Origin of the sequence: Undibacterium sp. YM2 (genome assembly GCF_009937975.1) — a bacterium.
Taxonomy (GTDB): Bacteria; Pseudomonadota; Gammaproteobacteria; order Burkholderiales; family Burkholderiaceae_D; genus Undibacterium.
Window position 1 is genome coordinate 4,436,165 of sequence record NZ_AP018441.1, and the last position, 57,671, is coordinate 4,493,835.

A 57,671-nucleotide genomic window follows, 5' to 3' on the forward strand; every position below is an offset into this window, starting at 1 on the left:
TTGCTTTGTCAAACAGGCAAGGCAAGCAATAACGCAAGACGAAAAAAAACCTACCAGTGGCAGGTTCTTTTAAAGTCACCCAAGCCGGATTAAACGCCCTTACTATCTGTAAAGTGAATCTATATCCCAGGATGACATGTCATGTATGCCGTGTTTATCCCTGCTCCCTGGCTTATCTGCCAGGTGATACAGTTCTTTGCAACGTGAAGCTATTCTAGACAGCGCAGGCGTTCAAGTCTGTGCGCTGGCACACACACTTTCATTTCCACCGGGTTTTACCAAATGTAATTAAAGCTGCATCCAAACTGTAACTCCTTATACTCGCAGCTTATAGAATAATTAAGCTTATGTGACATGAAATTTTGCCGCGCTAATTTATCTTACTATTTACCCCAGCTTCAGTTACTGGCAATGTTGCTCAGCATCGCCCTGGTGACGCCAGCATTGCAAGCCATGCCTGTTGAAGTGCATACCCGCATCGCTGCGCCCACCATCACAGGCAAAAAAATAGCGCTGACGCTGGACGCCTGTTCGGGCAAGTTTGATGCTGAGTTGCTCGATTTTCTGATACGCAAGCGCATTCCTGCCACCATCTTTGTCACCAAGAAATGGCTGGACAAAAACCCGCAAGGTGTCGCCATCATCAAGGCCAACCTTGACCTGTTTGATGTTGAAGACCACGGCGAAAAGCATGTCCCCGCCATCATAGGCCCCGGCAGAAAAGTCTATGGTATGGCTGGTGAGCCGGACATCGCCAGCCTGCAACGTGAAGTCAGCGAAGGTGCCAAAGCCATCACCAGCACCATCGGCACGACACCGCAATGGTACCGCGGTGCCAGCGCCAAATATGACCCGCAAGCCATGGATGAAATCAAACGCATGGGCTACAAGATCGCTGGCTTCTCCCTTAACGCCGACCAGGGTGCTACCCTGCGCAAGCAAGCCATCATCAAGCAATTCAAACGCCTGCAGGCAGGCGACGTCATCATCGCCCACATGAACAAACCTGCCTCTGATTCTGCTGAAGGTTTGGCGGTGGCGCTGGCCGACACCCTGAAGCAGGGTTTTGTTTTTGTGCGGCTGGATCAGGTGGAATTGCAGAGGGTGGATTTACAAAAACAGCAGACGGCCAGACGCAGCGTTGCACTATCCAATTGATGCGGCAGATAACTGCCTGTCACCCTCCGCTGCTTCAGGCAACTTGGACGTTTCCAAGTCTCACGCTTCACTCAGTGCGCCCATCCACATCAAGATTTGGCTGGCAACATACGCCGCAACACGCCGTCTTTTTTGACCAGACCATGCCACAAGGCAGCCGCTGCATGAAAAGCTGCCAGAGCAAGCAGGATATTGGCCAGCAATCCGTGCAACTCGACGACATTATGTCTGAGCTCTTTGTTGGCAGGGTCAAATGCTGGTACTGTATATAGATTGAATAAATTATCCCCGCGTATCCATACTGCGGCTATCCCAATGATCACTATGGCCACCATGAGCAGGTACAGCAGATGATGTACGCCTACCGCCAGTTTACCCAGCATGCCGGGATCTGCCGCTGGTAACCGGGTGCCTGTGGTTCTGCGCCAGATGAGTCGCAATATCAATACTACGCCCAGCAAGACACCAAAACTGATATGCAGGCTACGCACCGTAATACGCGGCGCCCCTTTTGGGAAAAAGTCTATCGTCTGCCCGATTACCCAAAGCCCCACCACGAGAATGGCGCTGAGCCAATGGAACAGTATGGTACGGCGATCATAGACCAAGGCTGAAGTCAAAGCTGAACTTGTATGCATGAATACCCTACCCCAAAATTTGTGAACTCGAAACATTGCACGTCAATAGCAAGAGCAGGCGCCCATCATCCCGATCAAGGCCAAGACAGCATGGAAAATCATTTCTGTGCTTGCCATCCGTAATCCATTGTGTCTTGATTACATTTGCCGTTACGGTGAAAACCGGGTTAATTTCACAAAAGCCAAGTCCTTAAATCAAGTTCATTCTCAAAAGCCAGGACTTCAAGGCAAGATACTGCCCTTTAACAATATTGACCATTCCGCTTTGGCTATGGTGAAAAAGGTAAAGCTCGGTCTCTGCATGGAAATCAGCCAATTGATCAATGATATCTCTCCGAACCCATTCGGGCAAAGAATGCCACAACTCAATATCAATCTCTGATTTGCCCATTAACTGCACTGCGGCATGAATTACCTCATCTTCAGTATAGAAGCCTTTAGAGTGCATCGTTAATATTCCTATCAATTTCCTCTTAATTTCTGCCATCTCCTTTGTTTTCTGCAAATTTTGCTGACATAGCTGTGTTTCTTCAAACACGGCAAAAGCCTGCAACGTTTTTTTCCGGTCCATCGCAGATTTGATTCTCTCAAAAATCCAAGTTGCGCCTTTGTTTGCATAAATCAAATCGATTGCCTCATCACCTGGTTCGAATACCCATACGCAATTTGGCGTAGCGTCGCAAATGTGCTTAATGACGATATCAAGGCCTGTAGGTTTCGCCTCGTCTGGTTCAATCCAGCCATTAGCTTCTGTCTCCAGCATATTGATGTAATCCCCGAATAAAACAAAGGAATGCCAATTAACTTCTCCATCCGGGATAAATTTGGCCAGCCACTGGTAAATCGGCCTTGGCTCTATCTTAATATGCTCGCCAAAGCGGAATGACACCGGGTTGACGATACCTTGCACTTCTAATTCTCGTTTCCAAAGGGTTTCCGTTTTATCGAATTCCCAATTCAAAAAACAGGGAACCATAACAGTAAGTATTGCATCCATGCAGACGTCCTTCGGAGGTCGATTTTCTAAATATAGTTTAGTTCGTATGATTAAGAATAAGCTCTGACATTCGCACAGGTGAATGTGAAATAATTGCAGTTACTTTTCAGGCCTGACAGGCAAGTCTTGACTTTTAATCGCGCCGAAACTGTTAAACAGGCAGCGGGATAAGTCGGCACTTGGTGCCTGGGTACCAAACAAATAATAGCTGACACCTCATCTATCAAAATACGATCTACACCATCTGAATCAGAACTGCCTTCAGTATCACCCCACCCAAGCTCTATTCCAGCGGCCTCGCTACCAAAGAATTCCAGGCCGCCTGTGTCAGGTGCTCACGGTATTTTTTGGGTGAGGTATGCACCCGCCCTGATAACCAGGCGCGACAGTAGTTTTCTGCCTGGCCTATCAGCAGCGATGGCAGCAAATCATCGGGTATGTGTTTGATGTGATCACGCCTGCCGGGTGCGGCCCACCATGCATGCAGGTTTTTGTTGCGGCTGCGGTTACGGCTGGCCAGTTCATCAGCCTGCGGCCCTTTGGCAATTGCTGCCCGTGCCTGGTACTGGAAGCGTGCCAGTTCTGGCTGCTCAGTCACCCAATCGACATAGGCGCAAACGATCGCGGCCACGCCCTCCTGTGCGGTCTGGGCTTTGCCCAGGTAGTCTGCCAGCAGGCGCGCCTGGTCTTCGAGCGCGCTGAAGAACAGTGCTGCCACCAGGCCTTCTTTGCTGCCAAAGTGGTGATAAATATTGCCGACACTGGTGTCGCAATGCTGCTTGATGATTTCTATCGTGGTCAGGTCCAGGCCGTGTTCATTAAAACAGGCGAGTGCACCCAGCAGGATATCGCGCTTTAACTGCGCACGCCTGCCGGGGTAATTACGTTCGAGTACGTCTGCCGTTGCCAAATCTATGCTGCCTGCAAATGTGTAAGAGAGTGAATGAATATGACCATTTGATGCCGATGATACCGCAGCTCACCCGGGAGTAAACCGCTTGACACAGAAAAATGTTCTGGAATATTATTCCAAAACAGAATTTAATTCTATTTTAGAATATTATTCTAATTTAAGGTTTTTCTTATACACTTCAGGAGATAAGCAATGAGCCAGGCATTAGAGATGTTCAAACTCGGCGGCCCCGAGCAATTCAGTAAAATGGTTTGCCAGGTGGCCCCTTACTTCAGCACCATCAACCCCACACTGACTGAACTGCGCCCCGGCTATGCATCTGCCAGCGTGCCTTTTCGTCGCGAGATCACCAATCACCTGGGCACCATCCATGCGATTGCCCTGTGCAATGCGGCTGAGCTGGTGGCAGGCACGATGACGGATGTCACCATCCCCAAAGGTGCGCGCTGGATACCAAAAGGCATGACGGTCGAATACCTGGCCAAGGCCAAGACCGATGTCACGGCAGTGGCAGATGGCAGCGGCCTGGACTGGAGCACGGCAGGAGACAAGATCGTCACCGTGGATGTGGTTGATGGCGGCGGCGTCAAGGTGTTCACGGCACGTATTACCATGAATGTGAAGCTGGCGGAGTAAGCAGGCGCGGGGAATTGGCTTACCCTACCCACCGCTTCTCATACCTTGCTATCCGGTGCAATGCCGTGTACGCAAATCACCGCCGTGATGTAGGGCGCATTGCAATGCACCGCATGGCTTGTCAATGACGAAGGAAAATTGAGTGTGCCGTGGATGATGATCACATGCGGCGCATTATAATGCGCCCTACGATTATCCTTTGGCGAAACTTGTCGGGTTTGGTTTGATGGAAGGGTACGAACCGGGCATTTGCCTGACTACCCTTGCACTGCTGGCGACAACATCCTGAATCCGCCCCTGAACCTCAGCCTTGTTATCATCCCTCAAAAGCACGCACTCCATGATTACGCTCTTGCAGCTTTTCATCGTTTTCAAACCATTCTATTTCCGAGATTGCCGCTTCCTCCGCAACGACCTCATCAATAGCGGCGATGATTTCTCTTAATTCAGCGACAGGCACAGGACGCTTGAGGATTTTATCGAAGAAAGAGCGTTCATGCATGATGGCGATGCTCCACTGTTGCTCTTCAACATGGGAGCAGCCGACGATGATCTTGCTGGCACTTAAACGTGGGCTGGCAAATTCGATGAGGTAGCCCCAGTCTTCTTCCATGCAGGCAGCCTCAAAACTGGCGGGCAGTTTGGCGCATAGCCAGTTGGCCAGCGCTGCGCCGTTCTCGCTTTGCTCCAGAGGTGGCTGGAATAATGAAGTGGTAAACCTGACTTGATCGCGCATGATGGAAATGGTTGCCTGAGCCTGAAAAAGAAATGACAATGGCAGGAGCTAATTTGCATTAATATAAAGTCTAAATGATAACGCAAATTGAGGTATGTCAGGTTTGGGGCAAAAAGGCGGTAAAAAAATTTTACACCCTGACACCGGTGCAGAGTTTTCATTTTGCTGCGAGGCTGCATGGTGTCACGCAACCCAGGGAAATATCTGTGCCGCGCATGATGCGAATTATTAACCACACAGCTACACCAATCGCAGCAGATGCAAGTATCAGTATCCGGCATCCAGACGCACTCTGCTAAACTGGCTTATAAAACCTCATCTGCACAAGATAATATCTTGGACTGACACTTGCCCCCCCCCTTTATTGGATCTTCCTCATGGACTTCATACTGGAATTCTTCTTCGAAATCCTGTTTCAAGTGATCCTCTATGGCACGGGGCGCGTGCTGGTTCCAGTCCTGACTTTAGGTATGATGCGTGGTGAAGGTTTTAAGGGTGAAACACCGGCTGGCAAATCCTATTATTGGCGCGACAGCAAGGGCCTGGTCCTGAGCACCAATGTGACCATCTTTATTGGTCTTTTGTTCTGGATAGGTGTTGCAGTGGCAGCCGTGATCTATTTCAATCGCTGAACAGGACAGGCTTACGCCCTGATCCAGCCTTTGGCAATGGGCCAGGCCAGCAGATAGCGGTAAAGTTTTTCCACCGCCTGCATGAACGGATTACCCCATCTTGCCCACGCGGGCAACAGCAACAAAAAAGCGAACAGCGACACCACAAGAGCACCCAGCATATCCAGCGGAAAATGCACGCCCAGAAAAATCCTTGACCAGGCAACCGCAATACCCACAACAGCCGTTGCCATGCCCCACAGCAGTTCACCTGTCAGCAGCAGGCTGCAAGCCATGCTGGCAAAGACGATGCCGTGGTCGCTGGGGAAAGAGGGGTCGGCAGCATGTGCTATCCAGGTATGCCCCAGTCCTATCATGAAGGGACGAGGATGCGGCCAGAACATAGCCAGCAATTGACCAGTCGCCAGGGCAATGCAGCAAACCAGGCAGGCCCTGAGTGCCAGTTGGCGGCGTTGTGGCTGCCATAACCAGATAACCACCAGCGCCAGCGGGATCAGGTAAATCAGGGCATCAGCTATAAAACTGGCCAGACCTATCAGGCCTGCACCAGTCCCGGTGCCTGCGTTCAGTTGCAAAAACAGGCTGCGGTTCACTACTTCTATCGGATTCATCTACTTGTCCTGTGCAAGGTATGGGGATTGATTTGCAGGCGGTGCGCCGCGCATGCTTGCCGTGCTGCTTGCAAATGGGTGCATCGTACAAACGTCTTATACCAGAATCTTCCACACACTTTCCAGCATCGCATAGCCCTGCGCATCATATTGCCTGAGCTCGGCACGGTGATATGGGAAAAAGTCATTTTCTCCAAAATACGCCTCACTGAGTTCTGCAAAATATTCACGGTGATTGCTGATGGCATAGGCCTCTTGCAGCTCAGGCCTGTGGTCGCGGGTGACCTTGCGGTACAGCCCGGCAGCTTTGGCATTGTCGTAGGCGCGCAGGATAGCGGCATCAAGCTCGGGATGCTGGAAATGGTAGGCATGCGCCATTTCATGCAGCAGCGCATAGGGCTGGCTGTTGACCAGGGCGGTGAATTCTTTCCAGTTGCAGATTTCTATGTTACCTGCAAATTCAACGGGATAGCCATGCTCCCGCAGCCATTGCGCAGACGGATGGTGTTGCGCACCAAAGGCGCGGTAAGTGCCACTGGAGACATAGATGCTGACCTTGCGCAAACCGGTCTGAGCCTGTGCGGGCAGCTTATTGAGTCTGGCCAGTTGTTCATTCAATACTTTGATGAAGGCAGACCTGGATGCGGCATCTGCCGTTTGCAAACCCTGGTCAAACATCAGTGTCCAGCCATCTGTCTGGCTTTTCTGATAGGTGGGGGCAGCATGCGCAAGGGAAGTATTCAACAAGAGTAAAGCGGGGCAAAACAGCAGCGCCCGGCGGCGGCTGTTGATGTGGGTGCTGGGCATGAAATCTGTCTGCTGTCTGTTGAGTATGAATAAATCAGCAGGATTAAAACATGCCCGCCCGCCATGGCGCAAGCGCATGCACCATGGCGGGCGAGAATAGATCAGCGGCGGTGCGGTGCCCAGTAACCTTCCCTGAAATGCCAGGAATGGCCTACCTGCTCCCAATGATGCCCGACCCAGTAATGGCCAACGCGGGGAGGTGCCCAGTAACCACGGTGCCAGACATGGCGGCCACCTTCCCAGAACCAGGCGCCGCCTATCCAGATATATCCGGGGCTGGGGGCGACACCGATGACTTCAGCATATGGCGCGGGCGGGGCAGCCTCCACCACGACCACACCAGGTGCATAGGCAGGCTGGGCATAGACGGGCTGTGGCACAGGCTGAACCACAGGCACGGGTTGCGCGTGGTGGTAATAAGGGCGTGGTGCCACGACACAGCCTGTCATGGCGGTGGCAGCGGCCAGGGCTGCCAGGCTAAGGGGGATTGCTTTCATTTTTATAACTCCAGTTTGATAGACGCTTGGTGACGCACCGTGCGCCCAGGCATGCTCCAGGCTGCCTTGTGTAGAGTTAACGGCTATCTTAAAAACCATGTTGACGGGGTTTTGTAATGATTTGTAGCAGCCAGATTGCAAGGCCGTAGCACCGGTAAGCAAATGAAACAACCCTGCGCAAGAAAAGCGCTTGCCCGCATGCGCTTTGTATTGCACACTTTATATTGCACACTTTATATTCCACACTGCCCGGCCCCACAAAATCATCTACCTGGAGACAACATGCGCATCAACAAAAACTTCGCCATTGCCGCTGCATTTTTTGCAGGCCTGATTGCCTCACCCCTGATGCAACATCTGGTCAGCGATGCCCATGCCGATGCGCCTGGCCTGACTGCCAGCATCACAGACTTGCTGGCGATCAAGCATGATGACTTGCCCAGGACCGGCAACCCTGAGCTCAATGCCCGCCCCCTGGTGGTCACGGACAATGCCACGGTCGGCATACAATCCGGCAATATTGCCAAGCACATACACCCGCAGACTGACGAAATCCAGTACATCATCGAAGGCAGCGGCAGCATGTGGCTGGGCAAAGAGCGCAAAGACTTCAAACCCGGCAGCCTGATCGTGATACCCAAAGGTACAGCCCACGGTGGCAGCATCGTCAGCAACGGCCCCGTCAAAGCCATCGCCATCAAGATCCCGCCTCAGGGCAAGACGGATACGGTGTTTGTGGATTGATGTTTGATAGCGGTGATTTGGCGGCAGCAATTTGTTGGCAGCAGCGTGCCACAATTCGTAAGGTGCGCTATGCCCACCGTTTTTTGACACCCCAATTCGTGATCAGCTTAAATTGAAACTTGAACGGTGTGCGCCGCGCACCCTACTACTGTATTTACCTATTTTTATTGATCCCTGCCCTACTCGCTATACATGAAACCTACCATGCGCTCATCCGATGCTGAAACCAGAGTTACCCCAGGCAAGTCAATGCCAGTATTTTTGTTATTTGGCCTGACATGTTGCCTGCCCAGCCTTGCCATGGCGGATGACTGGAGCGGGTTTCTGGGATTGCTTATCGTCCTGTTTTCACTCCCAGTTGCTGCCATCAGTCTCATAGCCAGTCTGGTGCTGGTCAGCAAGGGCAAGTTCAGACAACCTGGATTTTTCATAAAGTATGCCGCCGTTTTTACAATTGTCGCTGTCGTACTCGTGATTGCCAGCTACACGTGGAATGACAAGAAGTCACTACACTATGCGTTTATAGGTGAATCCATACTGCTGTTCATCATTCTGCTACCGGGGTTCATACAATATCTGCGGCGGCATCTGTATGATGAAAAAAATTGATGTTCAGCCTGGATTGCAGCCAGCGGCAGCCTATTTATCGACAAGAGAAATAACATGAATTATGTAAAGGCAGCAATTACAGAACAGGATGCAGCAAGAATCAGGTCTGACATCAAGGCAAGCACGCATTTATATGAACTTGCCAGAATGTATGTGGAGACCATGACAAAACACCAGTGGATGATAGACCGCGTCGGCAATTCTTATCTGTACAGGGCAGCCGTCCCACGCCTTGACTCTGCAATATCCAACGTATACGCCTACTTTTACGAGGGCAGGCTCTATGAAATGCTGGTTACGTGGGTGTTTGTCCGTTTTTCTGTCGAAGTCACCATGAACGACGCTTCATTAAATTGGCAGGATGCGAGGCTGCAAAGTTCCTTTAAGTTGGCCTTTCTGGAACTGGGCCTGCCTTTTCAGAGTGCTGCGGATGTATTTACCGAAAAATTAGGTATCACATTTGATCATGCTGATGCCGTTTTTGAATTTTCGGCAAAAAAACCCGGTACCCGAACAGCCCCTTATTTGGCTTAGCGTGTTTTAATAATAAATGGATAATTTTTCTCACGAGAAGTTTGCCCCATCAACGTAGCAGGCACGCGTGCGTCCCCTTAAAATCCAGACCGTTTGTGCTATCCTTACAAATAGACAATATACAACAGCTACAAACACCAACAATAAGCCATCACTTACGATGATGCCCCTGCCACTGCCAAGGCTTTATGGATAATTCACCTGACAAAAAGCCCATCTACGTCACGCAACCTCATTTGCCCCCGCTTGAGGAATTTATTCCTTACCTGGAGCAAATTTGGGGTAACAAGATACTGACCAATGGCGGGCCTTTCCATCAACAGCTGGAAGCTGCGCTGTGCGAGTACCTGGGTGTTGAACACCTGGCGCTGTTCACCAATGGCACGCTGGCGCTGGTCACGGCCCTGCAGGCCTTGCGCATTACTGGCGAGGTGATCACTACCCCTTATTCGTTTGTGGCAACGGCGCATTCGCTGCTGTGGAATGGTATCAAGCCCGTGTTTGCAGATATAGACCCGCATACCCTGAATCTTGACCCGACAAAAATCGAGGCTGCCATCACGCCGCAGACCACGGCCATCATGCCTGTGCATTGCTATGGACACCCTTGTGATGTGGAGGCGATACAGTCAATTGCTGACCGCTACAATCTGAAAATCATCTACGATGCTGCCCATGCTTTTGCGGTCAAGGACAGAGGTGCGAGCATCATGCGTCATGGTGATCTGTCGGTATTGAGTTTTCATGCGACCAAGGTATTCAATACCTTTGAGGGTGGTGCGATTATCTGCCCTGACGCCAAGACCAAGAACCATATAGATCATTTGAAGAACTTTGGTTTTGTCGATGAAACCACGGTCACGGCACCGGGCATTAACGGCAAGATGAGTGAATTCAATGCCGCGCTGGGCTTGCTGCAATTAAAGCATATAGACCAGGCACTGGCGCGACGCCGCGAGATTGATGCGCTCTACCGTGAATTGTTGAAGGACGTGCCAGGCCTGCGCTGTGTGCAGGGCGGTGGCAATGAGGTGGCGAACTGTGCCTACTTCCCTATCCTGATCAACGAGGCTTATCCTGTCAGCCGCGATGCGTTGTATGAATCATTGCGGGCGCAAAAGATCATGGTGCGGCGGTATTTTTACCCGCTGATTTCTGACTTCCCCATGTATCGTGGCTTGCCATCGGCACAAAAAGATAATCTGCCTGTCGCCCGCGTGGCGGCACAGCAGGTGCTATGCCTGCCGATTTATCCTGAGCTCAGCGATGCGCAGGTCAGCATGATCGTTGAGCACATCGCCAGTCAATAATGGAAGCGGCTCAAACGGTTGCAGATGCCGGCCCCGATATCGGCTCAGGGCTGGGTCTCAGGGTTGCCATCATGCAGCCTTATTTTTTCCCCTACATAGGCTACTTCCAGCTCATCAATGCGGTGGATTTGTTCATCGTGTATGACAATATCAAATATACCAAAAAAGGCTGGATCAACCGTAACCGCTTTTTGCAAAACGGCCAGGACTGCATGTTTTCGCTGCCGCTGAAAAGTGATTCGGATATGCTGGATATTGTTGAACGTGAACTGGCCGCCGACTTCAACCCACGCAAACTCTTGCAGCAGCTCAGCGGCGCTTATCGCCGTGCGCCTTATTTTGCACAGACCCTGCCTTTGCTGGAGGCGGTATTGCTGCATGATGACAAAAATCTGTTCCGTTTTCTGGAGCATGCCTTGCGCAAGACTTGCGCGCATCTGGGTATAGCGACTGAGTTCAGGGTGTCATCGACCATCCCCATCGCCCATGAGCTCAAGGGCAAGCATAAAGTCATGGCCCTGTGCCAGGCTGTTGGTGCGCATACCTATGTCAATGCGATAGGCGGTATGGACTTGTACGAACCACAAGAGTTCAGGCAGCATGGGTTGGAGCTTAAATTCATACGCTCGAAACCGTTTGAATATGCACAGGCTGGTGCAGACTTTGTACCCTGGTTATCGATCATTGATGTGATGATGTTCAACCCGCCCGAAATCATACAAAGCACTCTGGACCAGGGTTTTGACTTGATTTGAGCCTGCCTCGCGTAAAATGCGCTTATGAAGCATGAATAACAGCATGAATGACAGCGTGAGTGACAGCATGAAGGAAGCATCCATGTTCAAATGGAAAAAACTGGGCAAGATATTTGATCCGGCGCTCATCAAAGACCGGCCATGGATATCGGCCTTTGCACAAGCACCCAGCACCCTGATCTTTGAAGACAGGATCAGGGTGTATTTTGCCTGCCGCCCGCCGGTGGATAGCCAGGGCAATTATGTCAGCCTGTCGGCCTATGCCGACTTCAGGCGGGATGACCCCAGCCAGCTGATCAGTGTATGCGAAGCACCTTTGCTGCCCCTGGGTGGCCCCGGTAGCTTTGATGAGTTTGGGGCTTACTTCACTTCAGTGATACGTAAGGACGAAGACGTACTGGCCTATTATGTCGGTTATTCGCGCTGCGAGTCTGTACCATTTACGATCAATATCGGTGCCGCCATCAGCCATGACGGTGGCGATAGCTTTGCCCGGCTTGGCCCTGGCCCGGCCTTGCCCTGTGCGCTGGATGAACCATTTTTTTTGACGGTACCAAGAATCCGCCACATCAATGGCCGCTGGTATCTGTTCTATAGTGCCGGGCAGCGCTGGTTGCAAACACCCAGCCGCGCAGAGCCGGTGTACCAGATCAGGATGGCGACCTCGGATGACGGCATCAACTGGGTCAAGCATGGACGCAACCTGGTCGAATGCAGGATAGGCGAGAATGAATGCCAGGCCTGCCCCGATGTATTTGAATATGGTGGCAGATACCACATGCTCTTTAGCTACCGTGCCAGCACCAATTACCATGGCAAGGAAGGCGGTTACCGCATGGGCTATGCCAGTTCTGATGATTTGTTCAACTGGGTACGCGATGATGACAAGGCGGGGCTGGAGATTTCTGAAGAAGGCTGGGATTCAGAAATGGTATCCTTCCCCCATGTATTTGCCGTTGATGGCGCAGTTTATCTGCTCTACCTGGGTAACCAGATGGGCAGGCATGGTTTTGGCCTGGCCAGGCTGGAAAACTGAACTGATAAAATCCCTGCGTCTTGCTGCTTGATTTCAGCAAGGGCAACTTAATAAATGAGATGAATAAGATGACAGTGAATCCTCTGCTCGACAAAGAAAAAGGCTTGCTGGAAGCCTATGCCGCCAACTACATTACCTCGGACGACTCCAGCCAGCAAAGGCTGATGCGTGAACTGGAGATCCGTGTCTTCAAACAATTCATGAAGCGCGGCAAGGCGCTGGAGCTGGGTTGCGAAATCGGCTATATGTCCGAGCTGTTGAGCCCGCTGGTGGATACGCTGGATATCGTCGATGCTTCACAAGAGTTCTTGAACAGAACCAAGTCACGCAATCTGCCGAACGCGAATTATTTTTGCTCACTGTTTGAGCATTATGAAGCGCCCCATCAATATGATGCCGTCATCGCTTCCCATGTGCTTGAGCATTTATTAGATGTGCAGGAAGTATTGAAGATGGTGCACAAGTCACTCAGCAAAGATGGCCTGCTGTTTGTTGCGGTACCGAATGCGCGTGCCTTGTCGCGCCAGCTGGCCAGGCACATGGGCCTGCTCGACAGCCTGTATGAACTGACACCGAATGATTTGCGTGGTGGCCACCGCCGCGTGTATGACCGCGTCACCCTGAATCGTGAGCTGGAAACTGCCGGTTTTGAGATCGTCGCGCAAGGCGGTATTTTCTTCAAATACCTGGCCGATTTCCAGATGGATAAAATGATCGATTCCGGCATACTTGGTGAGCCACAACTCGAAGGTCTGTTCAGCCTTGGTAATGAATATCCCGACATGTGCGCAGACGTGTATTCCGTCGTGCGCAAAAAAACCACGGCTGGCGCTGAATGAAGAGCGGCACTATGAGATGGAAAAAACTGGGCAAGATATTTGACCCTACCCAGCACCAGTTGCCGAATGACTGCGTGGCATTTGCCCAGTCACCACAGGCGCTGGTGTTTGATGATTTCATCCGCATTTATTTTTCTACCCGCGCACTCGAACAAAAAACCGGCAAATACCTGAGCCATATTGCCTTTGTCGATATGGATAAGGAATTAAAAACCACCTTGCGGGTATCACAGCAAACCGTGATACCGCTGGGGGACTTGGGTAGTTTTGATGAGCATGGTATTTTCCCCATGAATGTGCTGCGCCACGAGGACCGCATCTATGGCTATACCTGCGGCTGGAGCAGGCGTGTATCAGTGTCTGTGGAAACGGCGGTTGGTCTCGCAACCAGCGATGATGATGGTCTGACTTTCCAGCGCATGGGGCCAGGCCCGGTATTATCAGCATCGCTGCATGAACCCTGCCTGGTGGGTGATGGTTTTGTCAAAGTTATCGGTAATACTTTTCACATGTGGTATATCTTTGGCACAGGCTGGACACAGTTTGCTGCTGATGCAGCACCAGACCGCATCTACAAGATAGGCCATGCGACATCTGCAGATGGCATACACTGGCAAAAAGAAGAAGCGCGCCAGATCATTGCTGACCAGATAGGCGAGCATGAATGTCAGGCCCTGCCGACGGTGGTAGAAATTGATGGCCGTTACCATATGTTTTTTTGCTACCGTCACGCCTATGACTTCAGGACCAATCCTGAGCGCGGCTACCGCATAGGCCATGCCTGGTCAGATGATTTACTGAACTGGACCAGGGATGACCAGCAAGCCAGGCTGGAAGGCACACCCGGAGAATGGGATGCCGACATGCAGTGCTACCCGCATGCCTTTAACTGTGATGGCCGTACCTACCTGCTGTATAACGGCAGTGAATTCGGGCGTTATGGCTTTGGTGCAGCCGTGCTGGAAACTTAAGCCTCACCAAATGAATCCCGCCATCCAGTTTTCGCACAACCAGGCCAGCCAGCAGGCGATTGCAACACATCTGCGGCAATGTGATACCGCCTTTGTACCGACTTTGAGTAGCCGCCTGAATATAGACGACTATGCCAGCAAAATCACCAAGCTTGCACAGCGTTTTGAAGCCAGCACCAGCGCCTCTCATGAGCTGGCGGGTCTGGTCGCCATGTATTGTAATGATGGTAGCAACGACAGCCAGCATGGCCGCGCCTTCATCACCAATGTCAGTGTAATGCCCACCTGGCAGCAACAGGGTATCGCCCTGGCCTTGTTGAAGCAGGCGCTGCAATTTGCACAAGCCCGTGGCTGCCTGCAGGTGGAACTTGAAGTCAACGTCAACAATCCCACCGCCATTGCGCTGTATGAAAAAATCGGCTTTGTGCAGCATGCAGAAGCTAATATGAATACAGCAGACAATATCGTGATGCGCCATATTTTTTCATGAAACCTGCCCTACTATCCCCTGTCCATCATGAATAAAACCATACTGATTTTCCCTGCCGGCATGCCGCAGGCTGTCGCCTTCATGCAGTCACGCAAAAACGATACTGACAGGCTGATCGGTGCCTCTTCCCTGGCACTGGACCCGGCACGTCAGGCCTATGGTGACAGCGACTGGCTGCACCTGCCCTTTGTCAATCATGCAGATTTTGATCAGGCTTTATCAAGCGCGATACAAGAGCAAGGCATCACCAGCATCTATACGCCGCATGCGGTAGTCTGGGATTACTTGAACCGTTTGCTGCCTACCCTGGCCCCCGCAGTCAGTTTATTGAATACCACACCCGCCAATACCGAGCTGGATGCTTTTCGCGTTGCGACACAATGGGCGAGAGCTGTACTTGAGCAACCGATAGCCGTGGCTGCGCAGACAAGCATCAAGCCTGACCTGCCCTTGCTAAGCATGGCCGCCCTGTACCGGCATGTGCAGGATATTCCCGGCATGTGCGACCATGAAAAACTGCGCGCCCTGTATGAAATTGCCCGCAGTTGCCCGGCGGGTGATGTGGTTGAAATTGGTAGCTGGTGGGGTAAGTCAGCCTTCATCCTCGGCCATCTGGCGCAAAGCTTTGGTCTGGGCAATGTGCTGTGCATAGACCCGTGGTCAGAAACCGGCATCGTCTCAGAAGGTGCAGACAGCCTGGTTGAAGCAGCCTTCACCCATTTCAGCGCAGAAGAAGCCTTTGGCGTGTTCCTGGTCAACCTGCTGCCTTATAGCCAGGGCAGGCTCAATTACCTGCGCATGCCATCACTTGACGGTGCCAGCTATTATGCCAGCCACGACAGTGTCAATAACACCATGTTTGGCAACACGAGCTACAGCGGCCAGATCGCCTTGCTGCACATCGATGGCAACCACAGCGAAGACAGCGCCAGGGCCGACGTGGCGGCCTGGTGCCCGCTGGTGGCACCTGGTGGCTGGATAGTCATTGATGATTACTCATGGCCTTTTGGCGATGGTCCACGCCGTGCTGCTGATGCTTATCTTGCCAACTATCAGGCAGAAATAGCTACGGCGTTTTTCATGGGTGGCGCACTGTTCATCCAGAAAAAAGTCCAGCACCCATGAACACCAGCGACGCGCAATGTATTACTGCGCGTGGTTCAAATCCTTTTCAAGCACCTCAAACGACTGTGCAGGCAAACCCTGGCACCAGTTTTGCCACATGATGCGCAAGGCGCGTTGCAAGCCGCGGGCGATCAGTTCGGGGCGGCCCGGTACGGATTGCTGTATGCGTGTACGCATGCTCATGCGCAGGTTGGCCAGGCTGTCCAGATCAGTGGCCGCAGCCACTGCCTTGCGCACGAACTCATCAGCATCACCAGCGATGTAATTATCCAGGCCCAGATGCCCCATGATGGATGTACTGGTGCGGCTGGGTATGGTCTGGCCATGCAGGGTCACGGTGGGCACGCCCATCCAGACTGCATACATGGTGGTGGTGCCGCCTGAATACGGGAAAGTATCGAGGCAGATATCCACCTGCTGATGCAGCATCAGGTATTTGCGCAAGTCACAATGCGGCTCAAACGTCAGGCGGTCTGCACTGATACCCGCATCAGCAAACCAGCCAAGGATAGCCGGGTGCTCACCGTCGGCAGGCATGGAACCCAGCAACATGCGTGAGTTGGGTACAGACTGCAAGACCCTGGCCCAGATCGCGACGACTTCTGCATTGATCTTGCCAACACGGTTAAAACTGCCAAAGGTGACATGGCCTTTCGGCAGCGCGGGCAAGGCCACTAAATCTGGCGGGTTCACCGTCGATTTGAACGGCGCATTGGCAGGCAGACGAACTATCTTCTCGACAAACTGCGACTCGAACTGCCCGGGTGGCAGGATAAAACGGTCAGACAGGAAGTAATCGACAGAGCGAAAGCCGGTAGTGCCTGGGTAACCCATCCAGCTCACCTGCACTGGCGCTGGCTTGTACGCAAAGGCCTGCAACCTGTGCATGCTGGTGTGGCTGGAAAGATCGATGAGGATATCAACGCCATCCTGCGTGATTTGGGTAACCAGGTCAGCGTCAGACAACCCGGCCACCTTGCGCCAGTGCCTGAAGCGGGAACGGATGCGGTAAGTGATCTCGTCATCCACGCTATTGTTATAGTAAATGAATACCGCAATATCACTGGCATTCGTCAGGTGCTCAAGCACAGGTTCTATGAAAGATGCGACGGCGTGATTGCATAAATCTGCCGAGACAAAACCTACCCTCAGTTGCTTTTGCGGGTCACGCTGGTTTTGATGTCTGGGCCAGGCGTCGCGCAGGCCGGCTTCATAGATATCACCTATGCGGCAATGTTCAGCAAACAGGGCTTGCGGATCAGTCGCCTGATTTTCAACCATGTTGAATAATTTCCAGCTGGCCAGTTCCAGGCGCTGGTCGATCAGGCCAGGGTCAACCTCCAGAGCCTGTTTAAGTGCCTGCTCTGCATCTGCCATCTTGCCCTGGGATTTGAGGATGGACGCCAGTATGCAATAAAAATCACCGGTCTGCGGCGCATGTTCAATCGCGCTGCGGCAGCTCGCTTCTGCCTCTTCAGGCTTGTGCTGCCCCATCAGCAACAGGGCGAGATTGATATGTGCATACGCATGTTGCGGGTTGATCGCAAGCACGGCCCTGAAACTGCGCTCGGCGCTGGCCGTCAGCCCCTGCCCTATCTGTATGCCGCCGAGATTAAAATGCGCCTCGACAAAATCAGGCTTGATTTTGATCGCGGCCTGGTAGCAGCTAACCGCTTCTGCCATATGCCTTAGCTGCGTCTGTTTTTCTGCTAGCTGGAAATGCCAGTTGGCATCCTCCGTCACGCTGGCGATCAGGCGCTGGTAGTGGCTATCGGCCTGTACCAGTCGATCTTGTGCACTCAGCGTTTCGAGCAGGATGGCGCGTGCTTCTGCATGGGTGGGCTGTACTTCCAGCAAGCGCCACAGCCAGGTTTCAGCTTCTGCACCTTTGGCCTGGGCCAGCAAGGCATTGCTCAACATCCACAATAATTGGGGTGATACCGGGGCTGCCGTGCTGGCTTGTTTCAGCAATGCCTCAGCCTCGGCATAGCGCGCCTGCGTCAGCAGTATGCCACCCAGATTGGCATAGGTATTCACAGAGTCGGGATTGATCTCCAGCACGCGCCGGAAGCATGACTCAGCCTCATCCAGCCTGTTCTGCCCCTGCAATAAAGTCCCCAGGTTGAAATGCGCAAAAGAAAAAGCCGGGTTGATCTGTATCGCCTGGCGATAACTGGCCTCTGCCTCTGGCAGACGGTTTTGCACCGTCAGATTGGCAGCCAGGTTAAATTGCGCCACCGCATTACCGGGTTCACGCGCGATCAATTGCTGGTAAGTGGCTTCAGCCTCTGCACTGCGGCCTTGCCCATCAAGGGCCAGCCCCAGATTAATCGCCGCATCACCAAAGCCGGGCGCAATTTCCAGGGCACGGCGATAAGCCGCTTCTGCCACCGCCAGATGCCCACGCTCATAGGCAATATCGCCCAGCTTGTTGTGCACCTGCGCATCTTGCGGGTCAAGCACAAGCGCCTGCTGGCAGTAATCCTCTGCCTCATCGAGTTTGCCAGCGGCGAACAAATGATTAGCCTGCTCCAGCAAGCTACCCACTGCTGACAACTGTACTGCGACAGGCGCCAGCTTCGCCGGGCTTTGAACCGGAGCATCAGCCACAGCCTGTGCAGGCTCAATAACAGGCTGAACTTCAGCCTCATTGCCTGTACCCAGGCGCTTTTTAAACCAGGAAAACATCCAGATATCCTTTGCTCAGTACCGTTTGCCGCATTATCTCAGGCGATGAGACAGTCTCAGCGGCAAAACACAAATATTAACGCAGGATAACATCGCTAAGCCTGAATCTAAAGCTTGAATCTAAAGCTTAATTCTGAGGCCCGCTGCGTGAAACAGCCTGAGTTACTCCAGTCACATCCCCAGTACATCGAAGTATTTCTCCCCCGGCAGCCAAATCATTGCATAATTGCTACCGCACAATTGCTTGCGAGTGCCAGCAAACCCGGCGAAAAAAGTGAACCACAAGTTCACACACAATACGGAGACACCATGAATAAGAAAATAGCCAGTGCACGCGCATTGAGCCTGTTGGCAACGATTTTGGCAGCGACATTGGGAGGATGTGGTGGCGGCTCGGGTGGTAGCGGCAATGCCAGCACTGCGCCCGCCACTGGCAATCAAACCCAGGTCAGCACCAGCCTGGTACCCGTCATCTTGCCAGGGCCGGTTCCGGCAGATTCACCGCCACCACCCACGGGTGGCAGTTACGCGATGTCACTGGCGATTCCTCCACGTCACCAGTGGAATGCCAACTACGGCTATTGCGGCGAAACCGCCTTCATCAGCGCCGGTTTGTATTACGGCCAGTATGTATCACAATACACCGCACGCGCTGCCGCGACACCGGGTTTGAGTCAAAACGATGTCAACAGCCAGTTGCTCGTCTCGGTCAATGACCTGACCGCAGCAGCCAACATGCACCTGAATGCCGTTGAGTGGAACGGGCTGTCAAACGCCACCACGACCAGCCAGTACCTGGCCTGGATCAAGGGCTATGTGCTGGCGGGTTATCCAGTCATCATGGGTATCTATGTGAACCAGTACCAGCCTGGCGGTAACCCTGCGGCGGGTTTTTCCAGCTACGACCATATCGTGCCGGTAAATGGCATCGCCTCCAGCCATCCCCTGGTACCGGGATTGAACCAGACTTATTACGCCGACGATATTTTGCAGTTCAGCGATAACAGCGGCACCAATAATGCCAATTACCCCAATCAATTCACTGCCCCACCAGTAGCCGCAGCTTATCTGTTCCAGTATAGTTTCGACAAATTCCAGATGACACGCACCCAGGCCAACGCCCAGGCTGCGCCGCCATACTCGCTGGCCCTGCATAGCAACAGCAACAACATCAATTCAGCCGTTGCCATTACCGGTGTCATCGATATAAACAGAGAAACCGTGCCGGTGCGTCTGGCAACCGACCTGAATTACGAAAACCCGGCAATGAGCAATGGCGCCAATACTCCGCCCATGGCAGCCCCACTGACCCTGACCGCAACCGTATATGGCCTCAGCGTTGGGGTGAAATACAATGTGTATCAATACAATTCGCTGGCAGCCATCCCGAATTCATCCTTCAACGCCAATGCTGCCGCTGCCACGCAAACCTTCAGCTTCACCGCCACCGACTCCACCTATGTGCTGCCCCCGGTAAAAATCATGTCCAACCAGACTGCAGCTTTTCGCGCTGTGCCTGCATCGGCGCGTTGAAGGATAATCCTGAAACCACAAGCTGTATGCATGAATCAATTAGCATGATGCGGGAACGATGTTCCCCGCTACGACTCCAAAGCATAATCAATCAACCTGACTGCTCACCGATGATAAATAAAAACCTGCTGGTCTTACTATTTACCGCCCTGATCCCATTTTCTGTATGCACAGCGCAAGACATGAACCAGGCCAATCCTCAAACCACTTCAATAAAAATCGACAAAACCTTGACCCCGGAAATAGGTGGAATAAAACAGTTGGTCGAGATTAAAACTGATGATGCCAGCAAGCCCGTCCTGCTATTTTTATCGGGCGGCCCCGGAAGCTCGATGATCAACAATGCGGCTGCTTTCACGACTATCTTGAAAGAGAGATTTACGATAGTCCAATGGGACCAGAGAGATGCCGGTAAGACCTTGAAACTCAATCCCTCACCCATACAGCCCTCAGTCGAGCTTATGGAGAAGGATACCTATGAAGTCATACAATTCATCAGAAAAGAATTAAAGCAGGAAAAAATATATTTGCTCGGCAGCTCCTGGGGCAATGTCCTGGGTTTTTACATCGTCAAAAACCACCCTGAATTACTGCATGCCTATTTTGCTTCCAATCCCGTCATCAGCCAGCTCGCCAGTGAAAAAGAATTACTGGCTGCCCTGAAGCAGCATTTCAAGGACAATGCAATCGCCAGCGCCGAGCTGGCCAGCGTCAACATCCCATTTAAAATCGATGAAGACCTGCTCTACCTGAGAAAATGGCTGCTGTACAAAGAAGGCAAAGAGTTTGCAACCAGCGCTGAATTCAAGAATGGTTTTCTGCAATGGTCAAAAACCTGGTCGCCGGTGTGGAACGCCGTCATGAATATGGATTTGCCAAAGACCTTGAAAGAAGTCGATTGCCCGGTGTATTTTTTCGTGGGTAAAAACGACATACAAACATCTGCCCAGATTACCAAAGACTATTTCGCGCAATTGAAGGCACCAAAGAAAGCCCTGTTTTTATTTGAACATTCCGGGCATCAAATCCATAAAGACGAAGCAGAAAAATTTCAGCAGACCATCATCAGCACCTTGCCTGCGGTGGCGACCGGGAAGTAAAGCTGACTTGAGAGGCTGGTGCACTCATCAACTGTATCAATGCATGGCAAGACATCTGAGCTTCGCTGATTCAAGAGCAGGTGTCTATCCAGCTTAATAAACGACACCTATCTCGGCAATTGCCCCGCGAAATGCGCTGGCCAGTTCATTGATAAAATCACGTGCGGGCAACTGGCGTAGTTTTTCGCAAAAGCCCGGCAAGCTTTTACCAAAATCCAGCATCACGGCACCGCGCCAATAGCCTGCATAGTCAGTCCAGTCATACAATTCCGGGAAATTTTTACTGACATGAATATTCATCTCAGGTACACCGGCATATTCCCCATGAACCAGATAGGCATCAAAGGCTTTTGAAACTGGCCAGGGAATTGCATCCAGGTCATACACAAAACCAGGACAGGCCTGGTCAGGCGCAGGTGAAATCTGCTCAAAGTAACAGTATTCATCAGACTGCTGGATGCGGATATCATTGCCAGCGACAACAATGATTTGTGAAATGTAATGATCCTCGTCCCCTACGGTATCGTAGTAACACCGCCCGGCGATATCTACTACAGGCTTGCCGCTGGTCTCATCATAGACGAGCGCCTTGCCTGCACCCGGCATGGCACCGGGAATGGTTTTTTCTGACGATTCTTTCATCGTCGATAAATCAAACACCGTGGCCGGTTTATCGATCAGCGACCATTTATGCAAGACCGCATCGACACGTGCCAGGGTATCCGCCGCTGGTAGCCAGCTCTTGTCATTGACGACCAAAAAATGCCGGTATTCAACACCCATCTTATGCTCCCTTAAAAGTAGGCGTTAGTGTACTTGCTTTCGCATTACGTGGATACGAAAGGAAACCCGGGAGTCACGGCTGCTTTTCGAGATTTTTCTGCAGACGTTTTATACCAATAGCCGCCCTTTTGTGTAAGACGCTCCTGAATACATGCAGGAGCGTGGCCTTGAACCAAAAGCTGTCATTGCGGCTATACATGCGCCACGTGACGCTACAGGAATCAGCACCCGTCGCCTCAAAGAGTATCTCCATTCTTGGCATCAAAGGCAGGAACTCACCCTCTGTCATAAACACTCTACCCAATTCAGCTTCCCTGACGCAGATTTTTATTTTTCTCTTACCCTTGAGCGGAACTACGATTGTTTCCAGATACTCCTTGCCACGCTGCCCATGCTCAAGTGTATTGGCTGACTCGATAGACAAAACCCCGGGAAACCACTCGGCAAAATGCTCAAGATTGGTCGCGTATTGATACGCGGCCTCGGCGGATCTGGCGATGGATATAGTCTGTTCAGTGAGTAGTTGCAATGCAATCTCCTGTTTGGTGAACGAAGGAAGCCGTTTTAAATATCGCGCACTTTGGTAGCAGCACGAACCTGGTTTGGCTGTAAAAGATAATCCTGATTCCCCGGATGGGATAGACAGGCATCTGGTCGGGCATATTTGCGATGATGCGGGACTACTCTCAGCTACGGACTGAGCACGAACACAATCTAAATTGTTGGAACAAATACCCAAAGAATTAACAACACAATAGCAAATAAACTCAACGCACTTATCTTCATATACCGTCTTGCTGAACCATCGGGTCGAAAGAGCATTTGACGAACCCGGTCATGTCGTCCCAGCGTCCACCACCAATCCGGCCCGGCGCTGCCTTTCCCCGAACCTGAAAAGTAAATCAGCACGGCAATGACAGTAATGGCCAGGGTAAAAAAGAATTTTATATTCAGTGGCATCAAACACCCGCAAGGATATTAAGCATAGAAATGTCAGACCTGCTCTCGCTGCAGATACCACCCAAGTTTTTTCTCAAACCAGGGTAACGCGCAACGTTTAACGTCGGCCACAGCCTTATCAACGGCCAGTTGAACCCTCATTTTCGCTTCATCGTCGCCAATCTCGCGCATTTCATCAGCCATGAATTCTGCCTGAAAGGCAGCTATATCATCTATCGTCGAATTGGGTTTCCAGAATGGCCAGTTTAATGCTATTTCCTCAGGTTTGAAACCAGCCATCGGGCCAGACAGTAATTGAAAGAAAACCGTCGCGCTCGGTGCAGAAATAACTGCATCTGAAAAAGGTTCCATTGTCCAGGGAACACCTGCTTTTAGCTTCCCTGCCTCTGACCATTTGCAATATCCTTCAAAATAATCTAGACGAGAATGCGTGGAGAACTCCATGGTGAAAGTCAATTTATCAATAGGGTTCCAAATAAATACAACTGGCTTTCCAGATGGTTTCGCTTCGTCTGCCGCTTTCCTTGATGGCGTCTCTTTCAAAGTAAACTCCGGGAAGGTGCCATGCATTTTTTCGACCAGGATTGGTTTCCAGAATTTCTTGTAGCAGACTCTCATTATTACAAACCCTAGTTTTCAGTGGATATGATTACTGACAGTTGCGTCAAATCAGGCTGCGCAAGTAGGACAAGTGTAAAAAACGTACCCTCAAGCTATATCTGAAGGCGATCCAGAAATGGCATGCCATTTTGACGTAGTTTTAAAATTAAAGCTGCGGTAATCTCAGAAATAGTTTCTTCATCTATCTGCACATCATCCACGTCATCTTCACACAGGTTACCAATCCGGACAACACCTTCATCGAGATTACTGGCAGTAGAAATACTCCCGGCTGTAACAATTGACGGCCTCTGCATCAATTTATCTGAGCGGTTGCAGCCCTGCATGGTTTTCAGAAACATCCATTTCTGCTAAGGTAAGCCGTCCCCCCACGATTTGTCCTGCATGCCATGTCTATGTTTAGAAAACCCAAGCCTGTCCCCGCAAATACTGTTGAAACCAATCAGCAGATTGCTGCGCTGGTGTCTGTGCAAAACCGGATTTTTCCGAGGCTGATTGATAGCTTGCAGGCGGGTGTCAGTACGGCAGACGTGGCGATGCTGGCGGATGAGCTGGCGCGGGAGCATGGTGTGCATAGCTCGCTGCCATTGATGAATGGTTTTCCGGCTGGTATCAGCATTAGTGTGAACCAAGAAATCATGAATGGTGTGCCGCGTAGCGACAAGTTGCTCAAGGACGGCGATGTGGTGAAGCTGGCGTTCGGTCTGCACCATCAGCAGCGGGCGTTCAGCATGCAGAACTGGACTGTGCAGATCGGCGCGGGTACGGCCATTGCTGGCGACTTGCTGGGGCCTAGTGAACTGTAACAGTGAAAATCGGAGTGCCTGCCATGTGCGCGACGATCATGGCTGCGTTGCAAATACTCGCGATAGGCCCGCTATCGCTGTGTTTTGCATCTTGCCCTGATGCGCCGGGCACATGTCCTTCACTCTCGATTTCACTGTTACAGTCCACTAGTCATGCAATTTTGCAGGAGAGTATATCGCTGTGCCGGCCAGGCGCGCTGGTCTCGGCAATTGGCAGCCATTTGCAGCAGGCGTGCAGCAAGACTGGCTTGTTTATCTCAGAGCTGTTTGCTGGTCATATCATGGGTGAACAGGCGCATATGCTGCCGCAGGTCTTGCCGCGCCGTGGCATGTTCGAGTCTGAGCATGTCCTGAGTGCGGGCTGCATGCTGCATCTGGTAGTGCTGGCCCACCCTGCCAAGCCTAATGCCAGGCAGCTCAAGGATCACTGGCCGGTGACTGAGCGCAACTACTATCCCTCAGCCTGCTACAGCCATATGCTGTTGATCACCGAAGATGTGCCGCAGATACTGACAGCGTCTTATCCTTTGCTGCCGAACTGCTAAACCCGCACAGCAGAGGTGATCACAAAGTCCCTCAATTTGACCATGCCAGCCATGCAGCAAGACGCGGCATTCTCCTACAGACAAATGAAATCTTGAGGCGCAATATTGCCTCACGGAAAACACAAGCCAAGCCACAAAAGCGTAAAAAAATGCAAATTAATCATATCAATATTGCAGCGATATAGACAATTGCATAATATGAATGTAAATTTGGTAAGCATGATATATTTGCACTGGCATGCATGTATGTCGAAGGAATACGCAAGCGGGGCCGTACTGTGGCAATAAGTGCGGGGCGAGTTTGTGAGCAAGCATGGCTTGTAAAAGGCTTGTTACAAATTTCGCGTTGCAGCAAAGTTGCTCCGGAGTATTATTAATCATTGTGCGCAGGCGAAAGGTGTCAAATGAATGACAGCATTCCGCAAACCAGACCGGTCACTATCCTTGTCGTTGATGATGACGATGTCGATGTGCTGGGTATAGAGCGCGCACTGAAAAAACTCAAGATCGCCAATCCCATCGTGCGGGCGCATGACGGTGTTGAAGCGCTGGAAATCCTGCGCTCGTCTGAGGGCTTGCCACGTCCCTACCTGATCTTGCTGGACATCAATATGCCCCGCATGAACGGGCAAGAATTCCTGGCGGTATTACGGCAGGATAAAAACCTGTCATCTGCCGTTGTATTCGTACTGACCACTTCACAGGATGACCAGGACAAGGTCATGGCTTATTCCAAACATGTGGCAGGTTATATCGTCAAACAGCATGTGGGTGATGGTTTCATGCGTGTGACTGAAATGCTGGACCATTACTGGCGGGTAGTTGAACTACCCGTTGCCTGAGGTGTAATCATGATGCTGACCGCGCCACCACAAACCTCTACTCTCGATATCCTCATCATCGATGATGATGAAATCGACAGGCGCAATGTCATCCGTGCGCTGAAGCAGGTGTCGGTCAGCGTCAAGATCGTTGAAGCCAATAATGCCCTGGATGGCCTGCTGAAAGCCAAGGAAACCCTGTTCGATGTCATCCTGCTTGATTATCGCCTGCCCGACCGTGACGGCATCGAGGTATTAAAGAGCCTGCGTCTCGACAAGACCCACCATACCGCCATCATCATGCTGACGCACCAGGAAGATGTGAGTCTGGCAGAGCAGGCCATAGAGGCTGGTGCACAAGACTTTTTACTGAAAGAAGAAGTCAATGCACGCCGCCTGATGCGCGCCGTGCACCAGGCCCGCCACCGCCACAAGCTGGAATCCGAGCTCAGCCGCAGCTATAACCAGTTGCGTGAGCTGGCCGAGCATGATGCCCTGACTGGTCTGGCCAACCGCTATGATTTTGAGCGGGCCCTGTCCTTTGCCGTCAGCCGCGCCAAGCGCGAGAACCTGCATGGCAAGATGGCGGTGCTGCTGCTGGACCTGGACCGTTTCAAGAATGTGAATGACACCTATGGTCACGCAATAGGTGACCAGTTGCTCATCAAGGTGGCGCGCCGCCTGGGCACCACCACGCGCGGCAGTGATTTGCTGGCCCGCCTCGGTGGCGATGAGTTCGTCGTGCTGGTGCAGGACATGGACAGGGTCGATCAGGCCATCCTGCTGGCGACCCGGATTGTTGAAGCGTTCAAGAAACCCATCGTCCTTGATGGCATGGAATGGCATGTGACGATGAGCATAGGCATCGCCGTGTTTGGCTCCTGCGCCAATGATGCGACTGAACTCATGAAATGCGCCGACATTGCGATGTACCGCGCCAAGCAGGAAGGCCGCAACCAGAGCCATTTTTATTCTGACCAGTTGCACCAGGCCGTGCGCCACCGCATGTACCTTGAGCGCGACCTGCGCCATGCCTTGCGCAATGAGCAGTTGCAGGTGTATTACCAGGCCAAGATCAATCCCTTTGATGGCAGTATAGGCGGCATGGAAGCACTGCTGCGCTGGCACCATCCGGTAGAGGGTGTGCTGACACCGGGTGTGTTCTTGCCGATGGCAGAAGAACTGGGCCTGATGTTCGATATTGACCAGTGGGTCATGCGCACTGCCTGCGCCCAGTTGCAGGAGTGGCGCTCGCTACCTTTCCTGCATGCCCAGGACCTGACGATGGCGGTGAATGTCTCGGCCATACAATTGCAGGGCGATAACCTCATCTATACCGTCGATGAAGCCTTGCTGAGCAGTGGCCTGGACCCTTGCTGTCTGGAGCTGGAAATCACCGAGAATGCCCTGATCCGTGACCCGGTGCATGTTGCGGCGATTTTGCACAAACTCGTCGGGCGTGGCGTCAAACTCTCGCTGGATGATTTTGGTACCGGTTATTCATCCTTCGGGCATTTGAAACTCTTCCCCATCCATGTGCTGAAGATAGACCAGAGCTTTGTCGCCGGAGTTGGCAAGGGCGAATCGCAAGAACGCCTGCTGGCAGCGATGATCGCCTTTGCCCAGACCATGGAGCTGTCCCTGGTGGCAGAGGGTATAGAAACCGAGCAACAGGCCACGTTCTGCGCAGAACGAGGTTGTGAACTTTTGCAGGGCTATATGTATTCACGCCCTATCCCATCGAGTGAATTTGAAGATCGCTACCTGACCGGAAGTTTCCGCCATGAGCCAATTGGACCACAGTCAGAACAATGAGCAAGCCAGCAATCATCAGCCAGGGAAGCAGACAGAGTGTCTCAATGACCAGCACGCCTTGCTGGCCGCGATCGTCAATTCATCGGACGACGCCATCATCAGCAGCGACCTCAGCGGCAATATACTGAGCTGGAACCACGCAGCAGAAATCCTGTTTGGTTATACCGCCACGGCAATACCAGCGCCCTTTTGCCAGCCTTTTCCCGGCCGGGCAATTGCCCGATCACCTCTCACTGATCAAGCTCATGCAGCAAGGCGCTTCGATAGGCCATTTTGAAACCATGCGGCGCTGCCAGGATGGTACAGAGTTGCCAGTGGCGCTGACCATCTCTGCCATGCGTGACGAGGGCGACAATATCATAGGCCTGTCGCTGATCGCACGTGACTTTAGCGTGGGCTACCGCATTGCTGCCCGCCTGACGCAAAGCGAGCGCCATTTTCGCCAGGTGGTGGATGCTGCGCCAAACGCCATGGTCATGATAGACCGTCGCGGCCTCATAGAAATGGTCAATTCACAGACCGAATCCATCTTTGGCTATACCCGCACCGAGCTGCTGGGCAAACCCCTGGAAATTTTGATCCCCTCGCGCTTCCAGCGCCACCACCCCAGCCTGCGTACCGGTTACTTTGCCAACCCCATCAGCCGCGTCATGGGCCAGGGGCGCGAGCTGTATGGCCTGCGCAAGGACGGAACCGAGTTCCCGGTAGAGATAGGCCTGAACCCGATAGAAACTGCCGATGGCATCAAAGTCTTGTCAGCCATCGTCGATATCACTGAGCGCAAGCGCCAGGAAGAACGCTTCCGCCTTGTCGTGGAGGCTGCACCGAATGCCATGGTCATGATAGACAGCCAGGGCAAGATAGAAATGGTGAATGCCCAGACCGAAACCATCTTTGGCTATGAGCGTGAAGAATTGCTGGGCCAACCCATGGAAGTGCTGATACCTGAACGCTTTCGCCATCACCACCCCGGCTTGCGCTCGCACTTTTTTTCTCAACCCAGCAGCCGCAGCATGGGCACGGGTCGCGACCTGTTTGGTTTGCGCAAGGATGGCACAGAGTTTCCGGTAGAGATAGGCCTGAACCCGATAGAAACAGCAGATGGTCTCAAGGTCTTGTCTGCCATCGTCGATATCAGTGAGCGCAAGCGCCTGGAAGAACGCTTCCGTCTCGTCGTCGAAGCCGCGCCAAACGCCATGGTCATGATAGACAGCCGCGGCATGATAGAAATGGTGAATGCCCAGACCGAGCACCTGTTTGGTTACCCGCGCGCAGAATTGCTGGGCCAGCCCATGGAAATGCTGATACCGGCCCGCTTCCGCAGCCAGCACCCGGATTTGCGCGCCCAGTATTTCACCAGCCCCAGCACCCGCGCCATGGGTAGTGGGCGCGACCTGTTTGGCCTGCGCAAGGACGGTAGCGAATTCCAGATAGAGATAGGCCTGAACCCCATACAAACAGCCGATGGTCTCAAGGTCTTGTCAGCGATTGTCGATATCTCCGAGCGCAAGCGCTTTACTGATGAACTGTCGCGGCGCAACCAGGAGTTGAATAATTTTGCCTATGTCGCCTCGCATGACCTGAAGTCTCCCCTGCGAGGTGTCGATCAACTCGCCACCTGGCTGACCGAAGACCTGGCCGGCAAGATCGATGATGAAACCAATGAACACCTGCGCCTCATGCGCATGCGCATCAAGCGCATGGAGAGATTGCTGGACGATTTGCTGCTCTACTTCCGCGCCGGGCAGCTCGGCGGCGCAGTAGAACACATAGACTTTGCAGACCTGGTGCGCGATGTATTTGAACTGTGCTGCCCTGACCAGTCGTTCAGGCTGGAGCTGCAGGGCGAATTCCCGCGCTGTCATACCCACAAGGTGCCGCTGGAACTGGTGTTCCGCAATCTCATGAGCAATGCCATCAAACATCACGATACCAAAAAAGGCTGCATCGTCGTACGGTCCATGCCCAATGAACAATGGCTGGAATTTTCAGTCAGCGATGACGGCCCCGGTATCGCCGCAGAACACAGTGAACGCGTATTCGCCATGTTCCAGACCCTGCGCCCGCGTGATGAAGTTGAAGGCAGCGGCATGGGTCTGGCCATCGTCAAGAAAACCATAGAGTCTCTGGGCGGCCATATCAAACTCAGCACCAACCAGCCACGTGGCGCCGTGTTCAACTTCACCTGGCCGCGCAACATGGCGGAGGCTTTATAAGATGATGTCGCAATCCCGCAAAACAGCAGCAGACACTGATCCGGTGGCCTTGCTGGCCGCCATCGTCAATTCATCGGACGATGCCATCATAGGCAGCGACCTGAACGGTCACATCATCAGTTGGAACCATGCCGCCAGTCTGCTGTTTGGGCATGCGCATGAGGCAATCCTGGGCCGCCCCTTTGCCGTCCTGTTCCCAGACGGGCAATTACCCGACCATCAAACTCTGGGCCAACTGCTGCAGAAAAATAACGCCATAGGTCAATTTGAAACCATGGGCAGGCGTGCCGATGGCAGCGAGATACCAGTGTCCTTGACCATCTCGGCCATACGCGATGCCAGCGGCAATATGTTTGGCCTCTCGCTGAGCGCACGCGACTTCAGCAGCGGCTACAAATTGGCCGCCAGGCTGACACAGAGTGAAAGGCATTTCCGCCAGGTAGTACAGGCTGCGCCAAATGCCATGATACTCGTCAACAGCCAGGGCCAGATAGAGCTGATCAATGAGCGTTGTGAACAAATGTTTGGCTACACACGCGCAGAACTCATAGGCAATACCCTCGACATGCTGGTACCTGAACGCTTTCGCGGGCAACATCCCGAACGGCGTGCAGCTTATTTTGCCCATCCGGACGAACCGGTCATGGGCAAGGGCCGCGAACTATATGCCTTGCACAGGGATGGTACCGAGTTCCCGGTAGAAGTCAGCCTCAGCCCCATAGAGACAGCAGATGGCATGAAGGTACTGTCAGCCATTGTCGATATGTCAGAACGCCAGCGCTTTACCGACGAACTCTCGCGCCGTAACCAGGAACTCAAGGACTTTGCCTACGTCGCCTCACATGACCTGAAAGCCCCGCTGCGCGGCGTTAACCAGCTCGCCACCTGGATCACCGAAGACCTGGCAGGCCAGATCAATGAAGAAACCCAGGAACACCTGCACCTCATGCGCGTGCGCATCACCCGCATGGAAAAACTGCTCGACGACCTGCTGCTCTACTTCCGCGCCGACAACCTTGGCGGCAGCACGGAATGCATAGACTTTGCAGAGATGGCGCGCGATGTCTTTGAACTATGCTGCAACAACCCCTCGTTTTCACTGGAGTTGCAGGGCACCTTCCCCAAAGACCGTACCCACAAGGTGGCTCTCGAACTGGTCTTGCGTAACCTCATCAACAATGCCATCAAGCACCACGACAAAGCCAGCGGCCATATCATCGTACGCGCCCTGCCTGCACCTGATGAACAACACTACCTCTTCGAAGTCGCCGACGACGGCCCCGGCATCGCCCCCGAACACCGCGGCGTCTTCGCCATGTTCCAGACCCTGCGCCCCCGCGATGAGGTAGAAGGCAGCGGCATGGGCCTGGCCGTCATCAAGAAAACCATAGAGTCACTGGGCGGCAGCATCAGCCTCGCTGCCAATGAGCCGCGCGGGGCGGTGTTCAGGTTTAGCTGGCCGCGGGTGGCGGGGTAGTTGGTGTCTCATGTAGGAGCGGCTTTTGCCGCAAATAGCAAACGGAATTGAAAATTCAAGACCCAAAAACTCACCACAGAGACACAGAGTCACAGAGAAATGCAAGAGAGTGATAACAGTATTGGCAAGCAACACCCTCGCAGGAGCGGCTTTGGCCGTGAATAGCAGACTGCAAGAAGGCTGAGCCACGATGCCTGTCTGAAATTTTTATCACATTTCAAATGCGTGCAGCACAAATACGATGAATTCCTGCCTGCTCAGGAATGACGACTCAGAGGTTGTCCAAATAAACGGGCAGCACGATTTACATAGTCCAAAATGACGTGGCGAAAACGATCAGGACGACATCGAAGCTACTTCCATTCATCCGCCTCCAAACTCATTTGCCGTCGCTCCAGCGCAGGCTCACTGCTGTCCGGAATAATGTGCTTGACAAAAACTGACGCGCAGATCCCCTCCCTTTCAAGGGGAGGGATAGGGTGGGGATGGGTTTCGGTCGAATAACGGTAAATGAATTTGCGTCAGAAACCCATCCCCATCCCAGCCTTCCCCTTGAAGGGGAAGGAGCTTTGAGCATGACCGCTGGCAGAAGATATTCAAATGCAAAATCAAGTCTCCGACACAGAAAAAAATGCTAGGACGTCGGCTATATATTGATTTCAGAACAAGTCAAGATAATTATTCCGGACAGCAATGAGCGCAGGCTGGAGCCCAGCGGCGTTCATTGGTTGACGAAGGAATTTCTTGAATCTGGATGGACGTCGCAAACCCAATATGGCACATCAAAGCACACGGCACGATTATGATGGATTCCTGCCTGCGCAGGAATGAAGATTGAAAGATATCCAGATAAAAAGGCCACACGGTTTGTATGGCCCTGCATAGAAAATCCAGAATGGGCGTTTTGTCCCGCAACTACTCCAAAACGCCCATGCAAACCTTACTTCGGTGGGAAGTTATAAGTCACCGTGTAATTCCCGCTCCCCGCATACGATTTGACCTGCACATAGTAGTAACCCGCCGTGCCTGCATAGCTGATGGATTCTGTCGATGTGCTGCCCTCGCTGCTGGCAACCTTGGTCCACGCGCTGCCTGAGTATTTGTACAGGTAGAGGTCAAAGTCTGTACCCGCTGGCCCGCTCAACTGTATGTTATAGGTACCATTACCAGCCTGTACATAGCCGGGTGATGCGCTGGGTGCATTGGCCGTTGCGCCGCTGGAGAGGCTGCCGGTCTGGGTGACAGCGCCACCAGGTGTTGGCGTGTATGAGGCAAACACCGTCCTGGCCAAACCTTCATTGACAGCATGCCATGGATAGCCCAGCGTGCGCATGCGGGAGTTTTCTGTTGGCCTGTATTTCCCGGTCTTGCAATACTGCGCGCCCTGGAAGGTACCGACCGTGCCGTTCGGATATTGCCCCAGGCCGGTTGGAACGGCAGTGGATGATGAGATCAGGCCGCCCCATTTGACATTGCGTGTGCCATTCAATGACACATCACCTGAGCTGGGCTCGGCACTCAGGCTGCAGGTACCGTAATCATATTCATCAGCCAGGGCAAAGGCGGTGTGGCCTATCTCATGCAGGGCAATTTCCACGGACTGGGCATGCATGGACAGCGTCGCTATCTCACCGCCAGAACCACCATAGCGGGTGGAGTTGGACACCACGACAATGACGTCGCGCTGATCAGGCGCAAGTACCGAACCGACGATGTCATACACCTTGGTTGAGTTCACACAGAGCAGGCGGTCGATGTTATAGCAGTAGAAGCTGCCATCCATGGCAGTATCGCGATAGACGCCCTTGTCTGGCTCATCTGCGCCGGACTGATTGCTGGCGACATCAACGCGGTGCACATTGATGCTGGCACGATTCGCGGCAAACAGGGGGTCGGCCATGAAGCCATCGATGACTTTTTGTGCGTCTGTACGCCATTTGCTCATCTCGGCAGCGGTATAACCATCGCCAACAAAGACCAGGTCCATGCGTGCATTGGACGGACCATTATTGATGATGGTCGTGACGGTTGCTGCCGGGGCGGCAGATGGTGGCGGCTGCATGCGTGCGGCCTGGCCGCTGCGCACTATCTTGCCGAGGGCGGCGCGCTTGAATACCGCTGGCTGTGGCGGCGGCGGCGCCATGCGTGCATCGCCCGTGGCTTGCGGCTGGATTTCTATGCTGGCGACCTTGTCATCAAAAGGCAGGGACACCTCAAACACGCCATCAGCCTGCCTGACTTGCTGCGATACATCAATGGCACCGGTTTTGGGATCAAATGCCTCAACATGGCGCTGTTGGGCATTGCGCACCAACACTTCATGGATGATAGTACCCTGGGCATTTCTGGCGATGACACGCCAGGGCTCGCCCTGACCGCTGTCAGGCATGCTGGGCGTCAGCGCAAACTCGCCAAGCTCGGCACGCACAGGCGTAAAGCTGGTACCCTGCCTGCCATCGGTGTAGGCAACGCGCAGCGAAATATTCGCTGCCTGGGCCGCACTGAGTTGTAAGGCTGAAATTGCAACGGACATCAAAATAAGTTTGAGTGAATTCATACTGTCTCCGAATAAAATAAGGTGAATGTGTGAACTACCGATGCTGATGGTGCTAATGCCGGTGTTTAGGCTGATATTGATGCTGATGTTGATGCTGATATTGACGCTATTAAAGCTGATGACTAAGGAGGAACCTTCCCCGATGTGAGAGAACCGTTGATGGAAGATGCTATCGGGGCAGTCGCTGCGCTTGATGCTGGCAGCTGAAGATCAGTATAGTAAAATAAATATATTAAACAAATATTAATGTAAGCAAATGTGAATGAGATCGCGGCATGCAAATGAAGGTCGCCGGGGTCGATATGGATACTGGCGGCCTGCCTTGCTTCTCTTATGTCACAATAGCTGGTCTATCCCAGTCTATGACCTGCATGAACCGCATCACACGCTCTGATCTCTATTTGTTTCTGATGCTGCTGTTGACCAGCCCTGTCACTGTGCCATGTGCACTGATCTGTCTCGTACTTTACGGCCTGTTCTCGCTGCTGAGCCTGCTCAAGATAGAAATGATAAACGGTTTATTATTGATCTTGTTCCTGGTCATAGGGTATCCATTTATTATGGTATTGCAGCTAAGTACTGGCGCACTGTATCACCTGCTGCGTGAACGTCCGCACATCAGCGATACCGGCTTCACGTTCCACCGCCGCTTTAAAAAAGTGACGGTCTTGTGGACTAGCATCAAGTTCATCCGCGAGGTCTGGACGCCGCCTGGGGGATCGGCATTTCAATTCCACTTCCAAGATGGGCAGCATCTGCAAATATCCAGAACTGAAGACAGTCAGCCAGTCATCGAAGAGACGAATAAGCTGGGTATACCATTTGAACTGGACAAGTTCTGTCAAGCTTTCCGTGATGACAGGCGCACGGCAGATAAACACGCCTCAGACGAAGCAGACGTGGACTAAGCCTCGTCCGCCATAATGTGACAAACTCATCTTTTTGCGAAAACCAATACCGCGATAGCATGGATCAACTCCCGATTATCTTCTTCCCTGGTATCAACGGCGATGCACGCATATTTGCAGAACAGCTAAACGCCTTCCCCACCTTAAAGGTCGCGCAGTGGCTGCCGCCAACACGCTCAGAGAGCATGGCGGCGTATGCAAAGCGTATGGCAAGAGCAACTGATCCAGGTGGCCCCTGCCTGATCGGTGGTACCTCTTTTGGCGGCATCATCGCACTTGAAGCGGCGCATCACCTGCAAGCGCAAGCCTGCCTGCTATTTGCGTCCAGCCGCGATGCCCATGGCCTGCCGACCAGTTTGCGCATGGCGAGGCAGTTGGGCAAACTGATCAGCGCTGACACTATCTGGAAATGGACAATGCGGTGGCAAGATGCCAGCATTGCCAGCCTGCCATCGGCCAGAAACAAACGCCAACGCCTGTCACTGGCGCAGCAGCATTTTCGTGACTGGGCCCTGTCTGCCTTGCTGGACTGGAAGCCTGCTCCCGCAGCCTGCACTATCATGCAACTGCACGGCAGCAGAGACAATGTCTTTGCCGCCAGGCGCAGCAAGGCCAACAGCATTATCGCCGGTGCCGGACATGTGATGACGCGTACGCACAGCGAAGAGGTCAATCAGTTCATTATCAAAGCACTTGAGCATTGCCATTCGTCAGAGACAGGCACCACCAGCATTCAGCAAAATAGCTATCGCCATGAATGACCGCATCAGGTTTTCGGACGTCATACTTTTTGTGGTCTTGCTGCTGACCTGCCCCATATGGCTCAGTTGCATGTTGATAGTGTGGGTATTCAGCGTCGTTTCCTTTTATCTGATTGGATTAAACTTGCCAGTAAGTATTGCTTTCTTACTCTCGAATGTGATGATCTTGATAGGCTGGCCATTTTTTGTTATTGGATATTTGGGGAACACTAGTCTTTTTCACCTGATACGCAAACGCCCGCAGGTCGGGGAAAACGGATTTACTTATCGCAAGTGGTTTGCATCGAGGGAAATTACCTGGTCAGAAATTGTGTCCATAAAATGGACGAACCATATACCCAATGGCGACGCATATGAATTTAACTTGATTGACGGTAGCGTATTTAGCTTTAACTCCTATGTAAAAATCCAGTATCTGCTGGAAGAAGCGAAAAAAGCAGGGGTGGAGTTCCGGCGTTGGGACAGATCGAATAAACCTGCGGCTATAGACAGAATATGGGATGAGATATTGTGACTTCATCGCCACTTCATTTCCATGTTTCACCCGTGCAGGGATTTTTCTTCAGTACTTATGCCTTTGTAGCACCCCGCATAAGCTACTTATTCAGAGTGATAATCAGTGCGCCTGCATCAAGCTGCCAACCAAAAACCAGATTAAAAACGAAGCATGACACTACCCCGCCCCGCCGATTTTGAAGGCATACTCAGCCTCTCCCGTACCGACAACGACGGCAGGCAGTCTGCTGTGCTAACCGGGTACAAAGCTATCCACCAGTTGCATGACAATCACTGCAGCACCGGCATCCATGAATATCTGGATAGTGACCAGGTGCAGCCGGGTGAAAGTGGCCGGGTGGCTGTGTGTTTATCCACGCCCGACATGTACCCGGCCTGTCTTTGGGATGGCCGTGAACTCAATATTCTTGAAGGTAAAAAACAGGTAGGCACACTCAGGGTCACCAGCATATTCAATGCTACTCTGCGCACTAGCCCTGGCGAATACCTGATCAGGTGGCAGGCCCCGCGCCTCACAGAAATTGGTGCCTGCTTGCTTAATCTCTTCCAGGGTGACGATTACCAGATCAATCAACAAGCCTTGCAAGGCCTGCACGCACTGCATGCATCTCCCCTGGTCCTGCGCATGGATGCCACACTATTCAAGACCGTCATGAATATGCCAGGCTTTGACACTGCAAATTGCGTCGCCCGCATGCTGACTGGTTATCGCTTGAATTACACGCGCAGCCTGGCGGCTTTCAAAACTGCGTCGGGCGATGAAACTTTCCTCGGCCTGTTTAAGGGCGCTTCCAGAAAGAAAGCACAAGAAGAATACACACAGGTGGTTACAGACCTGGGCAGCCTCATGTATGCCCTGCCAGGCTATGGCCATCTGGCGCAGGAAGAAGTACTGGCCCTGCTCGATACTGGCGACAGCTTTTTGACCTCCTTTGCCGGAACCATGATGGATGCGTTCCCCACGCTAGACGACCGGCACATAGCACAGTTACTCGATACTATGGAAGAATACGGCGTACATGAATGGCCCTACCAGCCCGGCATTGCACTGGCTGCCGCATTGACAAAAAACCCCAAAGGTTTTGACACAGTGATGAGCAGGTTTGAGCATGGCAACGACAATCTGCAATCCGGCATACTCAGAAGTTTTGAATCCCTGGAGATGGCATTGCCTTTGCAAGCACAAGACATGATTGTGCGCCGGGCACTATCGTATGGTGACAATCGAGATGACGAGGCATACAGTACTACCATCATTGCACTGGCACTATGCAAAGACCGGCCAGCAGAAGCAGTAGCGATACTGGCCCCCTGTCTTGATAGTGAAGCCTGGTTCATCCGTGGTAATGCAGCCATGTCACTGGGTTTGCTCGGCATAGAAGATCAGGCATTGATCAATCGCCTCGGTGACATGATCTTTGATACCGAAGGCAACGACTGGAACGTGCAGTCAGCCACGCTGGGGGCTTTGACAGAACTTGGTGACAAGGCCAGCAGTCAGATCAGTAAATTGCTGAGACTGGCACGTGACGATGAAGAGGATGAAGATTTCAGTGGTTATCCTTGCCCCAATCAATTGCTGGCAGATTGTTTTGCTGCCATAGGTGACGACTCCGCCGCCGTTATTGAGGCCCTGCGCAAGACAGTCGCCAGACAAGGTTTTATCAGCGCCGGGCCAGCCGTCATCGCCCTGGGCAAACTAGGCAAAGCAGCCCAACCTGCCATGGATGCAATCAAGGCGTTTATTTTCAGCGAAGACTATCATGTCGACGATGGAGAAAAAGCCCGCGCCGTCATCGATGCCTGCATCGCCATCAATGGTGCGGACAATGTTGATGTCAACAACTGCATCAGGCATTTGGCAAAGTCTGTGCATGCGGATGTGGCTGAGGTGGCGCATCAGTATTTGAGCGGGGAAACTAAAAAGTAAAACCGTCGTGCATAGGCATGATGATAGCAAGATGTGCAACTGAAGCCGCTCCTGATGTTAGCAAAGCCCCGGTCGTAGGGCGCATTATAATGCACCGTATGTGAGCGACGCACACGGCAAAGATATCTTGCCACGGCATGCAGCATGCTCATTCGGCGCATTGCAATGCGCCCTACTTTACTAGCCATATGCTACTTATTCAGGTCGTAGAAGGAATTGCAATGCCCCCTGCCTTGCCAGCTGGTGGCTACATCTGTACCAGCCGCCTTATCTCTGAAAAAATCTCATTGAAGTCGCCATAGATATCAACATCAGCATCAAACAATACTTGATTTTTTGCGACGTACTCGATTGTAGGCATGAGTTCATTCATTATTGGAGAAATCGCATCAGATTCATCACTCAATTTGCTCTCGACCAGTCGCAAAAAACAACTGGCAGCATCTGAGGCATCCCATCTACCCAACACTTCAGTTGATGTCAGATACTGGCAGTAAGCGAAAATATAATAGCGAAACGGAATTACCGGCATGAACCTGAGTTCTTCTGTTCGTTCTATGACCGCCCCTTCAAAAAGAAGTCTTGCCTCTGTCAAGTTTTTCCCAAAAAACATTTTATACGCATATTTTTGGTCAAGATCACTCTTGTAATCATCCCAGTCTTCTTCAGTCGGGATTTGCAGGATTTGCTTCATTTTTCAAACCGGTCTATATTTTTGATTGACTCATCGTTTAATTCCACCGACTAAGCCAAATAGCAGCAACTTGATCATCAGGATTTATTGAACAAAGCGATAGTCCGCGCAACCGATGGTGCAATCATGGATTCATGGCTGCCTGTGATTACTTCATGTTTGCAGACTGAATATTTGGCGACCATATTACAAAATTCTGTATTCACTGGAATTGATGGTGAGGCTGCAGATTCGGTAAACACAAACAAGGGTACTTTGACCGATGTCACATAACGAAGAGGGTCACGAATTTTTTGTTCATCGGGCAGATCGACATTGAAGGGCGCAATATTCTTGTAATGCGCCAGCCACAAAGGCAAACGGGCAAAACCACTATAAGCAGCAACCGCCTTGTACGGCGATGGCATTTGTGCAGTCAGCATGGCCAGGCTACCACCTACACTGTGGCCTGCCAGATAAATTCTTTGCGCATCAACTTGCTGCAAAGTCGCCAGATATTTGCCCGCAGCGATGGCATCATCGACTTCGCCGCCAAACATTTCAAAATAACCTTCGCCACCATTCTCACCACGCAGGCGTGGCATCAAAAGTAGGTAACCCGCGTTGACAAAACCCTGGGCTGAGACCCAGTCGTCGGCTGAAAATGAAAAACCGCCATGCAAAAACACGACCGCAGGCATTTTCTTCGAGTTGTCAGTCGTGGCCGAAATCCAGGCTTTCAAATGCAATTTTCCAGAGACGTAGTCAATTTCTTTGACACCAGCCGGCAATTTTTCTGGCACAAAATCTTGTGGCGACTTGACTTTCTTTGTGATTTGACTGGCATAGGCAGCTCTTGCTGTCTGCAAGTCTTGCGCGTGCACGCTAAAGTAACCAGCAGTCAGGGATAATAACAACAGGGGTTTAAACAAACCTAGTGTCTTGATTTTCATTTTATACCAGCACAGGTGGGAAGAAATCAGGATAGTAAAGCATTCAGGCAATTATGAATACAGGCGGCTCGCGTAATGCGGTTAGCGCCATTGTGACCGCACGGAAGATAATCACGACCTGTGAGTTTTATCTGGTGCAAATTCTGTTTACGCCATGCTCACAAGGTTCAAACGCATGGTTTTGAATACGATGGATTCCTGCCTGCGCACGCTGCTGTCTGGAATAATGTCCTTGACAAACAATAACGAGTAAATTCCCTCCCTTTCAAGGGGATGTCGTCGGGATTTCACAAAGCATGCTTTGTGCCGACAGAATCTAAGCCGCTTGCAAGCGGCGCAGTGGACGGCTTAGGGTGGGGATGGGTTTCGGTCGATTGGCTGTACATGATTTTGCTACAGAAACCCATCCCCATCCCAACCATTCCACCGCGCCGCTTGCAAGCGGCTTAGATATTTGTGGCACAAAGCTGCGCTTTGCGAATTCCCACAAATCTCCCCTTGAAAGGGAAGGAGCTTCAAGCATGATCGCTGGCAAAAATTATTCAATTGCAGAATTAAGTCTTCGACGTAGAAGAATCGCCGCGACGCTGTTCGTACTTGACTCTCCAAATGAGTCAAGATAATTATTCCGGACAGCAGTGTGCCTGCGCAGGAATGACAAGAAAGAGGGTATTCAAACAAATGGATGACACGGTTTGCCGAGGCCCACGCACAAGGCCAAGCAAGACCATATGGCTGTCTGTCAGCAGTGACTTAACAACCCCCGCTAAACATCACCCACCAACGGCAATTCCAGCCCCTTCCCATACACCCGTATCAACTCCTCGACAGGCTGCGGTCTGGACAGCACAAAACCCTGTATCAGCGTATCGCCAAACTGCCGCAAGAAGGCGAGCTGGGTGTCGGTTTCTACGCCTTCTGCAATCACATTCAAACGCAGGTTGCGCCCCAGTTCTATGATGGTGCGGACGATGGCGCGGTCTTCGCTTTGTTGGGGCAGGCCTTTGATGAAGGAGCGGTCTATCTTCATCGAAGAAATGGGCAGGTTCTTCAGATGGGCGAGTGAGGAATAACCCATGCCAAAATCGTCGAGGCTGATGCCAAAGCCCAGCCGCCGCAGCGTGCTCATGATGGGGATGACATGTTCGGGCTGATGCATGAGCATGCTCTCGGTCAGCTCCAGGCAGAGGTGGTGTGGTTTGATGCCTGATCTCTCGACGACGGCGCGCAATTCGTCTGGCAGCGTGCTGGAGGTGAATTCTGAGGCGGCCATGTTGACATGCACCTTCACATTCTCAAAACCGCAGCGATGCAGGCGCGCCAGGTCGTGGCAGGCGCGGTGCACGACCCAGTTGCCTAGCTGGATGATGAGGCGGCTTTCTTCTGCAATGGGGATGAAGATGTCGGGCCGCACGATGTCGCCATTGGCACGGCGCCAGCGTATCAGGGCTTCCAGGGCATGGATCTGGCCGTTAGCAGCAAAGATGGGCTGGTATTCAAGGAACAGGGCCTGCTCGGCAATGGCCTGGTGCAACTCGGTTTGCATGGTCAGGCGCTGCGCCAGGTCTGACTGTTGCACTGCCAGGCTGTAGGAGGTGCTGCTGGAAAAATAGCTCACGTCATTGCGGCCATTTTTCTTGATACGGTACATGGCAGTGTCAGCCGCACGCAAGAGCTCGGGGCCATTCAAGCCATTGTCAGGGTAGATGCTGATGCCTATGCTGGCCGACACCGTCATCTCATGACCATTGAAGATGAAGGGTAATTGCGCTGCGTGCAGCACCTGCCTGACCAGACTATCAAGCTGTTCATTGAAAGGCGTGGCAGAGCCATCAGGCTGATAGAGTATGGCAAATTCATCACCGCCTAGCCGCCCCACCAGCTTGCCGGGTATGGGCAGGGCCTGCACTCGTTGCGAAAAACCACGCAGGACGACATTGCCAGCCTCGTGGCCAAAGGCATCATTGACAGGTTTGAAGCGGTCAAGGTCGATAAAGATCAGGCCAAACTCAGTGCCACTGGCGGCGCTTTTTTTGCAGGCGCTGTCGAGTATCTGGTAAAAATGGCTGCGGTTGGCGAGCTCGGTCAGGCCATCGATTTGCGCCAGCAGGCGTATGGTTTCTTGCTGTTCCAGCCTTTGGGCGGTTTGCGCAATTAGTGCGCCTATGGTGGCGGACAAGCTCGGCAGTTGCGCTTCACTCTGGCGTGTCAGGCGGCTATAGAATTCCAGCACGCCGGGGCAGTGGCGCTCGCCTTCATCGGTGATGTACGCCACCGGGAAGATATAGCCAGAGCGTAGCTGGCATTGCGCCGCGCTTTTATTGCGCAAGAAAGCTTCGTCGCTGTTCATGTTCTCTACCCAGCGCGGCTCGCCCTGTTGCCACACCTGGCCTACCAGGCCAGTGCCGGGGCGCACTTGCATGGCCAGGCTTTCTTGTGTGAACAAACTTAGCGTCTCTTGCTGACCGTGCCAATAATTTTGTAGCTTCAACTGGCGCTCGCCCAGCGTATCTGTTTCAACTGTCCAATAGGCGCCCCAATCCCAGCCCAGGTTTTCACACACCAGTTGTATAACCTTGGTGACGGCAGCACCTATAGAATCCGCCCCCACAAACAACCTGGTCGTTTCAAAACTCAGACGTTCACGCATGGCTGCATGTTTGGCCGTCGTGATATCAGTCAGGATACCTTCGCAAATGCCAGATGCAGTTGCTTGCGGCAGGGATTGCAAACGTAACCATCGCAGTCCGCTGCCTTCATTGAAAATACGGAATTCATACTCCGCCTGCACCCGTCCGGCGGCCGCATTGTGCAATACGGCGTGCAGTTGTAACAAGTCATCCATCAGCACTTTTGTAAAGCCGCCACCCAGCGAGGCATGCCAGCCTGAGGCCACACCCAGCATGTTCGCCGCAACGACGGAAAACACTATCCCATCACTGTCAGCCTGATACCACCAGCGTCCAAAAGCTGCCGTCTGCTCAACCGGATCTATGCTTGCTGTTTGTGCAAGCAGGGCCCGCAGTCCCGGCGTGGTGCAGTGTTCCACATATTCTGGCAAGAATGAAGTATGGGTCAGGGAAATGGATTCATGCATGGCGTGAAATACTTCCGGATATGCAAAGTGATTATTTATAACCAGCAATTTTTATACCAGTAGATTCAGCAAGAATGCGGGTTTTTGGTGCAGGCAAGTTTGATCAATTGACGATGAAAAGTAAGACTATGGTGAGATCACGCTTAATAAAGTGCATGCAGGAGAATATGCACCATGATGTGCCAACTGGCAGATATAGTAAAAACATAACAGTATCAAAGGAATCCTGAAATGCGTGCTACCTATCTGTTATCATTTTAAAATCTCATATGCCAGTATGCCGATACAGGCACCATGTCTGCATTTTGGCAGTGCCGTTTTCGCGAATCAATTTTATGACCAAAACCCTGCCATTCAGTCTATTTCTTTCCCTGTTGCTCTCCTTCTCCGGCAATGTTCAGGCACAAAGTCAGACACAACTGACGCAGATTGAAACTGCAACGACGAAACGCCCTTCAGATTCAAATCAGGAGCTTCATGAGCGCATTATAAAATCAACAGCTTGGCTCAAATTACTTGAAGTCCTCGACAAGAAATATCTTGGGGCAGTAGACGAAACAGCACTTTCAACATTTTGCAGACTGGCACTAGAATCTGCTGCCCCCGCACGGATAAAGAAGCAAGCGATTCATGCTACAAGACAGCAATCAGCTATCTACTGCCATTAGCAGAATTTATCCCGTCGGAAAAACTTGCCACCCTCAAGAAAAAGCCCGTTTTTTTTGGTATAGGGCTGGAACTGGGAATTCAAGATGAGTATTTAAAAGTCGTCTCCACGATTGAATCTGGTGCTGCACACCGTGGAGGTGTCATGGCAGGAGATGTGATACTAACTCTTGATGGAGTATCGACAAAGTCACAATCTCTGGACAGCCTGGTCAGTCGCATGCGAAACACATCGGCTTCATACACCAATTTAAAGATTGCCCGACGAGGTGTAGATCAAGCACTCAACTTTGATATTCCTCGCGAAGAAGTTAAAATCACAAGTTGTCGGGGGCGCTTGTTAGCTGCAGACACTGGCTACCTTAGAGCAAGTCAGTTCATTGATGAAACGCGTTCCCAGGCATTGATGGTGATCAGAAGAATGGAGAAAGAAAATCAAGGTCCATTGCGCAATCTGATCCTGGACTTGCGTGGTAATCCCGGCGGCGCACTTCCTGCTATCGTCGGCATGGCTGAGCCTTTTATTCCAGCGAGTAAATTAGTGTTGATCACCAAAGACAAGCACGGTGAAAAGCACGAATATCGCACAACTGCCGAAGAATCGAGCACAGAATCCGTGTCCAGGCTTGCTCCTGAAATAAAAAGTGAGCTCAAGCAAATTCACTTGATCATCTTGACAGACAAGCTCTCAGGTGGCGGCAGCGAGTCCTTGATAGCTGCCCTGCGCGAATACAGACCAGTGACACTCATGGGTGAAAAAACGTCTGGATCAAACAAAGTTACAGAAATTGTCGAGATCGGTAATGGCAGCGCCATCAAGATGGCAACAGCGACGCTGTATGCACCGAACGAAGTAAGCCTGCCAGAAGATGGAATTGTTCCTGATAGGATGGTAGCTTCTCCCAGCCTTTCAAAAGCTGATTATGGTAATTCAATGAACGATCCTGTTTTGCAGGCGGCATTATTATCCATCCAAGAGAATCGTAAAGATCAAGTTAAACAAAAACTGGATTGAGTATTTTCGGTATATGGATTCTCAATGAGCGTCCGCATTAAACTTGCAGCTGCATATTTACGCCTGTGTATTTGCTTCCGCCTCGGGCCAAAGTCGTGGAGAAAGATAGCGGAACAAATACAAAGATGCAGCCAGTCAATCAAGCAAGTTATTCATGAAGGAAATCTGATCCAGACAGGCCTTGAAGAGAAACTCAATAAATGCGACCAGCTCTTTTTCTGTCAAGTTTCCTCAGCCATCCAGGTCACCCTGGCGTGCCTGATCAGCGCGGATCAGATGTGCCTGATAATTTTTCTGTTGGCGCGCCAGACCGCGCATAGGCGAGCATAGACCTTGCCTCAAACCCAATGCGTTTAATCCTGCATGCGTGTGCAAACGTGCCGTGCGTCAATTCACATCTAAATTCACCCTGTACGTCATGAGCGAGGGAAGGGGCAAGATTGCGCAAGCGAAGGCGCTGTTTACCAGATATGGTGTTTGAAACTGGCTCTCACGCAGCACCGATCCGCAAGTGCCTGACACCGGCTTTTTGAGCAGCCTTGGTTTCGTACTGACGCAACACAGGGGCGGGCCTGGGCCTGGCAGTAGCCTGGCCTGCATCACGGAGCTTGAATACGCTGATCGCATGTTGCAGATGTTTGCTCTCTTCTGCCAGGCTGCCAGAAGAAGCGGCGGCTTCTTCTACCATGGCGGCATTTTGCTGGGTCAGCTCATCCATCTGGGTAATGGCCTGGTTCATCTGTTCAACACCATCGCTTTGCTCGTGGCTGGCATTGCTGATTTCATGAATGATACTGGCCACGTTTTGCACAGCGCTGACCAGTTGTGACATCGTCCTGGTGGTGTCGGCCACGAGTTTGTTGCCTGTATCAACCTTGCTCATCGAAGCTGTGATGAGTTGCTTGATCTCTTTGGCAGCACTGGCAGAACGCTGGGCCAGGTTGCGTACTTCAGTGGCCACTACGGCAAACCCACGTCCCTGCTCGCCTGCACGCGCCGCTTCGACTGCCGCATTCAGGGCGAGTATATTGGTCTGAAAGGCAATGCCATCAATGAGACTGATGATGTTTTCTATACTCCTTGCCGACTCGCTGATGTCTTGCATGGTATTGCCCACCTTGTTGACCATGTCGCCGCTCTGCCTGGCGATGCCCGACGCAGCTTCTGCCTGCTGGCTGGCCTGGGCGGCACTATCGGAATTTTGCTTGATGGTGGAAGCAAATTCTTCCATGCTGGCGGCGGTTTCTTCGAGATTCGAAGCCTGGGCTTCTGTGCGGTTTGACAGGTCAAGATTGCCATCGGCGATCTCACGGCTGCCTCGCGTGATGGAATTGACGTTGCTGCGCACATCGCTGATGATGGCAACCAGGTTGATATTCATCTGCCGCATGGCCTGCATTAATTGCCCCATCTCACTGCCATCCCCCTTGGGGACTTCAGTCGTCAAATCACCACCGGCCATGGCGCGGGCAGCCATGATGGCCTGCTGCAAAGGCCGGAGATACGCGCGGTGTATGGCATAAGTATTCCAGGCAATCAATATGCTGGCGAGAAGCAAGAATGCGAGATCAGCAGTGCGCACATCAGAACGCATGAATTGCGCCACACCCAGAGCAGCAACGGCGGCGAAAATAGCCAGCATGCCCAGCACCAGCCTGCTCGTGCCTGACATGTCCAGTGCCCGCTGCAGGCGCGCGGACAGCCCTGTTTTTACCAATTGACCATGATGCAGCTTCATGCTGCCGCTCTGGTCTTCACGCATGCGCTGGTAGAGTTTTTCCGCATCGGCAATCTCGGCACGGCTGGGCTTGGTGCGCACGGACATATACCCTACCACCTGGCCTTTCTCCATGACAGGAGTGACATTCGCCCTCACCCAGTAATGGTCACCATTCTTGCAACGATTCTTGACCATGCCATCCCATTGGCGCCCCTCTTTGATGGTACCCCACAAATCTGCAAAGGCCTGCACCGGCATATCAGGATGGCGCACCAGGTTGTGCGGCGAGCCCAGAAGCTCATGTTCTTCAAAACCGCTGATTTCTATGAAGGTGGGATTGCAATACAGGATATTGCCGTGGAGATCAGTTTTGGAAACGATGGAGTGTCCGTCCTTGACTTCAACTTCTTTCCCGCTGACTGGCTGATTGAGACGCATGGCTGGTCCTTTTCAAAAAATTTCAAGCTAGGGATATGCAGAGGAAAAAAATCCTCCAGAAATTTAAGTCAAATCAAAAATCGCAACTCTCAACTCTGTATTCGGCTAAGTAACTGTTTATATCCTGGCCCGCTGTTTTTCCAGCCAGGAACAAAGCCAGCTTGAGGAACATCAATTGCCACGCGCCTTGAGATCATCCAGCTAGATTTTTGCACCCTTGATGCAGGTAACCAGAAATCAAGAAAGCCCACAAGCTGTCCTCACAAGGCCAGTTTGGTGATGCTAAAAGTGACAATAAGAGACGGCGACATGCAGCACGCATGAATATCAGCAAACAAACATCAATCAATATTTCTTATCACTATCATGGCAGATTACAAAACGGGCATATTGATGTACGGCAATATTTTCGCTACAAAAAAGCATTAACTCCATGGATATTCTTTTAATTTTATGAAAATATCAATTCAAATATAATAATCATAATTATTATATTAAAAAGATAATTTAACATTAACTTGCAAAATATTCAGATGCGAGTTGTAAAAAAACCAGAGCATCTGCCCTGGTTTTTTCATACTAACTTGCAGACAACAGGCAAACCGGATTACAGCCCGTCCATCATCTGCAACTACTACAAACTACAAGGCCTCACACAAAAGAAGCCTCTTCCACATCACAAGCCGCATGACGCGCATAGACCGAACTGGCAAACGCCCTGCCCTGTGACAGGGAACGCAAGTCGTTCGTGTGGCCGAACAGCCTCGTCAGGGGCACATCGGCCACCACTTCAACACGGCCTGTGTTTTCTGTGATGCCCAACACGCGGCCACTGCGCCTTTGCAAGTCACCAATGACATCGCCAGTGTTGATGGCGGGGGCATCGACGGTCACTTTCATGACGGGTTCGAGCAAGACTGGTTTAGCCTTGCGCAAGCCTGCCAGCACAGCTTCCTTGGCGGCGATGATGAAGGCCATTTCATTACTGTCAACTGCATGGAAATCACCATCGAGCAAAGTAACTTTGACGCCTGTCACTTTTTGCCCCAGCGGGCCTTGTTGCATGGCCTGCTGTACGCCTTTTTCAACCGCCGGGAAAAACGCCGTTGGTATCACGCCGCCTTTGACGACATTGGCAAAGGCAAAATCGCCTTCATCCAGCAGCTCAAGCCGCACGACAACGCGGGCATACATGCCTTTGCCGCCGTTTTGCTTGTCCAGCTTGCCTTCTGCTTCGACCATAGGCAGGCCCATGGTTTCCTTGTAAGCCACATGCGGCGCACCAACACGTATATCTACCGCCGCTTCACGGCGGGCACGTTCGAGCACCACATCCAGATGCAATTCACCCATGCCCCACAAAATGGTCTCGCCAGTCTCGACATTGTTTTCCAGACGCAAAGACGGATCTTCACGACGGAACTTGTCCAGCGCTGCCAACATCTTTGCACGGTCAGTACCACTGCCTGGTTCAACCGCCAGTGCCACCACGGGCTCACCTGCATGGATGGTTTCCAGCGTCCACGGTTGCGCCTTGCTGGACAAAGTTTGCCCTGTCAGCGCATCTTTCAGGTTGGCGATGGCGATGATACTGCCCGCGCCAGACTGCGTGGTACTGGTACGTTCATCCGCATGCACGACATACAGACGGCCTATGCGCACAGACGAATCCAGACTGGCATTCCAGATGGTTTCACCTTCATGCAGGCTGCCACCATAAATACGCACAAACGCCAGCGAGCCATGTTCATCATGCGTGACCTTGAACACCAGCGCGGCCAGAGGATCAGCATCGCCAGTTGCCACGGTCACGCTTTCACCGTTCAATGTCGCAACGGGAGCAGCGCGGTCGTCAGGCGCTGGCAGCCAATCAATCACGGCATCGAGCAGCGGTTCTATGCCTGCGTTTTTATATGCAGAACCGGCCAGCATGGGCGTGGCTTTTCTGGCCAGCGTCAGGCTACGCAAACCTTGCAGGATTTCCGCATGAGTCAGCGTATCCTTCGCCAGATAGGCATCCGTCAATGCATCACTCGCTTCTGCCGCAACCGAGGCTGCATAGGCATACGCCGCCTGGGCTTGCGCCTGCAGTTCTGCGGGCAGAGCCAGCACCGCCATATTGCCCTTGGCATCCCATTGCAGCAGACGCTGTTGCAAGACATCAATGACGCCACCAAACTCGTCCGCCGCACCAACAGGTATCGCCAGCGGCACAGGGCGCGCACCGAGTTGCTTGCGCACCTGTTCTGTCACGCGGGCAAAGTCAGCACCGGTCTGGTCCATCTTGTTGACGAAGATGATCATGGGCACGCCATGTTTCTCAGCCTGATGCCAGACAGTCTCAGTCTGCGGCTGCACGCCAGCCACGCCGGACAAGACAGTGATGGCACCGTCAAGCACGCGCAGCGAACGCTCAACTTCTATCGCAAAGTCGATATGGCCTGGTGTATCAATCAGCGTGAATTCATGGCCGTTCCAGACGCAGCGGGTCGCCGCTGCACCAATGGTGATGCCGCGTTCTTTTTCCAGCGCCATGGTGTCCATGGTGGCATTGCCTTCATGGACTTCGCCAGTGCGGTGGATTTCGCCGGTTTTAAACAGGATGCGTTCAGACAGCGTGGTCTTGCCAGCGTCTATGTGCGCGATGATGCCAAAGTTGCGCCAATGGTTACGCGCAGAGTGAGCAGATGCCTTGTTGGAAGCGGCACGGGGGACAGTGTTCGTCATGATGGGTCTTTCTACATAGCGAGCGGTCGTGGGGTTGTCTTGGTGACAGCGCCGCGGGGCCATGCGACCACCCTTATTTCAGTGGACCCGCGCGCGTTCTACATCTGCTGACTTCATGTTATATGGCTCCTCAATGAGAGAGTGTTTGGTACCAGGTACCGTTAAAAGTGCTTACTAAAGTGGTGCTGAGTTTTTGGATATCAAGTCCAATACTTTTGGAACATTTGGATAAGTGTAGCGAGCGGTGCTAGTTTGAGTTAAGAAGCGCAACCGTACTAAAGTACGGTGAGCATCGCAGACTCAAAATCGCGCCGCGCAGTAGCTTATACAATTGTTCCAACATGGAAAACAAAAAAGGCCCTCGTGGGCCTTTGTTTTTTTACTCTTTACAGAGCTTTCAACGGGCACACATCAGCGGCCCCGGGATGTCGTCTGACATGCCGGGAGGGCGGAGGTAAAAAAGAGTATGCTCAGTGTTTTCATTTTTATAGAATAATCCTGTTTTCGTGGCTTGTCAAATGGGTCTGTACTGTTTTCACCACCATCATCGCTGGCACAGCAAGTAGGGTGCGTTGCAACGCACCACTCCAACACCCAATATTCCTACCCCACATGAAGCGCTCACAAAACGGTACGCTATAACCCACCCTGCATTTGCCACCGTTTTGCGATCGACTCCCGCTACACCTTTATTCGCCTTGTTAATTCTGACATCTGAAACAGACTCACTCTTTCAAGTCAAGAATTCCACATTGCTTAACACTACTCTGCAGATTCTGATTGATCAGGTATCGGGCGGTAGGGTCATAAATGGAAGACTTTATATTCGAAAAGCTGTTTTGTACACAAGCGCAAAATGCATTGAATTTTGACTCATCTAACTTATGCGGCAGTAAAGCCGTCTTCATGTCTTCCCGAAAAGCATTACAAAATCCCCCGTTCGGTGATATTAATTTCTCTATGGTACATTTTTGAGACGCTGGACCAAATCTAAATGCTGCCTCATCCTTGGTCATCATTTCAGGGACTTCTAAAATATTGATTTTATCAACAATGCATGTGCAATATTCTGGAACTCTATCAATGCCGAGCATCCATTTATAAACATGATTAGTTCCTGGTGCATATCGCTCTGGAGGAGAGTTTTTAAAACCATCTTCCATTTCACTTTGGCATTCAGCAATGAATTGCTGGCGCATGACAAGCAATTCATCTTTTTTTTCTGCTGAAAAAACTATTCCGCTGGCGAAGATGATAAATGAGCAGATGAGGTTGATTGCGCGCATAATAAGTACTAGAGTGGTTGTTTCAGAATTATAACCGGGCGCATGTGCAGAAGATGAGTGGTTTTGCATGAGATGCAAGCCAGCGTAGCTAGGGCCTATGCACTGTAATGCCCCTGACTGTGCGACAAAGCGACGTGTCTGTGTAGGAGTGGCTTCAGTCGCCAAGATTTTCGCCGTATCTATCATACTGGCAGTATCACCCATTCGCGGCTGAAGCCGTTCCTTCAGAAAAAAACACCCTACCTCACCCCATAAACCGCCGACACCCGCGTCCCCACCACCAGTAAAAAATGCGTGCCCGCACAGGCACTCAATATCCACGCCAGCGGCAAGTCACCCACCAATGCGCCGGACAATACTAGACTCACCGGCATCAGCAGCTTGAATAGCGAACCGGTGAGGCCGGAGATGCGGCCTATGTAGCGGCTGTCTGTGCTTTCCTGGCGGTAGCCCCAGATGCAGACGTTGCCGATGACGGTGCAGAAGCTGTTGGTGCCTAGCGCCAGCAGCAACAGGGGGATGCTATTGCCCCAGGCCAGCAAGAGCATGGAACAGGCCTCGACACTCAGTTCCAGCGCCAGCAGGCGGCCCAGGCCAAAGTGCTGGCGCAGGCGGCTGGCGACCAGGCCGCCGATGACGCCGCCTGTGCCTGCCACGCCATACATGAGGCCGACCTCGGCTGCGCCCAGTTGCAACTGGTCACGGGCGCGGAACAAGAAGAGTACATCCACCACACCTGCGCTGCCATTGATGACGACGACCAGCCAGGCCAGGTGCCACAGCGGTTTATTGGCGACCAGCACGCGCCAGCCGTCGCGCCATTCATTCCAGAAGCCATCTGCATCCGGCTTGCGCACTGGCAGTTGCAAATCCCTGAGCAGCCAGGCGGCCAGCAACATCGCCAGCATCGGCAGCCACAGGCCCAGGTCCATGCGCATGGAAATCACGGCACCAGCCAGCGCCGGACCAAGAATGCTGAAGACCTGGCTTAACACCGTCAAATGGCCAGTGGCAGGCAAGAGCAATTGTTCTGGCAGCATTTCCTTCAACATACCCATGCGGCAGATCGCATACAGATAATGCAGGGTCATCAGCAGGAAAGCAGTGATAAAGAAAAAAGACAAGGCCCGCGCACCATGATCCAGCAGCACGGCCTGCATGCCAGTCAGCAAGACGATGCCGACGATAGCAAAGCGCGCCCAGCGGCCACGGTCTATGCGGTCTACCCAGACGCCAATGAACATCGCCAGCAACAGGTTGGGCAGTAATTCAACCGCACGCATGCCCGTAATGACCCCGGCGGATTGCGTCAACTGGTAGAGTATCAGCGGCATGGCGAGCTGGTAGATTTGCGTACCCAATGAAAAGCTGATGGTCGATGCATACAGGCGGCGAAAGTTGGGATGTTGCCAAAGCGAGGGAGTGGACATGGAGGATATCAAGCAAGGTTGAACAATGCCCACTAGCGTATATCAAAGGCGGAAACACAAAAACGGATAGAATCTGATATTTCTTTCCCCCTTTATTACCGGACAAAGATGCGTCTGCTCGATCACTTCCAGCGTCTGGCCGACTGGTATCCCAGCGCCCAAGCGCCCGACCTGGCCCAGATCGCTGCCGCCCTGTGCTGTAGCGAGCGCAATGCCCGCCTGCTGCTCAAGCGCATGCAAGAGCAAGGCTGGATAGACTGGCAACCAGGCAATGGGCGTGGTCACCGCTCGCAACTTAGCCTGCTGCAAGACCATGAAAGCCTGCGCCTGCAAAGGCTGCATCACCTGCTGGCTGACGGCAAACTCGAAGCCGCCTTTGATGGCTTGCCAAATGCCGGACGTGAACGCCTGAAGCAATCGCTGCCCGGTTACCTTGGCAGTGGCCGTGCGGGCACTTTGCGCATGCCCTTTTACCGCCCCCTGCATGCACTGGATGCCATCCACATCAACCGCCGCACCGAGCAGCACATCATCATGCAGATTTGCGCTGGCCTGACGGAATATGAGCGCGCCAGCGAACAAATCATCCCGGCACTGGCGCACAGATGGGATGCCAGTGCCGATGGCTGTAGCTGGGAATTCATCCTGCGGCCCGGCCTGCAATTCCATGATGGCCGCCCGGTGCGCGCAGAGGACGTGGTCTATACCCTGCAACGCGCCCGTGATACAGATGGCCCTTTTCGCGCCATGTTTGCCCACCTCGCCAGCATCAGCGGCACTGAGCGCAGTGTGAAGCTGCGACTCAACAAGCCCGATCATCTGCTGCTGCACCTGCTGGCGCACCATGCCGCCGTGATCGTGCCAATAGATGATGCCCAGCGTGCAGATTTTGCCGCGCTGCCCATCGGTGCCGGGCCTTTCCGGCTGATACGCAATAATGAACACCGGGCGACGCTGGCAGCGTTTGATGGCTATTTCCGCGAGCGCGCCCTGCTCGATGAAATTGATTTATGGGTAGTGCCGCATGGCAGCCCGCTGCCTGAAGTCGATCTGCATCTGGCCCATGCCTCGCCTGAAAAAGTGCCCGCACCTGCAGATAGCTGGTCGCAGATACGTGCGCTCGAACAAGGCTGTGACCTGGTCATGCTGAACCCGGCCCGCGCAGAATTCTCCACGCCTGCTGCCCGTCTTGCAGTCGGCACCTGGCTGCGCCCCGCAGCGGCGGAACTGGCCGCCAAAGAAACCCGCCCCATGGCCTTTGGCATGCTGCCGCAATGGCGACATTTACCTGAGCAAACTACAACCACAGCACCCACCCTGCCTGCCCACCTCGACGTCGTGACTTATGAACTCGACAGCCATATCGCCCTCACCCATTGCGTAGCAGACAGATTGCGCGAGGCAGGCGCCGATGTCAGCATCCACATCCTGCCCTTCCCAGAATTTGGCCCCTACGGCTGGCGGGATTGGGCGGACGTGGTGATTGCCGGCGACGTGCTCGACAATGACATGGAATTTGGCCTGTATAGCTGGCTGGCCGGAGAGTCACTGGTCAAGCAGATGATGGATAAAGCAGCCCGCACCTGGCTGGCGCAGGCCAGTGCAGAAATCGCCGCAGAAGCCGATGCAACACAACGCGCCAGCCTCATCGAAACCTGCTTCGCCCGCATGGTAGAACAAGCCTGGATACTACCCATGCGCCACACCCGCCACGGCATAGACTATGGCCCGCAACTCGGCGGCGTGACCCTGGCACGCTGCGGCTGGATGGATTTTCGCAAGTTGTGGTTACGGCCTGCAAATAACTTGTAGGCCGGGTTACAAGGCAGTTCATTGAATGTTCAAACCTGTTCAAATTGCGTATCATGAAAAAAACCACTCCACCACGATTAATCAAGACATCTCCATTTTGAAAGCATAATACATGGCAGTTAAGCGAGACTACGGTGCATTTTCAAAAGCTGCACCCAAACATTTAAAACCCTTGATCACCAATCTGGATTTTCAGCAAACGACAGGTGCATACTTCTTGCGTAAGCGTGAGTCTTGGGAAGAAGGTTTTTACTTGCAACAATCTGGATACGGAAGTGGCAATTTCTGGGTCGAAATTGGCCTGAGTGTCCCCGGCATGGATACCTATTGGCAAACAGACCCGACTGAAAAGAGTTTTGGTTTCATCGTAGGGAGAAGATTGGGGATCAATCTGGCAAGCTACCATTCAGAGGTATATCCGGCAGAAAATGCGGATGAGCTGAAGGCAAGTCTGCAGCTTGTAGCACAACACCTGCAAACCGCAGAAAGCTGGTTCTCAAACTTCAAGACGCTCAAAGATGTCGCGAAATTCTACGGCAAAGGCAACAATAACGAACTCTCTGCAGCCAACCATGCCTATCTCTTGTTACTGGCAGGCGAACCAGAAAAAGCAAAGATCAAGCTGGAGTATGCAAAAAGAAAAATGCAATTAACCGTCGTTGAACATGAAGCTAGCTTTAAAAAGAGAAAACCCGGCAAAGAAGCCCTGCACATCTATGAACTTGATATTCATCGCTTGAAATGTGTAGAAGCAGCCTTGCGTGAATGCAACTAAAAAAAGAAATTTTGGCGCTACACTAATGCCAACTACGAAAATCTTCCATTGCGACAGCCCTTGACAGCCATGACAAACAACGCCGACATCATCGCCGCAGGCAAACAGCGCCTGGCTTATCTTGATATTCTCGACCTCGCTTCAGCGGTTGAAGAAGATGAATTTCGTACCATCACTTACACCTTCACGACACCGGTGGCGACGATACAGCTCATTGATTCAACACTGGATGGTGACGTGGCTGTCAGCGTTTTTGTCACAGGTCAGGATACCCCCATATTGCATCTTGAACTCATAGACTGCAAGAACATCAGCACGGTCGATGACAAGCGCGGCAAGTATCTGGAATTTTTGGGGCAACTGAAGATCGGTGAATACTCAAGAGGAAGCTCAAGGAAAGAAGCAGGGTTCAGGCTTTACCTGGAGCCTTTTGTGCGCCTGGAACCATATTTCAATAGTGGCGCATGAATTTCTCATCAAGAACAATGATGTCTTGCATGGCAAGCGAATATGACAATGGTCGCTCAATGAAGACAAAGTGCCAGATGCCGCAGACCAATAAAAAACAGGATGAATTCCCTTCATGAAAAAAAATTACAACGATGCCGTGTTTTTCTTGATACTCCATATTGCGACCATTCTCGTTCTGGAGGGCGGGCAACTCCTGGGCGTAGATTGGCCTTATGGCAAGGATAATGCTTTTGGGCGTATGCTGACACACCCGGGGCTGGTGGCGATACATCTGCTTTTTTCTTCCAGCCTGTTATTTCTATTCTGGCTCAAGAATGAAAAAACATACAAACTCATGTACGGTATTGCGCTCTGCGCCTGTATCTACGGTGCATTTGTTTCCTTTGCTGTTTCTATCGGTATAGATTTTGCGTTGATGATTGGTGCTTGCGGCATCATCCGTTATAGCGCTCCCCTGGCGTTTCCTGACGGCTTCGGTATATTTGCAAAACCCATCCATCGCGCTGATGAAGATGAAAAATGACCCCGGCCTACACCATGCAATAACCCGAATACCCAGATGCAGACAAAAACACATTACCTTCACGGTTATCACATCATCGTATGGACAGATAACCTCGATCTTTCGCTGGCACCACTGATCCAGAGTTGCCCTGAACTGGTTATGGGGCAGCATGTGGCGATTGCTGCTTGTGATGGCGGCCCTTACCTGCCTGATCAGGTAGAAATGGCAAGAGGCTGGACGCTGAACAATAAGCTGGCTGTCAGCCCGCGCGTGCAAGACATAACCGATTTGCCGACGCCGGGTTTTGATGAGTGGTATGTCTATGAGGGTGAGGCACCTCGTGCGCAGCATGCAATATCGGTGAATCGCTTTGGGTTTTCGGTGCTTGATGAGCAAAGCGAGCAAGCGCGGGTTTTCTGGTCGCAAGTCGAAAATTTCCAGCCTTTGCATGTATTGGGGGCTGGTGTCGGTTCCATGTTTGTGCTTAGCCGTGATGAGCAGATTCACAGGCAATTACAAAAGATATTCATGATGCACACTGACATACCAGACCCCGCAGCGTTTTTCCTCGCGCTTGGCGGGCTGCATGATACCAGGTTTCATGCAAGCGCAAATCCATCTGACAAGACACTGACGTTAGAGATAGATGACATCAATGCCAACTTCCTAGGTCTGCCTGAATATCCGGGAAAAGAGCCGGCCCTCTTTATTTTCTCAAATGTGGCAGGCTTAGATATGAATTATGATGTCGATGATGCCAGCAATTGCCGTATCTACGACATGGAAATAAAAACAGAATGGGATGCACGCAGAAGCACAATGAACATCTCCATATCTCCGGGTGGCAGGCTGTCTTTTCTATTTTCAACTGTAAAGCGCGTAACATACTTCAGCAAATCTCCGCTTTGAACATTCGCCATACAGAAAAAATCTACATGAAAAATGCCCGCAGCAAGGCACTTACATTTTTGTCACTCCACACGGTAGCTACCCTGGCATTGAGCCTGGGACAGATGATGGACGTGCACTGGTTCAACCTGGATGAACATCGACTCAATAAACTTCATCTACATCCAGCGCTCGCAACAGCATCCATCTCAGTGTCGTTGATACTGCTGTTTCTGCTATGGCTGAAAAACGAGCGAACCTACCGCTTCGCGTACCTTCTGGCACTGGCTGGCTGTATTTATGGGGCCTTGCTGGTAATAACGAACGGCATACTATTTGGCTTCATGCTTGTTTACGGTGCGGTTTGCATTATTCATCTGCATGCGCCTTACGGATGGCCTGGTGTGAACAAGATGTTTTCCCATCCTGGCCGTCGTACTGATGGAGATGAAAAATAAGCGTGCCTCATATCAGAATGAAATAAGTAGATACCTTCACATCGCTGTTATTGAACACGGATAAAAAACTGCATGGCCGAGATATTCCACTGTATTAATGCGACTCCGGTAAAACTGGTTTCCAGCAGCATTGCTTATGAGCCAGCGCCTGTCATCCATATTGATGTCTGCGAAGGTGAGCAGGTCGTAGCCGCTGCCCGTATCATGCATCCCTATCATGGCAGCATGCTGGACAGCAGTATCAATAAAGCAGAAGAAGAGCTTGAGCTGGCGGTGCTGACGCTGTTCAGCAAAGGTTTGCTGCCGTTAACATTGGGGCGCGTGATGGAACTCAGGCAACTGATGCAATCGATAGGACATCACGAAATCGCCCCCATGTACCAGCACCCGGCAGAGGTGGATGGCTGAATGGCGGTATTGCTTTTCACTCCACCCCATTCTCGAAGTCAGTAATCACCTGATCAAAGAAAGCACGCAAGCAGGCGGTCGAACAAAAAAAGGCATCACCGATATTCTCGAACAGCGTAAAACCTTTTCCAGAAGCATTCACGCCATGGTCGCACAAATGGACTGATTTAATCACGTCAGCAGGTCCAAATGAATCAGTATTGCCAATTCTTTCCATCGCACTGAAAGTCAGGCAGGCAAATTTTCCATTGTTAGACTTGCCGCAGTGACCGCA

At 52.1% G+C, this 57,671-nt stretch carries 57 protein-coding genes (1 of these 57 cut by a window edge); 35 read left to right on the forward strand and 22 right to left on the reverse strand.

What is annotated here, in order from left to right:
- Positions 1-411: 411 nt before the first annotated feature.
- Positions 412-1,158: a polysaccharide deacetylase family protein gene (locus tag UNDYM_RS20085; RefSeq protein WP_162042641.1), complete on the forward strand. Its 747-nt coding sequence runs from the start codon at positions 412-414 to the stop codon at positions 1,156-1,158.
- Positions 1,159-1,247: 89 nt separating this feature from the next.
- Here UNDYM_RS20085 and UNDYM_RS20090 read toward each other — a convergent pair whose 3' ends face one another.
- From UNDYM_RS20090 to UNDYM_RS20100, 3 genes are all read right to left on the reverse strand, one after another.
- On the reverse strand, positions 1,248-1,796 hold the full coding sequence (locus tag UNDYM_RS20090; protein ID WP_162042642.1) for a cytochrome b: 549 nt from the start codon (positions 1,794-1,796) through the stop codon (positions 1,248-1,250).
- A 190-nt stretch (positions 1,797-1,986) separates the two neighbouring features.
- A complete protein-coding gene (locus UNDYM_RS20095; RefSeq protein ID WP_162042643.1) occupies positions 1,987-2,793 on the reverse strand; it encodes a hypothetical protein in 807 nt (268 codons plus the stop codon).
- A gap of 283 nt (positions 2,794-3,076) precedes the next feature.
- Positions 3,077-3,703: a TetR/AcrR family transcriptional regulator gene (locus UNDYM_RS20100; protein WP_162042644.1), complete on the reverse strand. Its 627-nt coding sequence runs from the start codon at positions 3,701-3,703 to the stop codon at positions 3,077-3,079.
- Positions 3,704-3,898: 195 nt separating this feature from the next.
- Here UNDYM_RS20100 and UNDYM_RS20105 point away from each other — a divergent pair, with 195 nt between their 5' ends.
- Positions 3,899-4,342 carry a hotdog fold domain-containing protein gene (locus tag UNDYM_RS20105; protein ID WP_162042645.1) on the forward strand — a complete coding sequence of 148 codons (444 nt, stop codon included), beginning with the start codon at positions 3,899-3,901 and terminating at the stop codon, positions 4,340-4,342.
- A 316-nt stretch (positions 4,343-4,658) separates the two neighbouring features.
- Here the strand turns inward: UNDYM_RS20105 and UNDYM_RS20110 are convergent, their stop codons facing one another.
- Positions 4,659-5,078 (reverse strand): hypothetical protein, encoded by a 420-nt coding sequence (locus UNDYM_RS20110; protein WP_162042646.1) that lies wholly within the window; start codon positions 5,076-5,078, stop codon positions 4,659-4,661.
- Positions 5,079-5,455: 377 nt separating this feature from the next.
- Here UNDYM_RS20110 and UNDYM_RS20115 point away from each other — a divergent pair, with 377 nt between their 5' ends.
- Positions 5,456-5,710 carry a hypothetical protein gene (locus UNDYM_RS20115; RefSeq protein WP_162042647.1) on the forward strand — a complete coding sequence of 85 codons (255 nt, stop codon included), beginning with the start codon at positions 5,456-5,458 and terminating at the stop codon, positions 5,708-5,710.
- Between the two features lie 11 nt (positions 5,711-5,721).
- Here UNDYM_RS20115 and UNDYM_RS20120 read toward each other — a convergent pair whose 3' ends face one another.
- The 3 genes from UNDYM_RS20120 to UNDYM_RS20130 form a co-directional block, all read right to left on the reverse strand.
- Positions 5,722-6,321 (reverse strand): phosphatase PAP2 family protein, encoded by a 600-nt coding sequence (locus UNDYM_RS20120; protein WP_162042648.1) that lies wholly within the window; start codon positions 6,319-6,321, stop codon positions 5,722-5,724.
- Between the two features lie 96 nt (positions 6,322-6,417).
- Positions 6,418-7,128 (reverse strand): hypothetical protein, encoded by a 711-nt coding sequence (locus UNDYM_RS20125; RefSeq protein WP_162042649.1) that lies wholly within the window; start codon positions 7,126-7,128, stop codon positions 6,418-6,420.
- Between the two features lie 101 nt (positions 7,129-7,229).
- Positions 7,230-7,625 (reverse strand): YXWGXW repeat-containing protein, encoded by a 396-nt coding sequence (locus UNDYM_RS20130; protein WP_174244959.1) that lies wholly within the window; start codon positions 7,623-7,625, stop codon positions 7,230-7,232.
- A 282-nt stretch (positions 7,626-7,907) separates the two neighbouring features.
- Between UNDYM_RS20130 and UNDYM_RS20135 the strand changes: the two genes are divergently transcribed.
- The 10 genes from UNDYM_RS20135 (at position 7,908) to UNDYM_RS20180 (ending at position 16,038) form a co-directional block, all read left to right on the forward strand.
- The gene (locus UNDYM_RS20135) at positions 7,908-8,369 is read left to right on the forward strand and encodes a cupin domain-containing protein (protein WP_162042651.1); all 462 of its coding nucleotides are present in this window, start codon (positions 7,908-7,910) and stop codon (positions 8,367-8,369) included.
- Between the two features lie 192 nt (positions 8,370-8,561).
- The gene (locus tag UNDYM_RS20140; protein ID WP_162042652.1) at positions 8,562-8,978 is read left to right on the forward strand and encodes a hypothetical protein; all 417 of its coding nucleotides are present in this window, start codon (positions 8,562-8,564) and stop codon (positions 8,976-8,978) included.
- A 162-nt stretch (positions 8,979-9,140) separates the two neighbouring features.
- Positions 9,141-9,512: a hypothetical protein gene (locus tag UNDYM_RS20145; RefSeq protein ID WP_162042653.1), complete on the forward strand. Its 372-nt coding sequence runs from the start codon at positions 9,141-9,143 to the stop codon at positions 9,510-9,512.
- Positions 9,513-9,700: 188 nt separating this feature from the next.
- Positions 9,701-10,822 (forward strand): DegT/DnrJ/EryC1/StrS aminotransferase family protein, encoded by a 1,122-nt coding sequence (locus UNDYM_RS20150; RefSeq protein ID WP_162042654.1) that lies wholly within the window; start codon positions 9,701-9,703, stop codon positions 10,820-10,822.
- A complete protein-coding gene (locus UNDYM_RS20155) occupies positions 10,822-11,577 on the forward strand; it encodes a WbqC family protein (RefSeq protein ID WP_197740928.1) in 756 nt (251 codons plus the stop codon). Before UNDYM_RS20150 ends, UNDYM_RS20155 begins: the two co-directional genes overlap by 1 nt.
- A gap of 43 nt (positions 11,578-11,620) precedes the next feature.
- Complete coding sequence (locus tag UNDYM_RS20160) at positions 11,621-12,613, forward strand: hypothetical protein (protein WP_197740929.1); 993 nt, start codon at positions 11,621-11,623, stop codon at positions 12,611-12,613.
- Between the two features lie 68 nt (positions 12,614-12,681).
- Positions 12,682-13,452: a class I SAM-dependent methyltransferase gene (locus tag UNDYM_RS20165; protein WP_162042655.1), complete on the forward strand. Its 771-nt coding sequence runs from the start codon at positions 12,682-12,684 to the stop codon at positions 13,450-13,452.
- Positions 13,453-13,463: 11 nt separating this feature from the next.
- Positions 13,464-14,423 (forward strand): hypothetical protein, encoded by a 960-nt coding sequence (locus tag UNDYM_RS20170; RefSeq protein ID WP_162042656.1) that lies wholly within the window; start codon positions 13,464-13,466, stop codon positions 14,421-14,423.
- Positions 14,424-14,433: 10 nt separating this feature from the next.
- Positions 14,434-14,913: an N-acetyltransferase gene (locus tag UNDYM_RS20175; RefSeq protein ID WP_162042657.1), complete on the forward strand. Its 480-nt coding sequence runs from the start codon at positions 14,434-14,436 to the stop codon at positions 14,911-14,913.
- 27 nt (positions 14,914-14,940) lie between these two features.
- Positions 14,941-16,038 (forward strand): class I SAM-dependent methyltransferase, encoded by a 1,098-nt coding sequence (locus UNDYM_RS20180; protein WP_162042658.1) that lies wholly within the window; start codon positions 14,941-14,943, stop codon positions 16,036-16,038.
- A 21-nt stretch (positions 16,039-16,059) separates the two neighbouring features.
- Here UNDYM_RS20180 and UNDYM_RS20185 read toward each other — a convergent pair whose 3' ends face one another.
- Entirely contained in the window at positions 16,060-18,726 is a 2,667-nt protein-coding gene (locus UNDYM_RS20185; RefSeq protein ID WP_162042659.1) for a tetratricopeptide repeat protein, read from the reverse strand.
- A 309-nt stretch (positions 18,727-19,035) separates the two neighbouring features.
- On the opposite strand from UNDYM_RS20185, the gene UNDYM_RS20190 reads away from it, so the two are divergent.
- Both UNDYM_RS20190 and UNDYM_RS20195 read left to right on the forward strand, forming a co-directional pair.
- Positions 19,036-20,259, forward strand: a complete 1,224-nt coding sequence (locus UNDYM_RS20190) for a C39 family peptidase (RefSeq protein ID WP_197740930.1) — start codon at positions 19,036-19,038, stop codon at positions 20,257-20,259.
- A gap of 110 nt (positions 20,260-20,369) precedes the next feature.
- Positions 20,370-21,359, forward strand: coding sequence for an alpha/beta fold hydrolase (locus tag UNDYM_RS20195; RefSeq protein ID WP_232063553.1), 990 nt, complete (start codon positions 20,370-20,372; stop codon positions 21,357-21,359).
- Positions 21,360-21,452: 93 nt separating this feature from the next.
- Here the strand turns inward: UNDYM_RS20195 and UNDYM_RS20200 are convergent, their stop codons facing one another.
- The 5 genes from UNDYM_RS20200 to UNDYM_RS20220 form a co-directional block, all read right to left on the reverse strand.
- Entirely contained in the window at positions 21,453-22,142 is a 690-nt protein-coding gene (locus UNDYM_RS20200; RefSeq protein WP_162042660.1) for a hypothetical protein, read from the reverse strand.
- Between the two features lie 73 nt (positions 22,143-22,215).
- Entirely contained in the window at positions 22,216-22,671 is a 456-nt protein-coding gene (locus tag UNDYM_RS20205) for an SRPBCC family protein (protein ID WP_162042661.1), read from the reverse strand.
- Between the two features lie 185 nt (positions 22,672-22,856).
- Positions 22,857-23,102: a hypothetical protein gene (locus UNDYM_RS20210; RefSeq protein ID WP_162042662.1), complete on the reverse strand. Its 246-nt coding sequence runs from the start codon at positions 23,100-23,102 to the stop codon at positions 22,857-22,859.
- 33 nt (positions 23,103-23,135) lie between these two features.
- Complete coding sequence (locus UNDYM_RS20215) at positions 23,136-23,672, reverse strand: hypothetical protein (RefSeq protein ID WP_162042663.1); 537 nt, start codon at positions 23,670-23,672, stop codon at positions 23,136-23,138.
- A gap of 143 nt (positions 23,673-23,815) precedes the next feature.
- Positions 23,816-24,064, reverse strand: coding sequence for a hypothetical protein (locus UNDYM_RS20220; protein ID WP_162042664.1), 249 nt, complete (start codon positions 24,062-24,064; stop codon positions 23,816-23,818).
- A 48-nt stretch (positions 24,065-24,112) separates the two neighbouring features.
- Here UNDYM_RS20220 and UNDYM_RS20225 point away from each other — a divergent pair, with 48 nt between their 5' ends.
- The 7 genes from UNDYM_RS20225 (at position 24,113) to UNDYM_RS20255 (ending at position 31,403) form a co-directional block, all read left to right on the forward strand.
- Complete coding sequence (locus UNDYM_RS20225) at positions 24,113-24,529, forward strand: M24 family metallopeptidase (protein WP_162042665.1); 417 nt, start codon at positions 24,113-24,115, stop codon at positions 24,527-24,529.
- Positions 24,530-24,552: 23 nt separating this feature from the next.
- A complete protein-coding gene (locus tag UNDYM_RS20230; RefSeq protein ID WP_162042666.1) occupies positions 24,553-25,074 on the forward strand; it encodes a hypothetical protein in 522 nt (173 codons plus the stop codon).
- A 404-nt stretch (positions 25,075-25,478) separates the two neighbouring features.
- On the forward strand, positions 25,479-25,916 hold the full coding sequence (locus tag UNDYM_RS20235) for a response regulator (protein WP_162042667.1): 438 nt from the start codon (positions 25,479-25,481) through the stop codon (positions 25,914-25,916).
- Positions 25,917-25,925: 9 nt separating this feature from the next.
- Positions 25,926-27,710 carry a GGDEF domain-containing response regulator gene (locus UNDYM_RS20240; RefSeq protein ID WP_197740931.1) on the forward strand — a complete coding sequence of 595 codons (1,785 nt, stop codon included), beginning with the start codon at positions 25,926-25,928 and terminating at the stop codon, positions 27,708-27,710.
- Positions 27,679-27,987: a PAS domain S-box protein gene (locus UNDYM_RS20245; RefSeq protein ID WP_162042668.1), complete on the forward strand. Its 309-nt coding sequence runs from the start codon at positions 27,679-27,681 to the stop codon at positions 27,985-27,987. Before UNDYM_RS20240 ends, UNDYM_RS20245 begins: the two co-directional genes overlap by 32 nt.
- Positions 27,926-29,926 (forward strand): PAS domain S-box protein, encoded by a 2,001-nt coding sequence (locus UNDYM_RS20250; RefSeq protein ID WP_197740932.1) that lies wholly within the window; start codon positions 27,926-27,928, stop codon positions 29,924-29,926. Before UNDYM_RS20245 ends, UNDYM_RS20250 begins: the two co-directional genes overlap by 62 nt.
- 4 nt (positions 29,927-29,930) lie before the next feature.
- On the forward strand, positions 29,931-31,403 hold the full coding sequence (locus UNDYM_RS20255) for a PAS domain S-box protein (RefSeq protein WP_162042669.1): 1,473 nt from the start codon (positions 29,931-29,933) through the stop codon (positions 31,401-31,403).
- A gap of 940 nt (positions 31,404-32,343) precedes the next feature.
- Here UNDYM_RS20255 and UNDYM_RS20260 read toward each other — a convergent pair.
- On the reverse strand, positions 32,344-33,960 hold the full coding sequence (locus tag UNDYM_RS20260; protein ID WP_162042670.1) for a M64 family metallopeptidase: 1,617 nt from the start codon (positions 33,958-33,960) through the stop codon (positions 32,344-32,346).
- Between the two features lie 275 nt (positions 33,961-34,235).
- Between UNDYM_RS20260 and UNDYM_RS20265 the strand changes: the two genes are divergently transcribed.
- The 4 genes from UNDYM_RS20265 to UNDYM_RS20280 all read left to right on the forward strand — a co-directional run bounded on the left by UNDYM_RS20265 (position 34,236) and on the right by UNDYM_RS20280 (position 38,075).
- Entirely contained in the window at positions 34,236-34,868 is a 633-nt protein-coding gene (locus tag UNDYM_RS20265; protein ID WP_162042671.1) for a hypothetical protein, read from the forward strand.
- A gap of 59 nt (positions 34,869-34,927) precedes the next feature.
- Complete coding sequence (locus UNDYM_RS20270; protein WP_162042672.1) at positions 34,928-35,629, forward strand: alpha/beta hydrolase; 702 nt, start codon at positions 34,928-34,930, stop codon at positions 35,627-35,629.
- Complete coding sequence (locus UNDYM_RS20275; protein WP_162042673.1) at positions 35,622-36,143, forward strand: hypothetical protein; 522 nt, start codon at positions 35,622-35,624, stop codon at positions 36,141-36,143. Before UNDYM_RS20270 ends, UNDYM_RS20275 begins: the two co-directional genes overlap by 8 nt.
- A gap of 153 nt (positions 36,144-36,296) precedes the next feature.
- On the forward strand, positions 36,297-38,075 hold the full coding sequence (locus tag UNDYM_RS20280; protein WP_162042674.1) for a HEAT repeat domain-containing protein: 1,779 nt from the start codon (positions 36,297-36,299) through the stop codon (positions 38,073-38,075).
- A gap of 247 nt (positions 38,076-38,322) precedes the next feature.
- On the opposite strand, the gene UNDYM_RS20285 is transcribed toward UNDYM_RS20280, so the two are convergent.
- The 3 genes from UNDYM_RS20285 to UNDYM_RS20295 form a co-directional block, all read right to left on the reverse strand.
- On the reverse strand, positions 38,323-38,769 hold the full coding sequence (locus UNDYM_RS20285; RefSeq protein ID WP_162042675.1) for a hypothetical protein: 447 nt from the start codon (positions 38,767-38,769) through the stop codon (positions 38,323-38,325).
- Between the two features lie 77 nt (positions 38,770-38,846).
- Positions 38,847-39,701: a S9 family peptidase gene (locus tag UNDYM_RS20290; protein WP_162042676.1), complete on the reverse strand. Its 855-nt coding sequence runs from the start codon at positions 39,699-39,701 to the stop codon at positions 38,847-38,849.
- A gap of 766 nt (positions 39,702-40,467) precedes the next feature.
- Entirely contained in the window at positions 40,468-42,798 is a 2,331-nt protein-coding gene (locus UNDYM_RS20295) for a bifunctional diguanylate cyclase/phosphodiesterase (protein WP_162042677.1), read from the reverse strand.
- A gap of 335 nt (positions 42,799-43,133) precedes the next feature.
- Here UNDYM_RS20295 and UNDYM_RS20300 point away from each other — a divergent pair, with 335 nt between their 5' ends.
- Entirely contained in the window at positions 43,134-43,466 is a 333-nt protein-coding gene (locus UNDYM_RS20300; RefSeq protein ID WP_162042678.1) for a hypothetical protein, read from the forward strand.
- The gene (locus UNDYM_RS20305; RefSeq protein WP_162042679.1) at positions 43,373-44,479 is read left to right on the forward strand and encodes a S41 family peptidase; all 1,107 of its coding nucleotides are present in this window, start codon (positions 43,373-43,375) and stop codon (positions 44,477-44,479) included. Before UNDYM_RS20300 ends, UNDYM_RS20305 begins: the two co-directional genes overlap by 94 nt.
- A 490-nt stretch (positions 44,480-44,969) precedes the next feature.
- On the opposite strand, the gene UNDYM_RS20310 is transcribed toward UNDYM_RS20305, so the two are convergent.
- The 4 genes from UNDYM_RS20310 to UNDYM_RS20325 all read right to left on the reverse strand — a co-directional run bounded on the left by UNDYM_RS20310 (position 44,970) and on the right by UNDYM_RS20325 (position 52,080).
- Complete coding sequence (locus UNDYM_RS20310) at positions 44,970-46,637, reverse strand: PAS domain-containing methyl-accepting chemotaxis protein (protein ID WP_162042680.1); 1,668 nt, start codon at positions 46,635-46,637, stop codon at positions 44,970-44,972.
- 651 nt (positions 46,638-47,288) lie between these two features.
- Positions 47,289-49,364 carry an elongation factor G gene (gene fusA / locus UNDYM_RS20315; protein WP_162042681.1) on the reverse strand — a complete coding sequence of 692 codons (2,076 nt, stop codon included), beginning with the start codon at positions 49,362-49,364 and terminating at the stop codon, positions 47,289-47,291.
- Between the two features lie 725 nt (positions 49,365-50,089).
- The gene (locus UNDYM_RS20320; RefSeq protein WP_162042682.1) at positions 50,090-50,854 is read right to left on the reverse strand and encodes a hypothetical protein; all 765 of its coding nucleotides are present in this window, start codon (positions 50,852-50,854) and stop codon (positions 50,090-50,092) included.
- A 35-nt stretch (positions 50,855-50,889) separates the two neighbouring features.
- A complete protein-coding gene (locus UNDYM_RS20325; protein WP_162042683.1) occupies positions 50,890-52,080 on the reverse strand; it encodes an MFS transporter in 1,191 nt (396 codons plus the stop codon).
- A 108-nt stretch (positions 52,081-52,188) separates the two neighbouring features.
- Here UNDYM_RS20325 and UNDYM_RS20330 point away from each other — a divergent pair, with 108 nt between their 5' ends.
- The 7 genes from UNDYM_RS20330 (at position 52,189) to UNDYM_RS20360 (ending at position 57,397) form a co-directional block, all read left to right on the forward strand.
- Positions 52,189-53,892 (forward strand): ABC transporter substrate-binding protein, encoded by a 1,704-nt coding sequence (locus UNDYM_RS20330; protein WP_162042684.1) that lies wholly within the window; start codon positions 52,189-52,191, stop codon positions 53,890-53,892.
- 112 nt (positions 53,893-54,004) lie between these two features.
- Positions 54,005-54,667: a hypothetical protein gene (locus tag UNDYM_RS20335; protein ID WP_162042685.1), complete on the forward strand. Its 663-nt coding sequence runs from the start codon at positions 54,005-54,007 to the stop codon at positions 54,665-54,667.
- 69 nt (positions 54,668-54,736) lie between these two features.
- Positions 54,737-55,135 carry a hypothetical protein gene (locus UNDYM_RS20340; RefSeq protein WP_162042686.1) on the forward strand — a complete coding sequence of 133 codons (399 nt, stop codon included), beginning with the start codon at positions 54,737-54,739 and terminating at the stop codon, positions 55,133-55,135.
- A 115-nt stretch (positions 55,136-55,250) separates the two neighbouring features.
- Complete coding sequence (locus UNDYM_RS20345; RefSeq protein ID WP_162042687.1) at positions 55,251-55,661, forward strand: hypothetical protein; 411 nt, start codon at positions 55,251-55,253, stop codon at positions 55,659-55,661.
- 36 nt (positions 55,662-55,697) lie between these two features.
- Complete coding sequence (locus UNDYM_RS30340; RefSeq protein WP_197740933.1) at positions 55,698-56,552, forward strand: hypothetical protein; 855 nt, start codon at positions 55,698-55,700, stop codon at positions 56,550-56,552.
- A 26-nt stretch (positions 56,553-56,578) separates the two neighbouring features.
- Positions 56,579-56,989, forward strand: a complete 411-nt coding sequence (locus UNDYM_RS20355) for a hypothetical protein (RefSeq protein ID WP_162042688.1) — start codon at positions 56,579-56,581, stop codon at positions 56,987-56,989.
- A 72-nt stretch (positions 56,990-57,061) separates the two neighbouring features.
- Positions 57,062-57,397 (forward strand): hypothetical protein, encoded by a 336-nt coding sequence (locus tag UNDYM_RS20360; RefSeq protein ID WP_162042689.1) that lies wholly within the window; start codon positions 57,062-57,064, stop codon positions 57,395-57,397.
- A 16-nt stretch (positions 57,398-57,413) separates the two neighbouring features.
- Here the strand turns inward: UNDYM_RS20360 and UNDYM_RS20365 are convergent, their stop codons facing one another.
- A protein-coding gene (locus tag UNDYM_RS20365; protein ID WP_162042690.1) for a hypothetical protein crosses the window boundary here: on the reverse strand, positions 57,414-57,671 show its 3' portion. It continues 57 nt past the right edge of the window; only the last 258 of its 315 coding nucleotides appear in the window; its start codon lies off the right edge, out of view; the stop codon is at positions 57,414-57,416.

Coding starts and splice junctions, on each gene's coding strand:
- UNDYM_RS20085 (WP_162042641.1), top strand. CDS start 412: ATGTTGCTCAGCATCGCCCTGGTGACGCCAGCATTGCAAGCCATGCCT.
- UNDYM_RS20090 (WP_162042642.1), bottom strand. CDS start 1,796: ATGCATACAAGTTCAGCTTTGACTTCAGCCTTGGTCTATGATCGCCGT.
- UNDYM_RS20095 (WP_162042643.1), bottom strand. CDS start 2,793: ATGGATGCAATACTTACTGTTATGGTTCCCTGTTTTTTGAATTGGGAA.
- UNDYM_RS20105 (WP_162042645.1), top strand. CDS start 3,899: ATGAGCCAGGCATTAGAGATGTTCAAACTCGGCGGCCCCGAGCAATTC.
- UNDYM_RS20110 (WP_162042646.1), bottom strand. CDS start 5,078: ATGCGCGATCAAGTCAGGTTTACCACTTCATTATTCCAGCCACCTCTG.
- UNDYM_RS20115 (WP_162042647.1), top strand. CDS start 5,456: ATGGACTTCATACTGGAATTCTTCTTCGAAATCCTGTTTCAAGTGATC.
- UNDYM_RS20120 (WP_162042648.1), bottom strand. CDS start 6,321: ATGAATCCGATAGAAGTAGTGAACCGCAGCCTGTTTTTGCAACTGAAC.
- UNDYM_RS20125 (WP_162042649.1), bottom strand. CDS start 7,128: ATGCCCAGCACCCACATCAACAGCCGCCGCCGGGCGCTGCTGTTTTGC.
- UNDYM_RS20130 (WP_174244959.1), bottom strand. CDS start 7,625: ATGAAAGCAATCCCCCTTAGCCTGGCAGCCCTGGCCGCTGCCACCGCC.
- UNDYM_RS20135 (WP_162042651.1), top strand. CDS start 7,908: ATGCGCATCAACAAAAACTTCGCCATTGCCGCTGCATTTTTTGCAGGC.
- UNDYM_RS20140 (WP_162042652.1), top strand. CDS start 8,562: ATGAAACCTACCATGCGCTCATCCGATGCTGAAACCAGAGTTACCCCA.
- UNDYM_RS20145 (WP_162042653.1), top strand. CDS start 9,141: ATGACAAAACACCAGTGGATGATAGACCGCGTCGGCAATTCTTATCTG.
- UNDYM_RS20150 (WP_162042654.1), top strand. CDS start 9,701: ATGGATAATTCACCTGACAAAAAGCCCATCTACGTCACGCAACCTCAT.
- UNDYM_RS20155 (WP_197740928.1), top strand. CDS start 10,822: ATGGAAGCGGCTCAAACGGTTGCAGATGCCGGCCCCGATATCGGCTCA.
- UNDYM_RS20160 (WP_197740929.1), top strand. CDS start 11,621: ATGAATGACAGCGTGAGTGACAGCATGAAGGAAGCATCCATGTTCAAA.
- UNDYM_RS20165 (WP_162042655.1), top strand. CDS start 12,682: ATGACAGTGAATCCTCTGCTCGACAAAGAAAAAGGCTTGCTGGAAGCC.
- UNDYM_RS20170 (WP_162042656.1), top strand. CDS start 13,464: ATGAGATGGAAAAAACTGGGCAAGATATTTGACCCTACCCAGCACCAG.
- UNDYM_RS20175 (WP_162042657.1), top strand. CDS start 14,434: ATGAATCCCGCCATCCAGTTTTCGCACAACCAGGCCAGCCAGCAGGCG.
- UNDYM_RS20180 (WP_162042658.1), top strand. CDS start 14,941: ATGAATAAAACCATACTGATTTTCCCTGCCGGCATGCCGCAGGCTGTC.
- UNDYM_RS20185 (WP_162042659.1), bottom strand. CDS start 18,726: ATGTTTTCCTGGTTTAAAAAGCGCCTGGGTACAGGCAATGAGGCTGAA.
- UNDYM_RS20190 (WP_197740930.1), top strand. CDS start 19,036: ATGAATAAGAAAATAGCCAGTGCACGCGCATTGAGCCTGTTGGCAACG.
- UNDYM_RS20195 (WP_232063553.1), top strand. CDS start 20,370: ATGATAAATAAAAACCTGCTGGTCTTACTATTTACCGCCCTGATCCCA.
- UNDYM_RS20200 (WP_162042660.1), bottom strand. CDS start 22,142: ATGGGTGTTGAATACCGGCATTTTTTGGTCGTCAATGACAAGAGCTGG.
- UNDYM_RS20210 (WP_162042662.1), bottom strand. CDS start 23,102: ATGCCACTGAATATAAAATTCTTTTTTACCCTGGCCATTACTGTCATT.
- UNDYM_RS20215 (WP_162042663.1), bottom strand. CDS start 23,672: ATGCATGGCACCTTCCCGGAGTTTACTTTGAAAGAGACGCCATCAAGG.
- UNDYM_RS20220 (WP_162042664.1), bottom strand. CDS start 24,064: ATGTTTCTGAAAACCATGCAGGGCTGCAACCGCTCAGATAAATTGATG.
- UNDYM_RS20225 (WP_162042665.1), top strand. CDS start 24,113: ATGTCTATGTTTAGAAAACCCAAGCCTGTCCCCGCAAATACTGTTGAA.
- UNDYM_RS20230 (WP_162042666.1), top strand. CDS start 24,553: ATGTGCGCGACGATCATGGCTGCGTTGCAAATACTCGCGATAGGCCCG.
- UNDYM_RS20235 (WP_162042667.1), top strand. CDS start 25,479: ATGAATGACAGCATTCCGCAAACCAGACCGGTCACTATCCTTGTCGTT.
- UNDYM_RS20240 (WP_197740931.1), top strand. CDS start 25,926: ATGATGCTGACCGCGCCACCACAAACCTCTACTCTCGATATCCTCATC.
- UNDYM_RS20245 (WP_162042668.1), top strand. CDS start 27,679: ATGAGCCAATTGGACCACAGTCAGAACAATGAGCAAGCCAGCAATCAT.
- UNDYM_RS20255 (WP_162042669.1), top strand. CDS start 29,931: ATGTCGCAATCCCGCAAAACAGCAGCAGACACTGATCCGGTGGCCTTG.
- UNDYM_RS20260 (WP_162042670.1), bottom strand. CDS start 33,960: ATGAATTCACTCAAACTTATTTTGATGTCCGTTGCAATTTCAGCCTTA.
- UNDYM_RS20265 (WP_162042671.1), top strand. CDS start 34,236: ATGCAAATGAAGGTCGCCGGGGTCGATATGGATACTGGCGGCCTGCCT.
- UNDYM_RS20270 (WP_162042672.1), top strand. CDS start 34,928: ATGGATCAACTCCCGATTATCTTCTTCCCTGGTATCAACGGCGATGCA.
- UNDYM_RS20275 (WP_162042673.1), top strand. CDS start 35,622: ATGAATGACCGCATCAGGTTTTCGGACGTCATACTTTTTGTGGTCTTG.
- UNDYM_RS20280 (WP_162042674.1), top strand. CDS start 36,297: ATGACACTACCCCGCCCCGCCGATTTTGAAGGCATACTCAGCCTCTCC.
- UNDYM_RS20285 (WP_162042675.1), bottom strand. CDS start 38,769: ATGAAGCAAATCCTGCAAATCCCGACTGAAGAAGACTGGGATGATTAC.
- UNDYM_RS20290 (WP_162042676.1), bottom strand. CDS start 39,701: ATGAAAATCAAGACACTAGGTTTGTTTAAACCCCTGTTGTTATTATCC.
- UNDYM_RS20295 (WP_162042677.1), bottom strand. CDS start 42,798: ATGCATGAATCCATTTCCCTGACCCATACTTCATTCTTGCCAGAATAT.
- UNDYM_RS20300 (WP_162042678.1), top strand. CDS start 43,134: ATGACCAAAACCCTGCCATTCAGTCTATTTCTTTCCCTGTTGCTCTCC.
- UNDYM_RS20310 (WP_162042680.1), bottom strand. CDS start 46,637: ATGCGTCTCAATCAGCCAGTCAGCGGGAAAGAAGTTGAAGTCAAGGAC.
- fusA (WP_162042681.1), bottom strand. CDS start 49,364: ATGACGAACACTGTCCCCCGTGCCGCTTCCAACAAGGCATCTGCTCAC.
- UNDYM_RS20320 (WP_162042682.1), bottom strand. CDS start 50,854: ATGGGTGATACTGCCAGTATGATAGATACGGCGAAAATCTTGGCGACT.
- UNDYM_RS20325 (WP_162042683.1), bottom strand. CDS start 52,080: ATGTCCACTCCCTCGCTTTGGCAACATCCCAACTTTCGCCGCCTGTAT.
- UNDYM_RS20330 (WP_162042684.1), top strand. CDS start 52,189: ATGCGTCTGCTCGATCACTTCCAGCGTCTGGCCGACTGGTATCCCAGC.
- UNDYM_RS20335 (WP_162042685.1), top strand. CDS start 54,005: ATGGCAGTTAAGCGAGACTACGGTGCATTTTCAAAAGCTGCACCCAAA.
- UNDYM_RS20340 (WP_162042686.1), top strand. CDS start 54,737: ATGACAAACAACGCCGACATCATCGCCGCAGGCAAACAGCGCCTGGCT.
- UNDYM_RS20345 (WP_162042687.1), top strand. CDS start 55,251: ATGAAAAAAAATTACAACGATGCCGTGTTTTTCTTGATACTCCATATT.
- UNDYM_RS30340 (WP_197740933.1), top strand. CDS start 55,698: ATGCAGACAAAAACACATTACCTTCACGGTTATCACATCATCGTATGG.
- UNDYM_RS20355 (WP_162042688.1), top strand. CDS start 56,579: ATGAAAAATGCCCGCAGCAAGGCACTTACATTTTTGTCACTCCACACG.
- UNDYM_RS20360 (WP_162042689.1), top strand. CDS start 57,062: ATGGCCGAGATATTCCACTGTATTAATGCGACTCCGGTAAAACTGGTT.